We start from the raw sequence: 57,671 nt of genomic DNA, 5'->3' as shown, positions 1-57,671 counted from the left end.
GCAATAGACGCATTGGAAATCGTCGAAGGAGCTCGCGCATTCGTTGATGCTGGTGTTTGGGGGTTCATCCTTGAGCAGGTCCCGACAGAGCTTGCGGCCTATCTGACACGCACACTTGAGGTGCCGATCATTACGCTTGGAGGTGGTTGCGTTAATGACGGTGTGTACCACATCAGCGGAGATGTTGTCGGTTACAGTGCATTCCCAATTCCGAAGAACCGCGGAAGTTTCGCCGACGTTGGCACGACGATCGAAGAAGGTTTGCGTATGTATCGCGACGAAAGCCGCGAAGGTACGTATCCGTCGAAAGAAAGCGCGTTCCACATGGATGCCGACGAGTACGCACGCTTCTTAAAGTTGGTGGGAGAAAAACCCAACGACACGGCGGCCTAAGCGACTCAAAGCCCAATCGACAAAAAAATTAAAACGAGGAAATGCCATGAAGAATCTAGCAGGCCTTGGAGGTCTGGCTACGGCCTTTGTCTTGTTCGCTGCAGCACCGGCTGTCGCAAACAATCCCAATAGTGACGTGACCTACGAGCAGATCGCTTCCCAGGCGAAAAAGCTTGAAGGTAAGCCAGTTACAATCTCGACAAATTTCTTCCTCGGCTGGACCGGCGCTTGGGACACGGTGATTCTGCGATCAGGGGAGCTATGGAAGAAATGGCTTCCCGAAGGAAGTAAGGTGGAGTGGAAGAGAAATCTTCAAGGGCCGCCGGTTATTACGGATCTAATTGCTGGCAAGCAGCAAATTGGATACCTCGGCGACAACCCCGCCATTGTTTCAACTGCGAAGGCGGCCCTCGCGCCCATCAGCATTGTTGCGTTGAATCTCGTGTCGAGCGGCCGGATGTGCGGCACGATACTCGTGCGCTCGGACGCCCCTGAGTTCAAATCGTACAAAGAAGCTATCGCTTGGCTTGATGGCAAAATCGTCGGCGTGCCGAAGGGCAGCTGCGCCGACCGTTTAGGGCAGTTGATGCTGGAAAAAGAAGGAGTGAAGGTTCAGTGGCAACAAATGCAGGGCGAAGTTATCGTTACATCCCTGCAGGCAAAGCGCATCGACGCTGCCATTATGTACGAACCTCACCTCTCGAAGTCAGTGTTTGACGATCACGCGCGTTGGGCGGCATCACCGGCAGCATTCGGTGAACTGGATGCCGATGCGATCGTGATGCGCGAGGATTTTCTTAAAGAGAATCCAGATGTCGCTGTTGCATGGCTGAAGGCCAACATCGAGGCTCTCTATTTCCTCCGGGACAAGCCGATCGAAACAATTGAATTCTTGAAGAAGGAACTTCCCGATTACACACGGGAAAATCTCTGGTACGCGCTTTATGGTGCGCAACCTGACAGCATCGGCGCATCCGGCCCGGTGGTCCGCGGAAAGATGATTATTGACGCGGACGGCCGCTCACTTCTTGAACGCGGTTACCAGTTCCTCCTAGACCACAAAATCGTGCGCGATCCAAAAATGCGCGATGGTGCCGTTCGGACGGAATATGTGACGCGTGCATTTGAAGAACTCGGCCTGGCCCCCAACCAGCAGCTCTTTGAAATTCCGGCAGGGCTCACCAATCCCTTCAAGGGAGATGAGTTAGTGGAGGGAGGCAAATGAACGTCCATCTGCGGGACCAAGCTGCAGCGCCACCGGGATCACAGAGTGACGCTGCGAGCTACGATGCACAATTGCGGGCCAGTATTGACTGGCCCGTCGAGCAGCTGACTTTCGGCGAACGGATTCTCAGAGCGCTAACAAGAGATCAGCTCATTCTGGGCTTGATGGGCTTCGTGGCTTTCTTTGGATGTTGGTACTTTCTCACCGCCGTAATCGTACCGCCGCGATTCAATTTCATCCCTGATCCTTTGTCCTTGTTTCAGGAATGGACCAGCCGGGAGCCGACATACGGCGTGTCGCTATTCACGCCGGAATACTATGAACACATCTGGACCAGCACACTTAGGGTTTTTGGGGCGTTTACGGCTGCCGTAGCGTTGGGGGCACCACTAGGTATTCTGCTGGGATGGAGTAAGACTGCGGAGAACTTGATCTTTCCTGTCGTCGAGCTATTGCGTCCCATTCCGCCTCTGGCGTGGGTGCCGCTTGCCGTTCTCATGATTCCGTCAACGGAAGGTGCGGTGATTTTCATCACGCTTCTTGCGTCCTTTTTTGCGACGGTCCTCAACACGCTTCTCGGTGTAAAGTCGATCGACGAGAACTATTTTCGGGCAGCAGCATGCCTGGGATACTCTCGGTTTCAAATTCTACGCCGTGTCGTTATCCCCGGGGCATTGCCGTTCGTTTTCACCGGGCTTCAAATCGCAATGGGTGTTGCGTGGTTCTCTCTCGTTGGCGGTGAGCTTATCGCAGGACGGTCCGGCCTCGGATACCTCATCTTCGATGCCTATACGAACGTCGCGTTACCAAACATCTTCATCGGCATGATCACCCTTGGGATTTTGGGCTTCGGGTCGAGTGCAATCATCCGGGTAGTCGGCAACAAACTTAATGCCTGGCACAATCGTGGGGGAACAGCATCATGACGGCAGCAAAGCTCATGCCCTCCAGATCGCGGTGGTTCCTCAATCTGGCAAACGCGTCTTTTTGGCAAGGTGCGCTTGGAATCTCAGCGTTCTTTCTTATTTGGCAGCTGTCTAGAACGCTGGGTCTCCTTGCAGTTGTGCCGACACCTATCGAAGTCATCGAGGCTCTGCCCTCACAAATTCAGCAGGACGGATATTGGGAATCCTGGATCGCGACAACCGTTCGGGTCTTTGTCGGTTTCTTTAGCGCCGCCGCTCTGGCAATCGTTCTTGGTATTGCCATGGGCGTCAATCGACGCTTTCGGTTTCTCGGCTTTCCGATAATTGAGATTCTACGTCCTATACCGCCTTTGGCCTGGCTTCCCATTTCTATTCTTTTCTGGCCCTCGGCGGAAATGACTATCGTGTTTCTCACATTCATCGGCGCTTTCTTCCCGGTTTTTCTCAATGTCCTCGCCGGAATCGATAACATCGATGTTCGCTACATCCATGCCGCACGGTCGTTGAACTCCAGCCCGCAGGCTTTATTCTGGAGAATTCTAGTTCCCGGCGCGCTTCCATCGCTCTTCACGGGGTTGACGATTGCTATCGCCATTACATGGGAAGTCGTTATCGCTGCGGAAATGGCGTCTGGAAACTACGGTCTGGGTTACCTGACTTGGAACGCCTACATGACCAACTCTCTCCCCGGCATCATTGTCGGCATGCTTTCCATCGGTCTGGCTGGAATGATCTCGGCCTGGTTGATGGAACGGCTAGGCAAATACGCGATGCCCTGGTGGCGTAAACGGTGAGGGAGAAAGACATGCAAATTGATCAAAAGATCGCAGTGTTGAGGAAAAACCCGATCCTCGCATCGTTGCCGCACAAACTCGTATCTCAGATCGCAGAACATTGTGAACTCAAGTCGTTTGCTGCGGGAGAGGAAATTTTCAGAAATGGAGATGAGGCCAGCAAGGTTTACGTTCTTCTCAAAGGCCATGTCCGTCACCCCGAAGTAAACTCTCCGATGCATCAGTTCGGTATTGTTCAAGAGGTGATGCTGGAAGGAACGATCTTCGGATACGCAGGGCTTATCGAGGGTCGAGGGAGCAGGGTTATCTCTGCGCACGCCGTTACGGACACAGAGGCATTAGCTCTCGACGGCGCGTATTTGAGATCGCTGCTACGAACGCTTGGTCGCGAAGGACACTCTTATCTGCAGGACTTGTCCCGATCCTATGCCGCACATGAATATGCGGTGTCGGGGCACACAGGTTGGGTATCTGTTCGCAACGCAGGCAAAGTGTATGACCCGTCAGGCAAGCACGTCGTTGCGGTCGATAATTGTTCAATCGAAATCCGTCCCGGTGAATTCTGCGCGATCGTCGGCCCATCGGGTTGCGGTAAATCCACGCTTATGAATTCGATTGCAGGTTTCGATAAACTGACCAGCGGAGAAGTCTTCCTGGATGGCAAACTTATCAACGCGCCCGGCCAGAATCCTAAGCCCGGCCCGGACCGTATCGTCGTTTTTCAGAATGGTGCCCTTTTCCCTTGGGCAACAGTGCTTGAAAACCTGATACGCGGGCCGGTCGTCCAGGGTCGCATGACGGAACGCGAAGCAACAGAGAAGGCCCGCGATCTTCTGGGCAAGGTAGGCCTCGCCGACATTGAGAATTTATATCCCGGATCAATTTCGTCGGGGATGTGCCGTCGGGTCGAAATCATCAGGGGCATTCTGAACGACCCAGGCGTGTTGCTGTTAGACGAACCCTTCCGTGGCCTCGATGCGCTGACAAAAACAGTCACACAAACGGCCTTGTTGGAACTTTACGACCTCTCTCGAAAGACCGTCTTGTTCATCACGCATGACCTTGAGGAGGCTATCTATCTGGCTGACCGCGTCCTCGTGATGACCACACGTCCCGGTCACATCAAACAGACAATCGAAGTCGATCTACCGCGGCCTCGCGACGCGCGTCTACTGACCCAGCCGGAATTCGTCCGGCTGAAAGAGCTCGCGATCGAAGCCGTCCACGAGGAAGCCGTTAAAGCGTTCAACGCCGGCGAAAAAGAATTTGCGTGAGGAAAACAGGATGGTGTCAACACCCCACAATACGCGCAAGGAGAATACATCCATAACCGTGGATCGCATCGGGAAGGTGTATTCTCAGCAGCGCAAACCCCATGTCGTTCTCCGCGACTGTTCATTCGAAATCGAGAAAGGCAAGCTTACCGTTCTGCTCGGGCCCTCAGGTTGCGGGAAATCTACATTAGTCAACATTATTGCGGGCTATGACCGTCCAAGCGTGGGTGCGGTTCGCAAAGACGACGAAGTCGTTACGGGTCCGGGATCAGATCGCATGGTCGTTTTCCAGGAAACGGGATTATTCCCTTGGATGACGATCCTTGACAACGTATCCTATGGACCCGAGCAAAGCGACGTCGCGCGCACGGCCGCGAGAAAAGAAGCGACCTCTTTACTCTCCGAGGTCGGATTGGCCGGCTTCGAAAACCGTTATCCGACGGAGCTATCCGGCGGCATGCAACGACGTGCTGAAGTGGCGCGGGCTCTCATTAATCGGCCTGATGTTCTTCTTCTCGACGAGCCCTTTCGCGGTCTCGACCACATGAGCCGCGGCCTGATGCAGGAGTACTTCCTGGCTCTGTTCGAAGCGCATCGCATGACGACTTTGTTCGTGACGTCCGAAGTCGACGAAGCGGTGTTCCTGGCCGATAAAATCATAATCCTCACCTACAAACCCACTCGTGTCGCAACGGTAATCGATGTCCCTCTCCCGCGTCCGCGAGAGTTTCACATGCAGACGAGCGAGATTTACAACGAGATCAAGGGGCAGGCGCTTGCGTTGCTCTACGATGAAGCCCTCAAGGGTTTCGGCGCACATGCTGCAAGCATGGGCGACAGCGTCCGAGCTGCAGCCACCGGCAATTTTGCCGGTTAAAAGTTCTCGATACTTGGATGCCAGACTCCAAGTTAGAGAAAATGCCCTCGACTCTGGACTCAGGGGGCGCACTTTCCAAACTCAAGTCACCCGGTGGTACCGACCGGGTGACTTTTTTTGTCTAGAAGTTCTGAATTATTGAAAGCGAAACCCACCGTTCGCGCTTTGCAAGCAGCCTACCCCATCACCCGAACTCGGTCCGCTACAACAGCCATCTGAATTCTCACCTCATACCGCTCGGTCGTGAATTACGTTTAAAGCATGCAATGACCCTCTACATCACAACACGAGCGACAGACGATGGCCGCCCGCTTGCTCCTTACCCACGACGCGGCTGTCGGCAATGCCCCATTCACGACCACGTCCGAACTCGAAGTCGAGAAAACGCCAACTTCAACCCGCAAGCGAAGGCGGCGTCTGTGCATAGCCTGACATCGCCCGCGCCCATCCCCGCAAATGGCGTTCCACCTCCATAGCGTCCGAACGCCAGAACGCCATACCATCGTACAGCGTGAACATTGCGCATGCTGCTACCGTTCCCGGCCGCAAATCCTTGAAGCTGCTTCTTCGCCCCATCCAATGCCTCCTGGAAACGTCCCCAAACCCGTTTGTAGATCAAGGGTGGGGAGTAAATCCGATTCCGCCCAAAGCATGCCGAGATCCCCGCACAGCGGTCCGCAAGGAGTCACGCACTGCAATTTCAGCCGGAGGGCAAGGGGCGGCACGTCCCGCCTACGAACGACACGCTGAAGGCACCGCAGCACTTCTGGGCATAACCCTCCCAGCTACTGGAAAGCGTTGTCGCACTCAGGCATCCTTCTCCCCACGGGAGCAAGCAAGTCTTTTGGGGCCACCTTGGCCCCAAAATCGCGCACCTCGGCCTTTGGCCTCAAACGCGCTTGCTTGCCCCTCAGTGCCGGGGGGGCTCCGATAAATGGCCACACGCAATGAACCCGATTCCAGGTTGCGCACCAACCGCGTGCGAACCTACATGACCCACGACGAACTCACGGCCTTCAAAGCCCTCTGCGCCGCCCATGGCTCGACAGAGGCGCAAATGGTCCGCACGCTGGTCATGTCCGCCATCGCCGGCCAGAAACCACCGCCACCGCGCCCTGAAAAATCACGGCAGACCGACGAACTGATCGCCGGAATCAACACGCTGCACGTCCACCTGCGCAAGATCGGGACAAACCTCAACCAGATCGCGCGCCAAGCCAACACCGGGTTGGTCCCAGTGTCCCGAAATGAAGTTTTGGCCGTGTTCCATGCGGTCCAGCAAGCCGCGGCCACCGTGCACACCGCCGCCTTGAAGCTCCTGACATAGTGGCGTTCGCCCTCCAGCCAAACGCCTGAACGCCAAGGCGTTCAAACGAGCGAACTCCGGATTCAACCAGACGTCATGATCGGAAAAATTCCCAAGGCAGGTCGCGGCTTCAAGGGCATCACCAGTTACCTCCTGAACGGGCCCCGTACACCCGAGCCGGAGAACGGGCGAACGGACGAACGAGCGTTCGCCAAAAAGGATCGCGTTCTCTGGGTCGACACCCACAACCTCATCACGCGCGACCCCAAACAGGCCATGCGCATCATGCGCGCCACCGCCAACAAGTCCCGCCGCTGCAAATCGCCGGTCTATCACTTCGTCATCAGCTGGACGCCGGAGGAAAACCCCAGCGAGGATCTCAAACGGCGCATCGTTGCTGACACCTGCGCCGACCTCGGCCTCGCCGACCACCAGCGCATCGTCATCGCCCACGACGACACCCGCCATGCCCACGTCCATGTCGTCATCAACCGCGTGCATCCCGACACCACGAAAGCCTGGAACCGGCAACAGGACTGGGTGCGCCTTGAGACAAGCCTTGCCCGTCAGGCCAAGGCCCATGGTTTGCTTTTCGTGCCCGGCCGCCACAACAGCAAGGAGCTATCGCAACAACCACGCGACGCCCGCGATCCCGAATATCAGCTGACCCGCAGAAAACGCCAACCCTCCCCGCCCAAGAAATGGAGCCTCAAGACGATCGCCGCCGAACGTCGTCGCATCATCGCCCTGTTCACCGTCGCCCGCTCCTGGGATGAACTCGGTTCAGCCCTTGCCGCCAACGGCCTGCGACTGGAAGGGAAGGGGCAAGGTCACGTCATCCGTGACGCCAACGGTGAAGTGAAACTTTCACAGTTTTCAAAAGACATCCGCGTCGCCAAACTGGAGCAGAAATTCAACGCACCATGGCGCGGCTCCATCGGCGCAATCAAGGAGCCCGCCCCAACTCTCGCAAAAAACACCCGTAGATCGGTTGACCGAAAAACCAACCAAATCGGTCAACCCGCCAACGCAATTGAACGCCCCACCACTCATCCACAGAAATATCCGGTGCCAGACAATGCGCATACGGATTCAAACATTGATTATATCACTCATATAAGTGAGAGTTCCAATCGCCGGAGCTTGCAAACCATTAAAAAACGCAAGCGTCGAAAGCAGGACATGCGCTAATTCCGAGGCAAATACAATGCTTTCACTCCTTATTCATTCCAAAGTTTCAGTGATTTCCAAATTCCATTACGCCGGACTTTCCCCCCACCCTGAATAACCGCCTGCTTTTAACCTCGTCAAACACCCATGATGAATTGCTGCTTCCGCTCGCGCGTGGAAGCAACACGGGAGCTTGCGCGAAATGGAGACAGTTTACTGGGGTTGCCGCGTGCAACCTCACGGCGATGACATTTGGACCCAATATGAAATCGACAAACCGCTCGCCAATGCATCCGGCGGAGAAGGCGGCATCTTCACCCTCAAGCCTCACGCAGGCGAAACCCGCGTCGCCAAGATCTATAACCACAAATCCAAATCGCTTCTAAAATCCGATGCCTTTAGAAGCCTCGCAATTCTCACGTCCAGATATCAGGAACTTTCACAGCCCAATGCGTTGCCATTTGTCGCCTGGCCGATTGAAGTCCTTTTCACCATCAAGCATCCCTCCACCGTCCAGCACCTCTCAACGCTGGCCGGAATCACGATGCGCCACGTCACCGGCCATAACGTACTGAGAAAGCTGACCAGCGATGCCGGGGGTCGCATCGGCAATGGAAACGGCACTCAAAACGGCCTAGCAAACGCAAAAGCCGTACGCATCGCCGCAATCATTGCGCACTACCTCAACCGCATGCACCAGCGCGGCATCGTCTTTTGCGACCTCAATCCAAACAACATCCTCGTCTCAAACGATTACCGGCAAATAACCTTCGTCGACGCCGACGCCTTCCAACACCCCTTCGTCACGGCCTTTACCAAACCACACTTCACCGACGGTTATGCGTCCCCCAACCAAGCCAACAAAATCGCCGGTCCCCGCACGCCGGATGACGACAATTTCGTCCTCGCCATCCACATATTCCAGCTGCTCCTTGATGGCGGCCATCCCTTTGACACCGGCCCTGCCTTCAATCCCACCGGCGACTTCTTCGCCAACATCACCCCTAACGACAACATAAAGGCTAGACGCTGGCCCTATAGCGACGTGGCCAAATTCCGTCCGCCCGGCGAGACCCCCGCACATTACGCACGCCTCCACCCCGACCTGCGCTCCATGTTCGCGCGCGCTTTTCAGGACTTCGTGCCACCAACCGCCAAAGAATGGGAAGAGACCCTCCCGAGCTTCGCCAATACCGTCGAAGCCAACTCGCCTCCGAAGCCGAAGGCCTCACCACCACCCCGCCCGCAAGCTCCACCGGCACCCGCCCAACAATATGTTCTCCACCCACGCCCGGCATCCCCCGTAAATCTGCAAGCGACACCGTCTCACGTACCTCGGAAGCCGATCCACATCATCGTGCTGGCCTTCATCGCCAAATGCCTCCGTAGCCTCCTCATCATGACGGGCATGCTTCTCGGCAGGCTCGCGCTCGGCCTAGCAAAATGGCTCGCACAGGGTTTCGCCGACATTGCCACCGCGGCATGGACTCCATTCAAGAAATACGGTGGCGTTGAAATAACCGCGGGCCTCGTCCTGCTCGGAAGCATCTTCTGGCTCCTCGACGCCTACGAACGGCATTTGATCGAAAAGCGACGCCCCCACGCTTCCAGTCCAGCCCTTTTCTCATTGGCCCCGGCCATGCCCGCCGTCCCAACGCCACCGTTACCCGAGCCCAAAACCTATCCACCACTGCACACCTTCATCCCGAGCGCAAAACCCTTTCCATCAGATCCAAGGATGGAACCCACTCCGCCCTTATTCCCAGCCGACTGAAAGGAGCCAATCCATGTCCAGTCTCCTCGACCTCCTGCAAACGCCGGAACCACCACCCATCGACATCCCCGCCGCCGCAACCCGCAAGACGCGCTATCCGTTCGTCCTCCTCGTCGACATTTCCGGCTCAACCGGCGTCGACCCGATCAACGGGCCCGGCGGCCCCAACGCCGACATCCACCGCATCAACAACACCATCCAGAAAATCCTCTCGATGCTGCGCACCCCACCACCCGGCACACCGCTTGCCGACAACCGCGACAGCATCGACCTCGCCATCCTCACCTATTCCAACAATGTCGACGTCAATCTTCCTTGGACGTCCGTTGTCAGCGCTCCTCCCATGATCCCTGCATTTTCACCGCAGATGGGAACAGAAACCGGCAAGGCCCTGCTGTTCTCCATCGAGTACGCGCTCAAGCATTACATCCGCCTCAAGCGTCAGAACATCAAGTGCGGCCTTCCCAACATCTTCCACTTCACCGACGGCGCCCCAACCGACATGCTGCCGGGCTCACCTCTCTGGCAGGAAGTCCAATCTCGGCTCGCCCGCATGTCCCCCAATCCCGAAAAGAAATACATCGCCCTCAAAAGCTTCGTCACCGCCAACGGATGTGACGCCAACGCCTGCGGCACCGACCTCGACGACGGCCGACGCCTCTCCGGCCTTCAGCTCATGGGCGAACTCTCCAATGGCGCCCAGACCTTCGAACTCGCCAATTCCGAGGATGCCTTCCATGACATGGTCGAACTCATCACCGTCCTCATCACCCACGCAACCCAGCTTGTTAACGGCCAAGTCCCCGCCGACTCCAGCCCGCCCAGCTTCAACAGCGACAACATCATCCCACACTGACGTGCTGGCGGGCCTTTCGGCCCGCTATGCAATTTCACTTTCGGAAAACGACTTCTGGACGTTCCTCACCGTGACCGCGGTCGGCACCAACCACACAAGCGCCGGCACATCCTCTGAAGACGGCATCCATCTCACCGTCCACAATGGCGCCGTCATCGCCGTCCTCTCCGACGGTGTCAGCGATCAAAAAGCAAGCAGATCCGGGGAGGGGGCCAGGCTCGCCGTACAGCACACAGCCCGCGCCATTGCACGCGGATTGGACGTCGGCCTCGATCCCGAGCAGGCCATCGTCGAAGCCTTCTCGTTCACCCATAACACGCTGATCCAGCGCACCACCGAGGAGAACGCCTTCTGGGGCACCTATGCCTGTACACTGGCTGCCGCCGTCATACAGGGCCAAGCCATCACCGTCGGCCACATCGGCGACAGCAACGCCTACTCCTACGACGGCAAACGTCTGACCCGGGTCGCCACCGCCCTATCCAACGACCAACCCAATCTCATCGTGCTGCCCAACTGGCGCACCCAGTTCGCAGCCCAAACCATCAACAAACCCTACATCAAGGCCTTCGTGCTCGCGACGGACGGCACCGACAGCTTCTTCCTCGGCAAATCCGAAGATGACGGCCGCCTCACCAATCCCGAGGTCACCCACGCCCTGCACACCATCGCCACCACTGCCGCCGATCACTTCAAAGTGCTTCACGTGGTCAACGCCCTCATGAAACATAACGGTTACGACCACCACGACGACCGCACCATGTTCTGGGCCTTCCGCAAGGAGGCCTCACCATGATGCTCGGGATCAAGGGCGAGAACCTTGCCGATGTGGAACGCTTCCTCACCGCCACCCTGGCCGACCCCGCTGCGCGCCTCTCCATGCCCGCACAATGGTTCTTCAACTTCATTCCGCAAAAAGTTTTCCATGACCTCACACTCAAGCAACTCGGCCACAGGGGTCCGACCGTGCAACTCGGTCAAGTCATCCTCGCCCCCCAATTCATCGCCAACCCAACCCTATGGTCGTTCCTGGCCCTATGGGGTTCCAACATCAAGCGCAGCGTCGACCACCGCCACATCACCAACATCTATGTCCATTCCGACCTCGTCCGTGACTGCCTGACGATCTCCGAAAAGGAAAAGTCCGTGTTCATGGCCCAATTCGCCATGTACCGCGACACCCCCGGCCAGGCTTCCGTCGACAAATGGGCCCGCTTTCTGCTGCTCTTCATGCTGCATGACGGGAAGGGGCGCCTCGTCCCGCGCGGCAAGTACCAATCCTCACCCCATCTCCCACTCGCGATGGGACTCATGAAAGCTTTCGTCGGCACATATCTGCCCACCTACGATCACTTCATCGTCGATGCCGCCCAAGAAGCGCTCACCTACGCCAACCGTGCTCCCTCCGCCTACAATCCGGTGTCCGCCGCCGCCGTGATCGGCTCAGGCGCCCGTTGGCTGGCCGCCGCCGACCTCGCCACCAGCGCCGTCTTCACCACCAAGCCATCGCGCAAGGCACTCATCCTCGGCCGCCACAAGGATACCGCCCAGACGGTCTACTACCCACACAACGAAAGCCTGGTCACCATCGGCGGCTCCGGCACCGGCAAGTCGCAGGCCCACGTCATCACCAACCTGCTGAACTACCCAGGCTCCGCCTTCATCCTCGACGTCAAAGGCGAACTCTGGGAACAGACCGCCGGTTACCGGCAGAAGCACTTCGGCCCGTGTTACCGCTTTTCGCCCACCGACAAAGGCGGCCTGAGCCACAGCTACAATCCCTTCGACTTCGTCAGCCGCAATCCGACGATCGCCGCCAACCAATGCACCGTGCTTGCACATCAGCTTGCCGGCGAGGGCCAAGGCGACCAGCACTACTGGGTCAACCGCGCACGCGATTTCATCGCCGCCTTCTCCATCATGGTGGCCATCAAACACCCTCCCCAAGCACGCAACCTCGCCTACGTCGCCCGCTACTTGGCGCTGCCCACATCGTTCGAGGACCTGACCAAGCCCGCATACAAAAACAGCGAAACGGCGAAAGTGATTGCCGCCATGAAACAACTGGCCGCAACCGCGAACATCCCATTCCTCGCATCCCAGGCTACCGCCTTGGAGAATGCCCTGTCCGACAACACGCGCCTTGAATCCATCATGGATACCGCACGCCAGTTCTTCACCGCCTTCGACACATCGCCCACCGTGCGCGCAACCCTCGCCACCAGCAACTGGAAGCCCAAGGACCTGCGCTACCGCACCGGCACTTCCATCTACATTTCCCTCAAGCCGGGAGACATCCAGCCCTTCGCCCCACTCATCCGCATCCTCTTCCAGCAACACGCCAACGAACTGATCGACGGATCTTCCGCTAAGCCCGACCAGCTGCCCATCACCTTCTTCCTCGACGAGTTACCTCAGCTCGGTACCATGTCGTCCCTGAACGACCTCCTCGATCTCGGCCGCAGCGCAGGCCTTCGCCTCTGGCTGTTCGGTCAATATTTCGGCCAGTTCCAGAAATCATACCGGGATCTCGCCAAAGGCATCGTAGGCGGCTGCCGCGTCAGCTCGTGGATGCGCCCCGATGACGACGCGGCCGATTACATCAACCCAGCACTTGGCCAGACCTACAGCTACTACTCCGAAGAACGCCAGCCCCTCGCACCGGAAAACCAGCTACGCGGCCGAGAATTCCGCGACGACATCATCGTCCTCTCGCCGGGCGAAACCCCAATGCGCCTCTCCAAATTCTTTGCCTACCGCGAGATGGCCGACCGCATGAGGTTGCCTCCTCCGCCCGTACCAAGCGTTCTCCAAACGCCACAGGCTTCTTCACACCCCTAGGTTTCCTCTCCATCGCCTTCAACCGACAGGAACATTCTATGTCCGAAGATACTGAAGACACCGGTCGCATCGTAGCCTTGAACATCCCCACGAACAGGGAGGCAATGAGTGTCTGCATTGCAAGAAATGTCAGCCACGGCGCAACGCTGTACTGATCCAATCACGCACGATGTACGTTGCTTCGCTCGAGCATGGCCGGAGGTGAAAGCACTTGGCTTTGACGAGCGATTCCGCAGGCTATGGAACTACTACCTCGTCTACTGCGAGGCTGGTTTCGAGGCGGGATGGCTCGATGTCGGCCTCTACCAGCTTAGACATTCTGGGCGAACGAACTAGTCAACTCCCAGCCATCCGATCAAGAGGTCATGCACTTCGCCCAAAGATTTCGACGTCCAAACGCAGCCCCCCCAAGTTTGGTGCTGAAACCGCGCGCATAGCCTCCACGTTGACCGAAGCGCAGAAAAGGATCTTCAAAGCCAAGCCATCATCATCGCCGCTTATGCCAAGTTGGGATTTGTCGATACCAACGAATTGACGCAGCAATTGATGCGAGGATTTCACGAGCGAAATAGCCACGCTGACCGCGGTGCCGCCGATATTGGGTGTCGCGGAGTCCAGAGCAATGTTAATGAGTCATGAGAGTGCCCATCGAGCGCAAAAGCGGCGTGCCGGATCACCTCAATGAATTCGGTAATTTGGCGCTATGCCATTTTCGACATAGCGGACACAGTTGAATTGGGTTTGAGCGCGCTAGTGCTTTCCTGACTACGCGTGCTAAAGCGTGCTGACTATTCCGTCCGGACTTGTGTGGGATCTCCAAATGGCTAGGTTTGGTGCCATGGTCGGATCGAATCCTTGGGAACTCCCCGATAAAATGACGTCGGCGATCCGACTGTGGCAGCAATCCACCGCACAAAGTAAGCAATCTGTCTCTCAGATGGTTGTCACGAAGTCCCTTTCTCAAGCGTAGGCCGTTGACTAAACGATATTTTGCGAGCATGCGGCGCGGCCACCGCTGCTACGCAGCGGCGATCTACCGGTTGCATGCGAATGATTGTCCGTCCTGCCTTGTCTGCTGTACGGGCGTTGCGCAGTGCGGCTAAGTGGGAGAGGTCTGATAATGAGCCCGAAGCAGAATGTTCGTCGGCTTGTCTGGCCGGCCATATTGACATTGGCCAGCCTCGGGCTGGTTCTGGCACCGTCGCCACTTGTCGCGCTCTTCGGCGATAGTGAAACCTTGCGGCTTGCCCTCACCGCGTTGGCCTATTTTGCAACAGCCTGGCTTATCAGCAGGATCACAGCGCTAGCGCTCGATCGGGCAGCGACGAAGCGACGGCCTTATCCGCGCCTGCTCAAGGATTTGGTCGCGGCAATGTTGTTCCTGGTCGCTTTCGCCGCAGTGGTTTCGCTCTTTATGGGGAAGGGCGCGTTAGGGGCGCTTGCGGGATCAGGCTTGGTGCTCGCTATGCTGGGTTTCGCCATTCGCAACGTCGTCGCCGACACATTGTCCGGGGTCGCTCTCGGCATCGAAGGGCCATTCCGCATCGGCGACTGGGTCGATATCGACGGGCTGGCACGCGGCGCTGTGATCGAGATCGGCTGGCGCACCACACGTCTTCTAACCCGTGACCGTACCTATGTGATCCTCCCCAACAGTCAGATTGCGCGCCAGCGCATTACCAACTATTCCGCGCCCAAACCAGAATATCGTACCCAGGTCAGTATCACCCTTGATCATAGTATGCCTATTGGGCGCGCGCGCGAGGTGATGGTAGAGGCTCTGAAAGCCGCGAAACTCATCCAGCAAGAACCTCCACCTGATGTGCGTGTCTTGGCCTACGAAGAGGGCGGGATCACCTATGCGTTGCGCTATTGGCTGTCCCGGTTTGACCGCGATATTGATTGCCGCGACGAGGTCTTTACGCTTGTAGACGAAGCGTTGCGTCAAGCCGGAAACATAGCCCCATATCGCCGGATAGAAATGATCCCGACAGCCGTTCAAACAACAGAATCGAGTCCTTAGGCGCAACATTGGCTGGGAGGATGGTGAGGGGCTCGCCATCCTCTTATACAACCGGCAGCCTCGACCTCAAAGGTCATGCCATCGCCGAGGCGTCTGGAGCAACTGTCAGCTTAGAATATCAAGGTACGACACTCGCTGGATCGGTGCTCAGTTTCACGGCTGACAAGTCGCCGGCTGAACTCAAGCGGCTTGTCGGCGACAGGCTTAGGGAGCACGCGCGCTACGCCGCTATGCTCTAGGAAAAGACGCACTGCTGGCGGGTCAACTATGTCAGGGAGTTCAGCGTCACTCTTACGTTGTCTGGACTTCGTCCAAGCCCGAAGCAGCCAATACGGCCATCGCCGCCATTAATGCAAACAGCGCCAGCACCGTGCCAACGCCGAACCACTGAGCAATGATGCCAAATACACCGCCGGCAAGAAGAATAAGGCCCACCACCGAATTACTAAGTGCAGTATAGGTGGCACGGCTGTCGAGATCAGCCATATCGACGATGTGCACCGAGCGCCCAAGCCGAACCCCTTGATGCGCGATCATGAGCACAAACAACATTGCGGGCAGCAGCAGTGCGGTCTCCAATTGGTCCGGCATCGCTAGCGCCGTGAGCGCGCACACGGCATTAGCCAGTGACGCCAACGCAGCCGAATACATCAACACCTGCCGGCTCGATCGGTCTGCGAGTCGCCCCCAGATATAGGAACTCGACAGACTTGCAGCAGCAGCCGCTATCATAAACAGACCTAGCGTGCCCAGCCCGCTTGGTTCGCGGTCACCGCTAAGCGCGATGTAAAAGGGTGGTGCGAGCGCCGTCGACAATAGCAAGGCGCGTGTCGCAATGAAGTGCTGCAAACGCGCGTCACGACGCAAGAGCGCCAATTGTGCAACGACAGCGGCAAAGCCGTCGATTCCGCCTTCAGTCGCGCCGCGATCTTCACGGATCGATCCAAATAAAAATGCAGCAAGCAGCCACGCCATACCGCCGAGAATTACGGCACCAGCGACGACCGGAATACTGAGCGGTATCCAGCCGGTCGCATAACCAGCAGCCAACAGCAGCGTTGCAGCCGCCGCGATGCTTCCTGCGATACCACTGACAGAGCCACGGCGCCCCCTGTCCACGGTCTTTGCCAGCACGTCCTTGTGCGCGATCGAGCATAGGCTGCGCCCGAGGGCAAACGCCGCGATAAGGCCGATCGCCAGGATGCCGGCTATGCTGCCCGTAAGCATCAGAACGACCAATCCGAATCCAAGAATCGCGAGACCTTGCACAACACAGCCCACAACATAGGCGGTCTTGCGAATGTTCATGCGTCGAACACGCGCCGAAATCAGGAGTTGCGGTAGCATGGCAAGCGATTCACGCACGGGCACCAATAGTCCAATCGCCCAGGTTGGCGCACCAATCGCGTCGAGTAACCAGGCAAGCACCAGTTTGGTATCAGCAAGTCCCTCGCCGATCCTCGTGAGGCTCAGAGACACGACATGCAAGCGGTAATTGCGCGGTTGCTCCCGACAGGCGGATTCCGGAAGATCGCGACAAACTTGCGCCAGCTCGTCGTCGCCAACGAGCAATCCATGAAGATCGCCGTTCATCAGAAGCGATAATCATCAGAAGAGATAGATTGCGGCTGTGCCGGTTCGCGTTTGCATTTTTTCGGCAAGCCCATGCCCTCAGTCAACGTCACCCCCCACAAGGCCAAACGAAAGAACGAAATCACGGCCGAACAGGCATCCCCGCACGGCCAAAGAAGAGGCGCGCCCTCAAGTGTAGGATCTGTCCTGTATCCGACAACCAGGGAACACACATCCAGGTGACATGCAAAAAGCAGGAGACACATGCCCCTTTGCGGGAAGACAGCTATTTCCCCGCAGCAAGCCAAAAGTGCACGCGCGTGTCAATGTCGACAGTAGCCCTACCCTCTGAACATCCGAAGGCCGCGCTTCTTTTTCGATGCGGCCTTTTGGTTTTCTGGCTTTTCGAGCACCGGCGCTTCCAGCACAGGCTCTGAAAGCTCCTGCACCTCTTTCAGTTCCCGCACGATATTCTCCTGGTTGTGATCCGTCAGAGCCGTCAGGAAATCCCGCAGGACTTCATCACGCTCGACGCTTCCCAGCGCCTTCATCTGCAGCACGGCATCCGGTTCCAACCTGTCGAGGGCGGCCGCCAGGTCCTGTTCCGCTTTCCGGCGGTCGATGCCGGTCTCCTCCGTCATCTCCTGTGTCCGGGCAAAAGCCAGCAGCGCCTTGTTCAAACCGCCCAGCGCCGCCTTGCGCTCACGCGCCAGCTTCCCAAGCTTTTGCCTGTCCCACATCGCCAAGCCCTTCAATGCCGCAACAGAGGTTCACCGTATATCGCTTTCGCCCAACCCCGCATCCCGGGACAGCATTCCATTTTTCGCAATCCACCGCACCCGCACAAGCCATTTCGATATGCACTCACCGCTTTTCCCACACCGTCTGCTCTCGCCGTAGCAATGTGCGCTCCGTGTACGCAAGTGACCATTCCGTGCGCACATGCGTTGACCAGCCTTGGCCATGCCGTCAGCCTTCCCGCACCCCACGCAACAACAACAAGAAGAGTTCGGTGGATGTTGATCAACAAGGAAGCGTATATCCATGGACCAAACCATCCCGACCTTTTCCGCAAACCTCTATCCTAAGAAGCGCACCAACCGTAACGGCAAGGCACTGCCCAACCTCAAAGGTTACGTCGCCGCCCATGACAATCCCGACCGCCAGTTCAACGTCGCCGGCTGGAGCACATCCTTCACCAATGCCAAAGGCGTTATCCTCACCGCCTACAACGGCCAGGTCGAACCCTTCGCCCGCAGCGACAGCGCCCGCGACAAGATGCGGGCCGGTGCCGAAGACAACATCGGCCCCGCCGTCGAGGTGAACGGCATGAAGCTCGAGTCCGGCCGCTTCGTGCTGTTCGAATCCGAATTGCCCAACGGCGAGTTGACCGAGGAAGGCTTCCGCCGCGCCGACATTTACGGCTGGTGGAACGACAAGGGCGTCATCCGCGACATCAGCGGCTGGACCAACCAGCATGAAGGCGGCCGCCTCTCCGTGGTCGGCAGCGTCCAGAAGCATTGGGAAAGGGAGCAGGATTCTCCCGACGCCGCCCCGGAAAACGCCAAGGTATCGGCCAAGAAGCTCAAGAAGATGCAGGAAGCCGCCGCGCACGCCGAGGAACCCGTCTTCGGGCACGACGCACCGACCGAGGAACGCACCTTCTAAGTCAGGGTACGTGGCACAGCAGGGGCTCCATCAGGGGCCTTTGTTTTATGATGTATATGCTAAATATGATGCAGGGGGCTCAACCCTGTGAGCCGGCTAGGCTTTATCCCGCGCAATGGCAAGCCACGCTTAAAATCGACTAGTGACGCACTGCGCGAGGTCCTTGTAAGATGTCTCCTTACCGTGTCCGATCCTGAGGCGCAGTGCTCAACGTCGCAAAGGACATTGCGACCGGCCCCAGGGCAATAAACGTGCGTTGTATCCTTATATTCTGCAGTGTGCGTATCAGCGCACACTCCGGGACAACCCGATCCAGCAACTCTATCGCCTGACGTGTCTGACGCTGTCCATGCTCGACGCTGTGCATGCCGACGAGGTAGTCCCCGCCCTTAAACACGTCGCCCCAGAAGGCCGCAGAGACTTTCAGGAATCACCTCAGCGGCCCCGGAGCCAGCCGGGTTTCCTTCGCCGCCATAACAATGGAGCGCCTGTTCGAAGCCATCGCCTTCGCTGAACCGCCGGACCACTTCGACGCGCTCTACAGCCGCTACGGAGACTGGCATCAGCTTGTCGACAAGGTCAAACTCTACGCCGACGAAATCCATGCCCAGCAGGATGTGACGCCGCTGCCGAATCCGGAGCAGAACGGTGCCTAGATTTCTCCCAAACGCGACAATCGAGAGGGTCGGGAACCATTTTGGATGAAAGAGTTTGCTCTGCCCCGTTGACACTGAAAATTTGTAGCTTGTCCAGATGATAGGCGAGAGCTCCGCTGACCCACTGCACTGGCTATCGAGCGGCGCAAATCTTCAAAGAAAAGGTCTCCAGTGCGCGGCCTGACCGCGCCGCACTCATGAGGGTGGTTAGCACGCTATTGCCGCAGCTTTGCGTACGCTTCCTTGAAACCGCTCAGCGTAATCGGCACACGCACCTCCTCCTTCTGCAGATTGCGGAAGGCGACCGTCATCGTCTTCCCGGACTGCAGCATCTTCAGGTTCGCGTCGTCGATCGGCAGCCCGGCATAGCAGCCCTTCTGATCGCACGTCTGAACGTCATGCTTTTTGCTCACCTTGCCGTCGATGTCGAGCGTCACGCCGTCGGGCAGGAACAGCCCGTGCGGTAGATGCAGCATCATCGCTCCCGTCTTGGACTCCGGCGGAATGCGCACGGTCACGGCAATTAGAAGCTGTCCGGTCTTCTGGACCACGAGGCGCTGGCTCGCTTCGCACGGGACCTCCCCGCCAGTGGAGGCGCAGTTGACGAGCCATGGAACGGACAGCGCCTGGGGCGAAGCTTGTGCGGCGCCCGCTTTGTCAGCAGACGCTGCCGGCGGTGTCTTTCCCTTCCCCTTCTCTTGAGCGCCGGCCACGCCGGTAAGCATGATGATACCCGCGATGAACGCCGCAACTGAAACCACTCTCGACATCTCTACCCCCTACGACACGAATCAGACCGTCCGTGTCGCTATATTGAACCATCATGTCAACGTCTTGGTCCGTATGCAGTGTTTCCGAAATACCACTCCAGGGAGTCAACCGATGCACGCAAAAGTGATTTTCGTACTCATATTCCGTGCATACCATTCACTTACGCGGATCAAGCAATTACAAACTGTGCAGGGGTAGGCGGGATAGTGCTGTTTTCAGCGCTGAGAGGTGTCGTGTTGCCTCGCTTCGGACAGCGCGATGCTACCGGAGCAACACAGTCGGTGTCAGCGTACGGTAGCTTACATTATGTCGCGTCGCGTTCTCGGAATTGCCCCGAAGCTCTTGAGTTTTGTCTCCACTCGGCGTCTGGAACGCGTCAAGGCTATTGCGGCGAGCGCCGTCATAGCGCTTCTCGCCTTCGCAGCGCCCACATCTCAGGCACTCGCGCAGGGCGCCAACTCGACCTGCAGCACCAGCGGCTCAGCGGCGACCTGCTCCGGCGTGCCGACCGGTGGCATCAGTTACAATGACGCTGGTTTCAGCTACGTCACGGTGAACGCTCCCGCCGGTCCACCGGTCAACGTCTCGACGACGGGCGTCCTGGTCCGGGAGCGCGGCAATTTCGGTGGCGACGGCACCGATATCGAATTTACCGTCGAATACATCGACAACGTCAATAACGAGGACGGCAGCGAAGGCCCCGACGGCATCCCGGACGATGCCAACAATGATGGCCTTCCCGACGTCGACATCAACGGCGACGGCATCGTAGACGTCGACCTCGACGGTGACGGGCTTCCGGATGTCGACCTCGACGGTGACGGCATTCCCGATGAGGATGCGACTGACGGCAGCAACGCCAGCGCGGCCGGCGCCGTCAACCTAATCAACAATGCTAGCTTCACGGCCAACGGTCATGGCCTGCATGCAGAAGCCGAAGGCGGCAAGGGCGGCAAAGGCGGCACCAAAACAGTTCTCGGACTCTACACGAAGGGCAAAAAAGGCGGCAACGGTAACGACGGCGGATCGGTCGTCGTCACCCATTCAGGTGAGATCGTAATTGTCGGTGCCAGCCGCTATGGCGTCTTCGCAACCAGTGAGGGCGGCAAGGGCGGGAATGGTGGCGGGGCCGGCGGCCTCGTCGCCGAACCGGGCGCAGGCGGCCGGGGTGGCGATGGCGGCGAGGTCTTCGTCGATCTCAAGGCCTCCTCGAGCATCATAACCACCGGCAACGATAGCCACGGCGTGCTGGCGCAAAGCCGCGGCGGCGACGGCGGTGAGGGCGGCGACTCCGACGGCGCCGTCGCGCTCGGCAGTAAGGGCGGCAACGGCGGCAAGGGCGGTAAAGTCACCGTCAACAACGCCGGAGACATCACCACGAGTGGCGACGCCGCATACGGCATCTTCGCGCGCAGCTACGGTGCCGGCGCTGGCTCGGGCTCGGATTCTGGCGGCATTTACGCCATCGGCGGCAACGGCGGCAGCTACGCCGATGGCAGCGCGGTCACCGTCACAAATACTGGAACCATCACCACAAGTGGTGCCGGATCATTCGGCGTTATCGCCCAATCGGTGGGCGGCGGCGGCGGAGACGGCGGTAGCTCGGGCGGCGTCTTCGCCACAGGCGGACGTGCCGGTTCTGGCGGCCAAGGCGCCGCCGTCACGGTCACGCAAGGCAACAACGGCGTCATCGCCACGACTGGGGACCGCGCTGCGTCGCTCGTTGCGCAGTCCATCGGTGGCGGCGGCGGCAACGGCGGCAATGCGACGTCGGTCTCGCCCTCCTCGGCAGTCTCGGTTGGCGGCTCCGGCGGTCCCGGCGGCGATGGCGGCACTGTCACAGTCACCGCTGGCGGCGTTCTGACGACGGCCGGAAACCAAGCCAGCGCCATCCTCGCCCAATCGGTCGGCGGTGGTGGCGGCAACGGCGGTCGCTCTATCTCGGCCGGCGCGAGCATTGGCCCCGGCGTCAACAGCTCAATGGCCGTTGGCGGCTCGGGCGGTGACGGCGGCGACGGCGGCGTCGTCGATCTCACGTCCAACGCCTATATCGCCACCACGGGCGACCGCTCCAGCGGCATCGTCGCGCAATCGATCGGCGGCGGCGGCGGCAACGGCGGCATGGGGATCGCAGGCTCGATCAGCGCCGGTGCCAGCGCCAGCGTTGGCGTCGGCGGTGCTGGCGGCAAAGGTGGCTCGGCCTCCAACGTCACCGTCGACGTTGAGAGCGGCGTCATTCTGACAGAAGGCGTCGGCTCCTACGGCATATTTGCCCAGAGTGTCGGCGGCGGCGGCGGCTCAGGGGGGCTTTCCGTTGCGGCAAGCGCCAGCATCGGAGGCAATCTCAACGTCGCCCTTGGAGGCGCGGGCGGAGATGGCGGTACCGGCGCAGCCGTCGATGTGTCGAACGCCGCATCGATCGAGACGCTGGGCGACGGCGCCTACGGCATCCTTGCTCAGAGCATCGGCGGGGGTGGCGGCGAAGGCGGCATGTCGGTGGCGGCAGGCCTCAGCAACACCGCGGCTGTCGGAATTTCCGTCGGCGGCAGCGGGGGTAGTGGCAATAACGGCGGCACCGTCAACGTCGACAACACCGGCCGCATCATAACCCGCGGCGCCCAGGCCTACGGCATCCTGGCCCAGTCGGTCGGCGGCGGCGGTGGTGCTGGCGGCAGCTCCATCGCGGCCAGCGGCGCGGGTGGCGTGGCAGCGGGAAGCGTGGCGCTCGGGTTCGGCGGCTCCGGCGGCGGTGGCGGCGCGGGCGGCACCGTCACCCTCGGCAACACCGGCGATGTCACGACGGGGGGGGCGGGCTCCAGCGCCCTTGTCGCCCAATCGGTCGGCGGTTCGGGTGGAACTGGCGGCCTTGCTGTCGCTGGCGCGCTCACTGCCTCCACAAGCGCGGGCGGCGCTGTCAGTGTCGGGCTCGGCGGCAATGGTGGCGACGGCGGCACGGCGGGCACCGTTACTCTGATCAACAGTGGCGCGCTTTCGGCCAGCGGCGATGGTGCCTCCGGCATTGTCGCTCAATCGCTCGGCGGCGCCGGTGGTATCGCCGGCATATCCGTCGCCGGTGCGCTCAACATCAGCGGCGGCAGCGGTGCTTCCGCCGGCGTGTCGCTGGGCGGCTCGGGCGGTACTGGCGGCACGGCCGGCACGGTCAGCGTCAGCAACGATGGCGCCATCTACACTTCAGGTGCCGACGCCTACGGCGTTCTCGCCCAATCGATTGGCGGCTCGGGCGGCGTCGGTGGCCTTTCCGTCGCCGGTGCCCTCAACGGCACGTCGGGCAGCGGCGGCTCAGCCGCGGTCAGCCTCGGCGGCCCCGGCGGCGAGGGCGGCAGAGGCGGCAGCGTCAACATCACCAACAATGCCATAATCGTAACGAACGGCGCTCGCGCCATCGGCGTTGCAGCCCAATCGATCGGTGGCGACGGCGGCGCCGGCGGCCTCTCTGTCGGTCTGGCCTCGAGCGGATCGGCGTCGGCGCGCACGGGCTCGGCCTCCGTCTCCCTCGGTGGCTCGGGCGGTGACGGCGGCAGGGGCGGCGCAGTCAACCTGACCAACAACGCCGACATCTTCTCCGTTGGACTCGCAGAAGATCCGGAGTCCGGCGAGCGCATCAACACTGACGCCTACGGCCTGCTTGCCCAGTCCATTGGCGGTTCGGGTGGCATTGGCGGCCTCGGTGGCTCGGCGGCAATCGCCCTCGGTAGCTCCGGCGCGGCGGCGGCCAGCGTCGCCATCGGCGGCGCCGGCGGTGATGGAGGACGCGGCGGCACGGTCGACCTAGCCAACCTCGGCAATATCTTCACCACTTCCGACCGCTCGCACGGCATCGTTGCCCAGTCGATCGGCGGTAACGGTGGCGCAGGGGGTGCTTCGGTCAACCTGTCCTTCGCCTTCACCACCTCCGGTACCGGCGGCGCAGCCGGCGCCTCGGTCGGCGGCAGCGGCGGCAACGGCGGCGTCTCGGACCGCGTCGCTGTCGACAGCACCGGCAACGTTCTGACGACCGGCGACATGGCCTATGGCATTCTCGCGCAATCGGTCGGCGGCAATGGCGGCGCGGGCGGCTTCTCGATCAACGCGTCTGGGAGCGTCACGCGCGCGACCAGCGGCTCCATCGGCATCTCCTTGGGCGGCGAGGGCGGCAACGGCGGCACGGCTGGCGACGTCATCGTGGGGTCGGCCCAGGGCATCGACGGCATCATCGCCACGACGGGCGGGCACTCGGCGGCGATCGTCGCCCAGTCGATCGGCGGCAGCGGCGGCGCGGGAGGCTTTAGCGGCAACCTAAACGGCTCGGTCAACACCTCCACCGGCAGCCGCAGCCTAGCGCCCAGCGTCACCATTGGTGGGTTCGGCGGCGACGGCGGCCGCGCCGGCACCGTCAACGTCACGACGGCAAGCACCGCAATCATCAGCACCACCGGCGATTTCGCATATGGCATCCTGGCCCAATCGGTCGGCGGCAATGGCGGCAACGGCGGCGGAGCCCTCGGGCTCGCCCTCGGCGGCGGGGACTCGGCTAACGTCTCGCTGGCGCTCGGCGGCGCCGGCGGCAGCGGCGCCATCGGCAACGCCGTCTCCGTCGGCAACGACGGCCTCATCATCACCGGCGACCCCGAGCACGCGGATGCCGGTCAGAACGCCCATGGCATCCTGGCCCAATCGATCGGCGGCAGCGGCGGCGCCGGCGGCTTTTCGGGCTCCTTCACCTTCGGCGTGACCAATTCCAACATGCTGTCGGTATCGGTCGGAGGCTTCGGCGGCACCGGCAATGACGCCGGCCTTGTTGACGTCACCAATAACGGCGACATCATTGTGTCCGGTGAACACGCCGTCGGCATCCTGGCGCAATCGATCGGCGGCGGCGGCGGCGCCGGTGGCGACAGTGGCAGCTTCTCTGGCGGGGTCGGTCCCAAGACCCAGAGCCTGGCGCTGAGCGTCGGCGGCTTCGGCGGCGCCGGCGGCGACGGCGACAAGGTTGACGTCACCAACGTCGGCTCGATCACCACCCTCGGCACCCACGGCCACGCCATCCTGGCGCAATCCATCGGCGGCGGCGGCGGCAAGGGCGGCATCTCGACCGCTGCCACCGCGGCCCTCAACGCCGCGATTTCGGGCACCTACTCGCTGACACTCGGCGGTTTCGGAGGCGCGGGCGGCGATGCCGACACGGTTACCGTCACCAACTCCGGCGAGATCATCACCGCCTATCATGGAGCCTATGGCGTCTATGCCCAGAGCGTTGGCGGCGGCGGTGGCGACGGCGGCGGCAGCCGCGGCTTCTCGGTCCTGCATCACGATTTGAGCAGCCAGGTGAAGCCAGGCAAGCAGCTCGCCATTGCGGTCGGCGGCTTCGCCGGCGCCGGCGGTGACGGCGGCGATGTCGACGTGGAAAACTCCGCCTTGATCCTGACGCAGGGCAACGGGTCTGTCGGCATCTTCGGCCAGTCGATCGGCGGCGGCGGTGGCGCAGGGGGCAGTTCCTCCGTCGGCGCCAAGGAACTCAAGACGAAGTTCGAAGCTCAAGGCACGGTCAAGAAGAACTTCCGCAGCCAGAAGTACAAGCTTTCGGTGGGCGGCTTCGGTGCACGAGGCGGCGCCGCGGGCACCGTCGAAATCTCCAACTCTGGCAACATCGGAACGATGGGTGACGGCGCGACCGGAATCTACGCCCAGAGCGTCGGTGGCGGTGGCGGCGCCGGCGGCCTGTCCGGTTCGGCCCTGTCCGGCGATATCTCGATCGGCGGCTACGGCGGTGCCGCGAGCGACGGCCGCAAGGTCGTCGTGTCGAACACCGGGCAGATCGTCACCGAGGGCCATCTCGCCAACGGCATTTTCGCACAGTCGGTCGGCGGTGGCGGCGGCGACGGCGGCTCGGCCGACCTCGGCAGCGCCAGCTCAGAATTTCGCAACGAGTTCATTAAGGCCATCCGTAAAGTGGGCTTCAACGCTGCCGTCCAGGAGACGCAGGAAAGCAGCATCAAGCCGCATTATGGCATCTCCGTCGGCGGCGTCGGCGGCGCTGCCGGTGACGGCGACACCGTGACCGTCTGCAACGGCGCCGCCTACGACGCGACGGCCGGCACTTGCTCGGGCGCCGTCACGGAGGTGGCCATCGTCACCTCGGGTACCGCCTCACACGGCATCTTTGCTCAGAGCGTTGGCGGCGGCGGCGGCGTTGGCGGCAACGCCCATCTCGCCAATGGTGGCAAGACCGCCATCGGCGGTCTCGGCGGCGCGGCCGGCGACGGCGGCGACGTGACTGTGGTCCAACGCGGTGACATCGTCACCTTGGGTCAGGGCTCCTACGGCATCTTCGCGCAGTCGGTCGGCGGTGGCGGCGGCGTTGCTGGCGACATCACCTATGGCGTCGAGAAGACCGGCGTCGACGAAACGCGCGCCGTGCGCGACACCTCGGCCAACAAGTTCGACGGCGAAGGCATCGACCTTGACGGCGACGGCACCCTGACGGACGAGGAAAAGGCCGAGACCGAGAGCCTCTTCGCCGACGTGCTCGACGACAACGGTCTGCCGATCTCGGAAGAGGCGGTGGCGAACTTCACCAGCGCCTTCGAAAATCTCCCGGAAGCGATCAAGAATGAGATCCTGAGCGGCCTGCCCGCCGAGATCCGCCCGCTCATCACCAACGGCGACGATTACCTCGAGTACGTTAAGGCTTACCTCCAGGCATCCTCGACGGATTCCGTCGTCTTCAAGGGGGGCGAGTATGGGTTCCGCGACGGCATCTCCGGCGACGGCGGCAACGTGACCGTCTCAAGCGAGGGCACCATCATCGCGATGGGTGGCATGAGCGATGATCCCGAGCAGCGCGCCGGATCGATCGGCATCTTCGCGCAGTCAGTCGGCGGCGGCGGCGGCATCGTAAGCAACACGCAGGCGATCAACGAAGCCGAGTTCGACAACAACGGCGACGGCGATTTCGATGATGTTGAGGACGGCCTCGATCTCAACGGCGACGGCGACAAGACCGATATCGTCGAAGTGGCAGACGGCACGGCGTTCGCGGGCTCGACCGGCGGCGAAGGCAAGGGCGGCGAGGTCTCGGTCAGCCACATGGGCAGCATTTATGCCCCGTCGTGGAACGGCTACGGCATCTTCGCGCAGTCGGTCGGCGGCGACGGCGGCAGCAATATCATCGTCAATGTCTACGAAGGTACCATCCAGGGCGGCGAGAACATGGGCGCGGCCATTAGGCTCGACGGCGGCGCCGACAACATCATCACCATCGGCGCCGACAGCACCATCCATGCGGTCAGCGACCGCGCCATCATGGCGACCGACGGTAACGACGCGGTGGAAAGCGCGGGCTACGTCATCGGCAACATCGATCTGGGACTTGGGGCCAACCGCTACTGGAACAAGACGGGCGGCGTCCTCGAAACCCGCGACACCGTCAATCTCAACGGCGGCACTCTGACCAACGACGGCGATCTCGTGATTGCCGGCTCGGACAACGTCGGCTCAACTGAGTTCACCGGCGATTTTGTGCAGTCGGCGGGCGCGAGCTTCCACGTCGATCTCGGCTTCGGCGTTGGTCCCGGGGCCTCCGACATCCTCTTGGCAGCGGGCGCCGCCGACGTCTCCGGCGTCATCGTGCCGACGCTCAAGTCGTTCGCAGCCGTCCGCCCGGCCGAGACGGTCATCAGCGCCGCCAACGGCCTCACCGCCAACGGCGTCACCGTGGTCGACAGCGCTGCGGTCGACTACGAGGTGTTCGCCGACGGCAACGACCTCAAGGTCGGCATCCGCAATGTCGACTTCACATCCTTCGACGGGCTGACGGCGAGCCAGGCCTCCGCCGGCGCCTACATCGAGCGCATCCTCAACGGCGACGGCTCGCCGGCGCTCGCCAGCCTGTTCGCGTTCCTCGCCAACCAGCAGGACCCGGCGGTCATCGCCTCGGTCATGGAGCGCATGAGCCACGAGCCCTATACGGCGAAGGAGACGTCGACTGTCAACGCCGCGCTCAACTTCACCAACCAGCTGATGAGCTGCCCGGTGAATGCCCCCGGGGCCCAGGGAACGATCAAGGAGGGGCAGTGCTACTGGGCCAAGGCGTCCGCCGGCTACACCAGTATCGACGGTTCCAACGGCAGCTCGGGCGTCAACGAGACGACCTACACCTTCACGTCGGGCATGCAGGTCGCCCTCGACGCCAACTGGCGCGCGGGCCTCGCCATCGGCTACGAGAAGTCGCAGATCAATGTCGGCAATCTGTCACGCAGCGAAGGCGACAGCGGCAGCATCGGCGGCGTGCTCAAGTTCCAGACGGGCTCGTGGATCCTCGCGGGCGGCATCACGGCCGGCCACGGCTGGTACGACACAGACCGTTACCTCAACCTCGGCGGCATCCTGCCCGGCGCCGATCAGGCCAACGCCAACCACGAACTGAGCCACGCCAACCTCCGGCTCAGAGCCGCCAACGTCGTCGATCTCGGCGCCCGGCTGTACCTCAAGCCCATGGTCGACCTCAATGCCACCTATCTCTACCAACACGGCTTCAGGGAGACCGGCGCCGGTGCCCTCAATCTCTCCGTCGAAGGCGACGGGCGCTGGCTGTTCTCGGCGACGCCCGCCATCGAGCTCGGCGCGCAGCTCGACGGCTACGACGGCTATCAGATCCGCCCGTTCCTCCGCGCCGGCGTCACGCTGTTCGGCGACGACCTCTTCGCATCCAACGCTTCGCTCGAGGGCGCGCCCGCTTCTGCTGGCCAGTTCTCGGCCGAGAGCGAGACCGATCAGATCGTCGGCGAGTTCAGCGCCGGCATCGACATTCTGAGCAAGGACGACACGTTTGATCTGAAGCTCGGCTACGACGGCCGGTTCGGCGACACGCTGGAAACCCACATCGGTCGGGTGAACTTCAGCACGCGGTTCTAGAGGCAGTTGGGCAATATACGCTGCTCTTGCCCTTGGTACGAATAATTTCCGGCTAGAGGCATTGACGTCTCGCTACAGTCCTCTGCTACATTTCAGAGGTTAGCGGCGCACAAGGCCACTGACACGAGTCCGCCTTTGTCCGCTCCTTTGAACTCGTAAGGACGTTCGATCTGTCGTGCGCGAGCCGTCGGCTCAGGCGTGATCGGTCAGGGTCCTTATACGAAGGAGTGTCGACCATGGATCAACGCCAAGAGCTTCGGGCTCTTCTGCAACGCCTGACCGTTCAGGCAAAGGAAATCAAAGAGAAGCGTCGCTCTGTCGAGGTCGTGCTCGACATGCTGGACCAAGTTGACAATGGGGGGCCAGTGAAGCGCACTAGGTATTCAGGGCCGGACAAGACGACCAATGTCGGCCGGGCGGTCGACATCATCCGCTGTGCACCGAACGGGTTGACGCTGTCGCAGATCATTGAGAAGTCCGCCGAAGGCGGAGCAAAACCCCTTGTGGCCACATCGATCGGTTCGCAACTGCGGACCCAGATACGGCTTAAGGTCATCGAGAAACGGGGGGATCACCGGCGCAGGATGCGCCTGTACTGCGACAGTACCTACCTGATTTCCGTGTCTTTCTGAAATCTGAAGGCTACACACCCAATACAATCAGGGTTTACCTAATCTGCCTTCGAGTCGTGGACCGTGAGGCGGCAGCAATTGGGCTGGACTTACACCAGCTTGCCGACCGCCATTTGAACGACAAGCCGCTGGTTCCGGACAAACGGCTGCTCCCAAATGGCTTCGCTGCGTTTCTGGGTTATCTGGCCAAGAAGAAGCTGCTTGTGCCCCGCGGTACTGAAGCGCAGGTGAAGGAGTTACTGGCCCGGTTCAGTCACTATCTCATCCGAGAAGCGGGGTTGACGGCCGGGACATCCGTCATGCACGTGCGCATTGCCAAGCGGTTTTTGAAGTACCGTTTCACCGACCACGAGCTGCGCACCACGGATATCACGGCCCGTGATGTGCAGGAATTCCTTGCTCAGCCCAACCATCATTACATCTACATCTCGCTTGGCATGAAAGCGTTGCTGCGTTTCATGTATCTCAAGAAGCTCATTACCGCGCCCCTTGCCGAGGGGCTTCCGAATGTGAAGGCCAAAAACAAGCAGCGATTGCCTCGAAGCATGAAAGCAGACATTTTTCTTCTGTAAGGCACCAGCATGGGCGGCTCCCTCCCTACGGGAGGGCCGCGCTCTCTCGCGCCGGCCAAGGACTGGCGGCGCGACCGAGCCCCGCACGCCAAGGCGCGGGTCTCGGCCCTGCGGGTTTCGATCGCTTCCGCAAGTGAAGTGAAAAAGGTGGCCCGCCCTCGCAACACATGCCCATGACAAAGCTGCCCGCCAACATAGAGCAATACTCTCGCCGTGCCCCGTGGCGACTCGCTGTGTCAAACAACAAGGCGCCGTCTTCGCGGCCAACAAGAGTGCGAGAGGAGGGATCGGTTTGGTAAACCGGGAAGGGAGGTGCAAGAGGCGCGTCCCGCGGTAATCGTCAAAGACAAGATACCGACATGCCCCCCTCCATACGCCAAATCTCCGAACGGCTTGCCCGCAACGCCGAAGCCGTCTGCGCCCATTATCTCTCCAACGGCAAGCGCAACGGCCGCTACTGGATGGTAGGCGATGCCTTCAACACCAAAGGCCGCTCCATGTACGTGCGGCTGGCCGGTCCAGACTATGGTCCCGGCGCCGCAGGCAAATGGACCGATGCCGCTACCGGCGAGCATGGCGACCTGCTCGACATCATCCAGCTAACCCTCAATATCTCCAGGCGGGAAGCCCGCGAGGAGGCCCTTCAATTCCTCTCCGAACCCACCCTCGCGGCGAGGCCTGCGGAGCGCGCGCCCGCACCCGGCAACAGTGCAGAGGCAGCCCGACGCCTCTTTGCAGCCTCAAAACCAATTCTCGGCACCCCCGGGGAAATCTACCTGCGCGGCCGCGCCATCTCCTGCGGCCTTCACCTTTCCGCGCTACGCTTTCATCCGCGCTGCTATCACGTCACCGACGAGGGCCACCGGATCGCGCTTCCTGCCATCATTGCCGCCGTCACCGACAACCCCGGCATCATCACCGGCGTGCAACGCCTCTACCTTGCTCCCGACGGGACCGGCAAAGCCCGCATCGACCAACCCAAACGCTCCTTGGGCGACCTCATCGGCCATGCCATCCGCATCGGCAACGCCGAGGACGTGATGGCAATCGGCGAGGGCCTGGAAACCATGCTCTCCGTGCGTTCCCTCATGCCCGCGATGCCCGTTGCCGCCGCCACCAGCGCCAACCATCTCACCCTCTTCATCCCGCCACCCGGGTTGCAGCGCCTTTACATCGCCCATGACCATGGCGCCCCGGGTGTTGCAGCCGCCCAGCAGCTGCAACAGGTCGCCACCGGCAACGGCCTCGACGTTCGCCTGCTCACCCCGCCGGGCAATGACGATTGGAACACCGCGCTTGTCCATGAACCGGCCGAAGACCTCATGACGGCGCTTTCCCGCCAGCTTGCCCCGGATGACAAGCGCCGCTTCCTCACGCGGATGTCCGGAACGTACTAGGCGCCCTTCCCAAAACAAGGCCCGGCCGCAATCCCCTCGGCGGAGCGGCTCTTCCCGCCTTTACGAGCTGGCGAAGGAGGCCAGAGCCGGGTCCGGGCGCAACGGCTCTGCCGTCCTCCACTGACGTTCCGGCCGCGCGCCCAAAGAGGCGCGCGGTGCTGCCCGCAACGCGCCTCTGGCAAGGGTTTCGCCAGAAAGGTCGGGGAAGGGCCCCGGCCTCCCAACAACGGGAAGGACACAATCCATGTCCAGTTTCAGAAACTGCTCGGGCTTCGCGTCCGTCTCCGCCACCGGCCGCGTCACCAGCAATCTTGCACTCTACGGCAATGTCCATGGTTACGCGGACGGCCAGGAACAGCGCCCGTTCCCCGCCGATGAAACCCTCGACAATGTCGTCACCAACCTTTTCGCCACCCTGTCCGACGCCTTTGCCGACACCGCGCTTGAACCTGACGTCCAGAGCCTCCTCTGGTCGCTCTGCTACCTCTTCCACCGCAAGCTTGACGGCATCCAGCGCCTCCTCGACGAAAACGAATCCAAGCAGCGCAGCGCACAGGAGGAACAGGACGGTTCCGAAATCCGCTCGGTCCAGCTCGAGCACCTGATCGACAAGGGACAAAACCTTCTCGAAAAGCACGCCGCTTTCGAACGCCTGCGCGATCACGCGGCCGCCGAGTACGAGGACCGCACCGGTTCGGCCTGGCGCCCCAGCTCGGGCTCCATGGTCAGCCGCCGGACCATGACCGCGGCCGTGGTCGACAGCCGTGACTACATCTCCGCCAAGCGCCGCGCCGAAACCGAAATATTCCTGCCCAAGGGCCCCAAGGTCGCATTCGTCGGAGGTCTCAACTTCAACGACCACATCCGCATCTGGGCCGTCCTCGACGAGGTCCGCAAAGAATACCCCGACATGGTGCTCATCCATGGCGGCAACAAAACCGGCGCCGAGGCCATCGCGCATGCCTGGGCCGCCAACCGCAAAGTCTCAAGCTACCCGTTCCCGCCCAACTTCACCCGCGACGGCAAGGCCGCACCGTTCAAGCGCAACGACTTCATGCTTGAGCAGCTTCCCTCCGCCGCCGTCATCTTCCCCGGCTCCGGCATTCAGGACAACTTCGCGGACAAAGCCCTCAAGCTCGGAATCCGCCGCTGGGACTGTCGGGACAAAAGCCCCAAGGGCGGCCGATGAGCCGCCCTTATAATTTGAGTTTTCGCTGCCTCTTCCTATGCTGCGTAGCTTCCTCAAGATCGAGCGCGTGCCGTTTTGCCCTGTCTATTTTACACTGCGGCTCAACCTCCCTTATCCGCGCCTCAACGACTTCCCATTTGCTCTGTTCAGTCTTGACGTCCCGCGCCGAAAAGCCCGGCGCTGCCGCCCCGATTTGGTCCCTCGCCATGCGCGTTCCCTTTCCTTCTGCTCACGCCGCGCCGCAATGCCAGCCGTCTCGTAGACCCCGCATGAGCAATTGAAGATAAACTCCCGCTCCCACTTGCCCAACGGTTTGTCCAGATCACGCACAGCGGCCAACATACACGCCCGAGCCCGCACCAAGTTTGCTATTTGCGGCGGCGGCACCTTGGCATCCTCCAGACGCCGCCCGAGCACCATCCGGTGCTCTTCGTCGCTTAATCCATCTTCCTTTTCATCATTCTCATAATGCCCCAGGCGGGTCCGCACCTGCTCCACCACCGCGTTGAAAACAATGACCGCACGTTCCAGCGCCGATTCCCCGCCGCTGCCCGCCTCAAACGCTTCCGCCGACGCGATGACCTGCTCGCGGGCCGCCGCAACCTCCGGCTCATTCCAAAAACTGTAATCCAACACGACTCCACCCTCCCTCGGACGCAAACAATAGCCCTCACCATCACCCTTGCCACACTGGCTGACTCATTTTTCAGCAGCGCAGGCACGCAAGGGCAGAGGACGAGGAGGGAAGGGGGTTGGGTGACGGAGAAGCGAAGGCGGGGGAGAGGCCCCCGCCGGCACCGTCCCACCAACAAAGGACAACCATGATGACCATCCAGGCAGCCACCCAAACGACCGTCACCGCTACAGCCCTACCGGCACCGCGACCGTTCCGCCGTGACATCCGTGACGTTCCCCTGGCAAGCCTCGTGCTGACCAAGCTGAACGTCCGGAAGCACAAGGACAAGGACATCGAGTCCCTTGCGGCCACCATCGCCTCGACCGGCCTGCTGCAGCCCATCGGGGTTCGTGCGCAACCCGACGGTACACACGAAGTCTGTTTCGGTGAACGGCGCACGCTGGCAATCCGCAAGCTCCACAAGGACGGCCACCCCGGCACCGAAATGGTGCCCGCCGTTATCCTTGAACCCGGCGACGATGCGCTCGCCGTCGAGGCCTCGTTCATCGAGAACGTCGAACGACTTCCCATGAACGAGATGGACCAGTACGAAGCCTTCGCCAAGGCCTTCGACCTCCGCAAGAACACCGCCGAGGTCGCCGCCGTCTTCGGATGCACCGAGCAGCTCGTGAAGCGCCGCCTCGCGATCGGAAACCTCATTCCGGAAATCCGCGCCCTCTACCGCAACGAGGACATCTCACTTGAGGAATTGCAGATCCTGACCATGGCAACCAAGGCCCGGCAGAAGGCCTATCTCAAGGCCCACAAGGACGGCGACGCGCCATACCCGCACATGCTGCGCGAATGGCTGTTTGGCGGTCAGGCCATCAAGACCAAGGTCGCCATCTTCGACCTTGCCGATTACAAGGCCCCCATTGCCAACGACCTGTTCGGCGACAATGCCTACTTCACCAATGCCGATCAGTTCTGGAAACTCCAGAACGCCGCCATCGCCAAACTGAAGGACGCCCACGAGGCATCCGGCTGGTCCGAGGTTCACCTGCTCGAACCCGGGCAACCCTTCTACTGCTACAACCACGTCTCGCTCTCTAAAAGCAAGGGCGGCCATGTCTTCATCAGCGTCAGATCCAACGGTGAGGTTGAAGTCCACAAGGGCCTCATCTCACACGCGGAGATGAAAAAGCTGGAACGCAAGGCGGACAAGGAAACCGCCACCGGCGATGTTGACGCAGAGCATCAGGCCGACACCGCCTCCCGCCCAGAATTGTCCGAACCTCTCGGCAACTACATCGACCTTGTGCGCCATTCGGCGGTCAGGGCCGAACTCGCCAAAACCCCAAGCCTCGCGCTACGGCTGGCCGTTGCCCAGCTCATCGCCGGCTCGCAACACTGGTCAATCAGCGCCGAAGATCGCAGGCCAGCCAACGACGCCATCGCCAAAGCGGTAAAGGATCTTCCGGCTGACAAGGCCTTCAAGGAGATCCGTGCCAAGGCAAAGGCGCTATTACCCAACCTGAAACACGATGCCTCCTACATGGCGGACAAGGACGCCATCCGCAGCCCTTCCCACGGCGCCCGGGTGACGACCATCCTCACGCACCTGCAAACCCTGTCCGACAACGACGTTCTCGCCATCCTGGCCGCGCTCACCGCCGAAACCCTCGCCCTCAGCACTACCGTCGTCGACGTCCTCGGCCAAACCATGGGCGTCGACATCGCCAAAACGTGGCAGCCCGATGATGCCTTCTTCGACCTTAACCGTGACAGGGAAGTCATCAACGCCATGTTGAGCGAAGTCATCGGCAAGGAAGCCGCCGCCAGCTACCTCACCGGCACCGGCAAGTCGAAAAAAGAGATCATCCGCAAGGCCCTCACGGGCGACGGCCGCAAGAAGGTTGACGAGTGGCTTCCGCGCTGGATGGCATTCCCCGGCAAGGCCTACACCAAGCGCCCCCTCACCAAGCGACCAAAACCGACAGCCTAACGCTACGATCACACACGCCACTGGCTGCCCTTCACACGAGGGGCGGCCAGTTTTGCTGCGTCCACCTCACGTGTTCCCGACCTAGCAGGTCCAATCCCGTTCCTGATCACGCTTGGTCAAACGCGCTTGCAGGGCATCGAGCGCTTCGTGGAAATCCACGCAGCTTTCGTTCTCGTGAACAACCACATGCCCTACAGGAATCTCGCGTGCCTTGCGCACAAGGGCTTCGAGTTCCGGCAGGTCTTCCATCTCAACCAGCACATCCGGCCGCGTCACCAACCCGCCGATCTTCGAAAGACCACCAAAGGGTCCCACGGAAAAACGGTCGATGCCGCCATGCCCGCGCACCGCCGCGGCAAACCCCACCGCGATGCCCAGCATCGTTCCCGGAAGCACATTGCTTCGACTTTCTCCCGCCTTGTCAGGTAGCCACGCTGCCGCGCCTTCCTCCAGAGCATCCGCCATTTTCTCTAGGCCATACACGATCTCCGCATCTTCCATGCGGCGCGGCGAAAATCCGCCAATTCGGCACAGCGCGCGTTCCGCCACCCCAAGCCGCTGCTCAATGCGCTGCTGGTGCCGACGCAGCACCTTGCCTTCGGCATGGCCCCGCAATCCCTGCTGCCGCGCAAACACACCCATCAGCACTTGGGACAATCCATTCGCCAACGATTCATAATGCGCCGGATTGCCCCAATCCAAACCCGTCGTCGCATAACGCTCCGGGTGCTCGCGAAGTAAGGACGCGCGCTGTTTATCATCCACATCAGTACCCTTCATTGTACGGATGATTGTATACGCACCCACGCATTGCAGGCAATACCTTCGACAATCCTTCCGACAGCGCACCGGCGCGGCTCGACCCATGCGCCTAAGCCTGGTTCGCCACCCCGCAAGGGCAAGCCTCGCGGCTCTGCCGCGCCCCAAGGGGTGCGGGGACCCCGGCGCCCCCGGCTTTTCTCCGGCGCACGAGCCGCGCATCGGGCGCGGTTCGGGAAACCGGAGGAATTGGCCATGGCCAGAAAAGACCCACTCGACATCCACCAATACGTCACCGACCGCGTCATCGCGGCCATCGAGGCCAACCCGGGTGAATTCCGGATGCCATGGCAGCGCGTCGGCATCGCCAACACACTTCCCCGTAACGCCATCACCAAGCAGGCCTATCAGGGGGTCAATTGCATCACCCTCTGGATTGCCTCCGAGCTTGGCCAACTGGCCCCCGTCTACGCCACATACCGCCAGTGGCACAGCATCGGCGCGCAGGTCCGCAAAGGCGAAAAAGGCAACCTCGTCGTCTTCTACAAGGAATACTCCGTTCAGCCCAATGCCGAGGACACCGACGATGACGGCCGCAGGCGCGTCGCACGTGCCTCGTGGGTCTTCTCCGGCTCCCAAGTAGACGGCTACACTCCACCCACGCCGGAACCCGTCAAGGAAATGGAACCCTTGCAACGGCATGAAGCCGTCGAACGCTTCATGGCCGCAACAGGCGCGGACATCCGCATCGGTGGCGACAAGGCATTCTATCTGCCAAGCCTCGATTACATCGCGTTGCCGGACCCCCATTACTTCCAGCAGGATGATGCCGCCGAACGCACATTCCACTTCGAAAGCACGTTGCTCCATGAAGCAATCCACTGGAGCGGCGCCAAGCATCGATTGGCCAGGGATCTCACCGGCCGCTTCAAAAGCGACGCTTACGCCATGGAAGAATTGTGTGCCGAAATCGGAGCGGCCTTCCTCTGTGCGGAACTGGGCCTCACCGCCGAACCCCGCATGGATCATGCGCAATACCTCGCCCACTGGCTGAAGGTCCTGAAGGCCGACAAGAAAGCCATCTTCACCGCAGCTGCCAAAGCATCCGAGGCCGCCCGTTACCTCGCTTCCTTTTCAAGAAAGGAGCAGGACGATGCAGCCTAAGCCAGCAAGGGAACTTGTGACGTTCACATGGAGATCCGTGACCGCCCGCATCAGCGTAATCCGCAACCACCGCATCGATGGTTGGACGTTGATCCGCATCCGGGTCACCAATCCGCCCCATGCTCCTCTTCCCTTTGCGGTCAACGGATACCGCACCCACGGCATCGACGATGACGAGCTGGATGCGGCCGGTGACGTGGTGCCCTTCCTCACAGCGTGGGCCAACCGTGACGCCGAAAATCCTGCCTATGCCCTTGCCGTTGCCAAGTGGAGGCAGAGAGACCTCTTCGGCGACCGCTGAAACAGCTTTTGCCTCTCAGTCAACGTCTCCATATCCACGGCAAAGAAAACGGCCTCGTTTGCCCGGTGAATTCCATTGCGGGCATTCCCCGATACCCCAAAGCCCACCCACTCACATGCTCACCTTTGGTTGACCATACCGCCCACCAGCACCCTGCAAGTGAAGGGTCGCGCCAGTTGTCGGCCCCGCCAAGGGCCGCGCGCAATGCGCGCGCCTCCGGTTCCGCCACAAGCGGCTCCAGCCCGGCAGGCCCTCCAGCCCGGCGCACCGGGGGTTGCATGGGCCGCGATGGGCGGCTCGCGCAACAAAGGAGAAAGCCGTCATGCTGGCACACCTCATCGATCCCGAATCCCGAACCATCACCAGTGTCGAAGTTCCCGACACCGGCGACAAGCTGCCCGCCATCTACAAACACCTGCGCTGCGATACCTTCGACGTGGCTACCCTCCCAAATGGAGACGGTCTCTACGTCGATGACGAGGGATTGCTTAAACCCGCTTACCATTTCATTGCCGTGCGCGGCATGCCCCAACCCTTCGCGGGAAGGGGACTGCTTTTGGGCATGGATGCCAATGGCCGCAGCGTCGCTCCCACCACCTCGCTTGAGCAGCTCACACGGGACGTCAAGTTCATCGAGCTTCTTTACGCCAACGTTGTCGTGGTCCGCGATGCCATCAATCCCTCCCATGAACGCATCCTCCCTCTGGGGAATGTCCTCAAGACCCTCGCAGAGGAAGCGGCCGAATGATCTCGGCCGCATGCTACAGCCCAATAGGCTGTGGACAGATCAAATCGCGGCGACTTATGTCCTTGCACCGCGTGCGGGCATACTCAAACATCAGGGCATGGTTCCACAAGCTCGTCGGAGCGGATATCCATGCCTGAACCGATCGGCGGACGAGACGGCCCGTTCGCACGCCTCTCCAATTACGAGAAGAAGCTTCTCCTATCGATGGTCCCCAGCTGGTCGGAACGGTACCGGATACGGAAACCGCACCTCAATAAGCAGGAACGCGAAACCCTTCTGCTCACCATCCTGCTGGAACGACGACGCCTCTACGAGCGCTGCTTCAAAAGCATTTGCGCCAACAGTAATGTGGAGGCGCCAACGGTGCGCGATGTCTTGAGCGAAGACCGCCTCCGCCGCTACCAGCCCTTCATGAACGCTGCCATCGCCGCAACGGTCGACCAGCGGATACACGACGACAAGGCGGACCTGTCGCTGAGGCAGGCGGCAGAGAACTACCGCCGCGAGAAGCTCGGCCTTCCCCAACCAACGCCGGAACAGGAAGAGGTCGTCAGTCAAAAGCGCCGCGAACGCCGCCACCGTATGAGGATGTAGCAAATGGCAGATACGCAAGTCACCCGTGCCTACCAGAAGCTCGTCGTCCGTTCCCGGCAACCCCTCCCAAACCCGATGTACGGTTTATCGGCATTCGAACGGCAACGCTTGCTGTTCATGCGCCCCACATGGTCGGAACGCCACCGCATGTGCGTCCCCGGACAATCCCGCGAGGAACGACTGGACACACTTCTCGAGATCCTCTTTGAACGCAGGCACGCCTACGACAGGGAATTCCATGCCCGGTGCAAAACGGCGGAACTCGAGCGTGCCAACAACCGCTACCTCTATAACGAGCAGCATCTCACGGAGTTGATGCCCGCCATTTCAACGGCGGTGTCCGCACTACAGGGCCAGCGCCAGGAACAGGACGGCCGCGAACAGCACATTCGCATCGAGTACCAGCAAAAGCGTGACCAAAGGCAGGCGTCGCGTCCCACCACCAAACAGCGCAAACGCTCGATTGGCATGTCACGATGACTAACAAATCCCCCTTCGCCTCCTGGAGCGAGGACTACAAAGCCTCCCAAGCTAGGTCCACTGCCCAGCTACTCAAAGGCCTCGGGGCAAAGGAACATGAAGCCAAACGTCACCTAAAGGAAGCCATCGCCTACTATGAAAGCCGGCAATGGGTGAGCGATGGCATTGAGGCCGAACAGCTTGATGACCTCCTCAACGACCTGAGGCAGAAGGCCGACACCGCGTACACGCTCACCTGCCAGACCTCGGACTACCTGAATGCCATCCTGAACAGCCAGAGATCCCACCTGGCAATCGGCACGGCCGCCGCGCGCCGCGACGAACTCATGCGCGCAACCGGACCATTACCCCACAAGGACACCATCGAACCAACGCCCCTCGAGTCCTTCCTGCAAACCTCGCGTACCCCAAAGCCCAAGACCCGCAAACGAAAAATGTCGATGTAGCGCCGTTGATTCAGCAGCGGACCAGGCTTGCCGTCAATTCGTTATCTACATGACAAAATACAACCACACCAATCCGGCAATTCCCATAATGGCGAGCAGAGTCTGAACCGCCTCTACAAAGCGGGATTTCACCTTGCCAGACGGCTCGCTCACGCTTGCCTCTGCCGGCCGTGCGCCTACCGCAAACGCCTCCCTCCACCAATCGTCAATCATTTGCACCGTTACCGGCAGCCCCAATTGCTGCTGCGTATTCACCCGCGCTGTAACGTATGCTCTCCGTTTCAAAATAAGATGCGCCATACTCACGTTGCCTGCTTGAGCATGCGCGTCCTGAAGCGTGTAACCGCGTGGCGCCCTCGCATCAACTTCTGGAAAATCGCTCATCCCTCGACTTGCTCCCCATTTCCCAAAATTCATTTCTTCAAAATCAAATCATAATTTTCAACCCGGCTGTTCGAGCAAATCCACTTTTTTCTCAGAATACTGAACAATCTCCATCTGCTCGGCTGGATAAGATCGGACCAACGCCCGCGCTTCATCCACCGTACCGTTCAGCCAAGTATCAAACTCCTCCTCCGTGGTGAGGATCACCGGCATCCGGTTCGGGTGCACAGTGGCAACGAGGGAGTTGGGCTTTGTTGTCATGAACGAGTGAACCGCCAGATCCACCGTAGGTCCGTCTTTCTTCACCGCGCCACGGAACACCCGCCAAATTCCGGCAAACGCAAAAAGGGGCCGATCACGGCCCAATGCAAACCAGTGCCATATGGCGGGACTTCGCCCCTTCGGTTCCGCAAAGGATGTCGTCGGCACGAGGCAGCGGCGATTTTCGAACGATGAGCGCCAGAACGGCGACCCCAGATTGTCATCGCGGAAATTGGTCACCCGCTTCGGAGCCTTGTCCTTCTGCGGCAGAACAAACCCCCAGCTCGAAAGGATCACCTCCCGTTCACCATCTTCCGCCATCCGCACCACCGGCGCATCGTTGGCCGGATAAATGCCTGCCATGGGTTCAACCACGGGCATCCGGTTGTCTGACACACCAAAAAGCTTGCCCACCGTTTCCCGGGTCTTGGTCATCGAGCGCATATTGCACATGCGGCTACACGTCCTTCATGTGGGGTACCCCTTTGACCCCGCGAGGGTACGGAGTCGTTCGTGTCTGTAAATCGTGAGATCCGCACTTGCTGCACACGCACCACTCACGCAACTGGAACACAGGTGTGTCCAACGTCGCTCCCGCATCAAGAAAACGGGTCAGCAGGACGCTCGCCGAGTGCCTGCACTTCACGTTATTACAGCTAACCGACACCTTCGTCAGGGTGTCATCGTCAAGCACGTCGCGGACGCGTGGTGGTCTGTTTCGCTCCACTGCATTGCCTCAAGCCAAGCGATCATGTTCACTTTTCGTTCTGTATCATCCGCTACTCCGTGTGGCAATATCCGGTTCACATCGGCACTTAGCGAACCACCAGCATCAGCATCCCGGAACGAGACACGCGCCCGGCACCACACGATCGTGGAAGAGGAACCCCGCAAAACGTCATGACGCCGCAAAAACGCATCTACACCAAGGATGACCTACTGGCCGACATGGCCGCGGTAGAACCGTTCGATGAAAAAGAGCGCGCAGATATCCGGGCCACCATTGAATTCCTGCGCCGCGACAGCAACCCGTTTGACCGCACAAACTTCGCCGGACACATTACCGGTTCGGGCTTCCTGCTTTCCCCCGACCGCCAAAGCGTGCTTCTCACCCACCACGCGGCCCTCGACAAATGGCTCCAGTTCGGCGGCCATGCCGATGGAGAAGCTGACATCCGAAACGTCGCCTTACGCGAGACTGAAGAGGAGTCCGGAAAAACCGATATCAAGCTCTTCACGCCCGGCATCTTCGACGTGGACGTACATGAGATTCCTGAGAACCCGAACAAAGGCGAACCGCGCCACCTGCATTACGACATTCGTTACTTGCTTCTGGCGCGAAGCCTGGACTTTAAAGTCAGCCACGAATCCAAGGCCCTGCAATGGGTGCCTCTGCGTGAGCTGTCTGCCATTTCGTTTTCCGGGTCATTGAACCGTATGGCAATCAAAACAACACCCTAAGCAAAAACTAAGCTTGGTCATCATCAATTGACTCACCCCAGTTCAGCCTCTCCAACGCGTAACGTTGCTCTGAACGGTTCTGTTCTGAGGCAATCATCCTATCAAGCGAGGCAATTTCCTGTCTGGCAAAGCTCACCACCGGCTCACGATGGTCCGCCAGCCATCCTTCAAAAACTTCCTTTTTGGCAATGTAGGCATCGACAAAGCCAAATTCACCGCTGACCGTGCCAGTCGCGTTAAGAACAAACCCCACCTTCTTCAGAAACTCTCTGTCGCTTGCTTCATGGGCGCCCACCATCTCGCGGCAAATCTCGAACACCTTCTCGGCGCCATCGTAACTCGAAAGTATTTCAAGAACGCTCCACGCATCCTGCTTCTCTTCGGCCGCCTTTTCCACCATGGCAACCGCCAGCTCATCGGGCAATTTTGGGAATACCGCATAGACAAAGGACCCGGCTTCATGGTCCATGAATTCAGCACTACGGAGCCAGCCTAAGACAGTTTCAAGAACGTTCAGTGGCGCCGCGCGCAACGGCTTCAATTGAGTCAAAGAACGAGGAATTGCATCGTAGTTCTTTTTTCGTGGTGACGATGCTGCGTACTTCAGCCTTTCCCCGAAGAAACCGAGAACACTAGGTAAGTCGACCTCTGCGAACGGCGTCAGCAGATAGTCAATATGGTGATCCGCCTTGGTGCGCGGAACCAAGGACCCAAGCACGGCTACACGTTCGTCTTGCGTCAAATCCTTGGCGAGGCTTGAGAGCCCCTTTTCCATGTGCCACGTCTCATCAACCCAGTCTGTCCTCCCCTGGCTTTCAAGCCAAGCGACGACTTCCAAGAGCAGAGCCTTGCCAGAGTTGTCTGGTTCTCCATAAGTGTCTACCAATGTCGTAACGAGTTCGATAGCTACGGAACAGTCTTCTTTTTCGACGGCCCTCATAAACACGTCCGACAATACAGTGACATCCGCTTTCTTACTGGCCCGATAATGGCGCGTAAGCGAACAAAGATACTTTCCTTCCTTAGCCCATCGCTCCAAAATTGGTCTCAATTCAGCTTCCCTACTCGACCTCGCCAAGCGCGAGAGGATCAACGGAAGGAAACGCGCCACATTCTCAGGAAGGCTATCAAGTCGTGGAAATACAAGATCGGGCTTTTCCTCACACAGTCGGCCAAGAAGTTCCTGCAGTCCGCCATAGGCTGCGAGATCCATTGATTCAAAAGCAGCGGACCTCTCCATCCTCCCCCACCATTGATCGGCCGAGGCTGAAGTAAACTCAGCAAGGTATAATTCAATGCGTTGAGATCGCCACGCTTCATCCCTACGGAAGTCGAAACTGGGAGAGTCCCAAGCAGGGGGATAGACAGATTCCAGGCTGGCGAGGGTCTTGAAAATCTCAAACTCAGTGTCGTCCGCCAATGCATCACGCATCTGCAGCGTAGCGTAACGCAGCCTTTCCTGAAGATCATGAAGCGTACGATCATCATCTCCGTCAAATGTGGCAATGCACAAGATCCGGTACATGTTCCACGCATCGTACTCGATGGCTTTTTTGATTTCGAAGGATACCTCTGACAGCACGTCACACATGAACGCAGCTACCTTGAGGCTATCCCGGAGGATCACCTCCACAAGCTCATTGGTTTTTCCCCCCTGCATCGGCATCCGGGATGCCTCAGACAAATGCTGAAGGATCACGAGGCGCTCAATATCCGAACTCGACTCCTTGTAGAGAACGTGGAGCATGTCGATCACCTTGCTCCGGGCGACTTCAATCTCCTTTGTCGCCGGCATAGTTCCCCGTTCAAACGTCACCGTTCTGTAGGATCCGGATGAGCCGCTTACGTCGGGCTTTAGCACTTCTTCGCAAATCTTGAGAACCAGGTCCCGTACGTTTGACCTTTTATCCGCTCCGAGTTGTTCTAGCTTCCTGGCGAGGCGCAGCTGAACTTCCCCACCCACCATCCGGACCACCCTGATGGGAACGGTAGCAAGTCGTTCGGCCGACTGCAGAATGCGTTCCCTTTCTTCCTTACCGGTTGCTTGCTCCATTAGCCGAACCAGCAGGTCAAACGTCGCCTCAGGATCGACGAAAAGAAACTCCCCCAGAAGATCGAGCGCGCAGCTAGTCACGTCCTGGCCCGTCCAGCCATCCGCCTCGATCGCGCCCATTTGAATTTTAGCCGCCGGTGTGCCGCGGCTCCGATTGATGGCCTCTTCCACTGTCATCAGCAATTCTGGAACGAGCGGCCGTGGATCATCGTGATTCGGCAGGTAATGCTCCTGAATAACAGTCAGTACGCCCCACCGTTCGTTGTTATCGCCAGCATCCTTAAGCGCCCGAAGTGGCCCCTTTTCAAAGATCGGCTTGCCCTTCAACAAACTCTCAAAATCTTGCTTGGCTTTATCAATCTCGTATCCCGCCGGCACGAGGTACTTCAGCATGATGTCCCGGAAACGCTTTTCTATCTGCCCAAGAGCCTTCCTAGCGAGCTCCTTTCCAATGGGTTGCTTGTAGACAATGTCATGCGACGTCTCTGCCCAAGCATGATTGAGGATGGTTTGCAGCTGAACCTCGCACCGAAGGCCCGCGAACCTGCCATACTCCGGGAGCGACGTGCGATTCTCCTTCAGTTTAACAACCAAATTGTACCCACGGAATTGCGGGTCGCTTCCATCCTTTGCTACGGGATGATGGATTCTGCTGCTGTCGAAATCGATATCGAAGTTTTCTCGCAATATGTCGCTCTGTAGGAACTCGTTCAGGTCACCATTCGTGTAGAAGATCAACCGACACCCAGCGAGATCCTTTCGAACTTCTTCAATGTTGGGCGCCGAAGCCTGATCTTTCTCCTGCAAACGCGCACGCAGCCTATCGGCGTTCTTGGCCCGATATTGACTTTGCGGTCTACTGGCCTGCAACCCAGCGGCACCCACAGCTTGCTCCAAAATTTCGGTTACGGTCTTTGCAAGATCTTCGTACAGCGCTTGGCCACTCGCAGCATATTCGTTGATGTCCATGATCCACCCCAATTCATTTCACGGAATATCCCACAGCCTGAACCATGCCGGCAACGAGATGGTGACGAGAGCCAGGTACCAACTCCAGTCTGCATTCCCATTTCCATCTTGAAAGCTAACTTCGTAGGAAATCGGTTCGCTAAGGCAACTCACTCCTATGCACAATGCGCACTGGTACGATCTTTTTAATCAGGCGGACGAAAAGAATTTCAGAAGTGACGGAAGGGCAACAGAACCCAACATTGGTGTTGAGGAGAAGCCCGGAAACTAATTAAATGGCAGGAGTGAACTTAATTACTGATTTCGACAACAACGAAACAGCAGGCTCGGTTATTCTTTCAACGATTTAACATAACTAACATTATGGGAAAACATCAATTAGTTCATTGCGTTATAATCTTTGTGTCGTCTTTCTTTAACTCGTAGAACTCCATCCTATATTTCCGGAATGTAACCCATCACGTTTCGGCCGAGGTAGCCAATCCGAAGAACACTGACACGTTCATCCGTGAGGCGAAAGACCACCGTGGCGGTGTCAAGACCCGGAACGCTACAGATCCGCAAGCCCGATCGACGTTCGTCGTGCACACGGCCAATGTATGGAAACTCCGGCAAGCTGCGAATAAAGGCTAGAATGCGCGCGGTGACTTTGTCGGCCCGATCCTCGCCATCGTTGCGGTAGACAGCAGCCACGCATCCACGAGATCCTGCTTTCCGACCGGATGCAGCGCAAGTTCACGCCGCATCACCGCACCCTGCCTCCCTTCTTCTTCAAGCGCTCGATATCGGCGCGTACCTCGCTGAAGAAGGTGTCGAAGTCGAGCATCCTCTCAGGATGCTGTTCGGCTTCATCGCAGCGCCGCAGTGTTTCCTCCCACCAGGCTTCACTCTCCGCAACACGCGCAAGCAGTACGTCAGCGGCGGCATCGAATGCTGAACTGATACTGGGGGAAGCCCCGCTTTCGACCAAGCTACGGATACGCCCCGCACGCTGCTTATCAACGCTGATGCTAATTCGTTCGGTATTTGCCATGCCGTTACACTTCAATTATGCACATCTTAATACATATGAATAATGTCGGTAAAGAAATTCACGCCCGCCTGACAGCCTGAAGAAACGAACCTGAATAACTGTCAGTTATTGCGCGACTATTGTAAAAACTAACTAACTCTCGCCAAAATCATCCCCTCCCCACGTTTTACGCTTTCGCACTTAGCCCCTAGCAATTAAAGATACATTTTCGTTGCCATAGCCATATTTATCCAATATCAAACGTTCCGTGAAACTGACCAATTTGAAAATTGCCGCCGCTCCGAACCCCGATTGGGTCCGCGCGAGCGTAGATATTTCATTCGATTCTATTTCTGAAAAAAGGAACTATTGGTTCGAAGTCGAAAAGCCTTTTGCCTCCTACCTTGAAGCAAACTGGGATGCATGGCTTTGCTTTGCCGCGCCATACGCACTTCTGCTTGGCGAAGACATTGAAATAGACGGCCCCGTCGACCGGCTGCTTTTCAACAACGTCTCAGCGCTTATCCGCCAGTGGAAGCAATTCCATCCCCAATACCATTCACCCAAGCTCAACACCGCAGGTTTCTCCTCCCCGTCGTCCCCCAAGCACCAAGAAGTTGGCGCCTTCTTCTCCGGCGGAGTCGATAGCCTTTTCACCTTGCTGCGCAACAGCGACGTCCCCAATTCCGGTCTCGACGGGCACTATACGATCGACAAGCTGCTTCTGGTCTGGGGCTTCGATATCCCCCTCGATAATGCCGCCCTCTTCGACACCACCCGGACGTACCTTCAGGATGCGGCCGAGAAGCTTGGCAAAACACTGATCGTCATCCGCACCAATCTCCTCGAGTGGCACGACACCTATGAAAACAGCTGGGAGAAAGTCGTCCATGGCTCCGCTCTCGCCGCCGTGGCCCACCTCCTCGGAAAGAAGCTTCACACCGTGCTCATCGCCTCCACCTTCACCTATGGCCAGCTCATCCCCTTCGGCTCGCACCCCCTCACCGATCCCCTGCACACATCCGCACGCACACGAATCGTCCACGATGGCGCACAGTTCAACCGCATCCAGAAAACCCTTCACATCGCCACAAGCCCGATGGCCCTCCAGCTCTTGCGGGTCTGCACGAAAACCCTTCACGCCGACCAGCTGAACTGCTCAAGGTGCCAGAAGTGCCTGCGCACGATGCTGACCCTCGACCTCGCCGGCCAAACCCGGAACGCCCACACCTTTAGGTGGGATGGCTACTCCCCCAACCTGTTCCGCAACATCTTCCTGAAGACCTACTCCTCGAAGCTTTTCGCCGAAGAAATCCGCGCCTACGCAACGGCACTCAACCGCCAAGACGTCGTCGCGGCCGTAAGTACCGCCCTTTTGCGTGCCAAGCTGCAGAGCCCGCTTGGGATTCTGGAAACCTTTATCCGAAACCGTTTTCCGAAACTGCTGCGATACAAATCGCACCTGTTGCCGATTAAGAAGCGGATTTATGCCCTTTGCGGATTTTCCGGCTGATTGTCCCGCATTCCGCTCATCCAAACCCCGTCAGGAGTTTTCCTAACCCGCCTAAGATCCGGTCCCATATGCTTTCAAAAGAAAGCAACCCGGACTGCCCTACAAATGGCCGCTCCTCCGTGAAGACCAAGATGCCGCTTCGCTAGAGGCCCGCTTGGCCTTTCACCTCCACCGGCTGCGCCTGACAGGCAAACCCCTCCATCATGCCCTCAACGGGAAAGTTCACACCTCCACGGCACTTGCGCAGGCCAGACAACCGCTTTCCGAACCGGCCGTGATCGCTCTGGCCGAGCTTCTCGCCATCGATGCACAGGAGCTTCTGCGCGCACTCACAGAACCCGAAACCCGGGAATGGGCCTTTTACCGGATCAGCGCACAGAACCGGCAGCACGTTTGGAACGCCGCAAAATCACACTGGGAGAAATCCGGCCTTTCCGCGAAACAAGCCGCCCGCGCCATCGGCATACCCCGTCCTCGGCTTGTCAATTCCTTGTACGGTACACGGCCACTAATCTTCGACTGGCACCACGCCACCCTCTTGCTCCACGCGCTGCACCGTGACGCTCCGCCTGAGATTCTTCTTCCCCAAGATCCTAATTCTCGTGACCAACATTAGGGGTGTACCCCTATCTAACGCGCCTGAACTTTGACTCAATTCAGCCGCCATTCCGCCCCGACGGAAAGGAGGATTATCCGCGCACGCAGGGATAACCATTTGCGACGGATAGCCTCCACATGAAAATCGAAACTCTTATGACACGCTTCAACGGACGCTGCCTTTACTGCGGAGTCGACGTCGACCCCCACGGCGAACCCAACGCCCCCAACACCGCCACACGCGACCACTTCATACCGTTATCAAAAGGCGGGGCACGAGGCGCAACAAATACAGTCCTCGCCTGCAATGAATGCAATCGCGCAAAAGGCGACATGGACCCACGGAAGATCCTCTTCGTGTGGCTTCGCCTCGACGCACGCGGTCTCTTGGAAATCATGGAACAGTGCACCGCGCAGGCATCACCAAGGCGCAGGATGCTCAACTAATCCGCTCCAGCTCTTCTCCACATCACACCGGCTGAAAAAATGTCAATTCGTGCGGTAATGCCTTCAAACCTGCCAACCTACCTTGCGCTCCGTACCCGTGCACAAATAGATGCGCGCACAAACGGTTTGACGTCTTCAGATCAGGCACCGTCATCGCCAATGGCACAAAAGCGCACCTATCGCCTGCCCGCGCAGGATGATACCCCATACCCGGCAATGACTCCGCCGCAACCGCTCGGCATTCCTTTCCTTGACCGCGTTTACGACCTCACCCAACGCTGGATTCAGGAGGAGTGGCTTGTCATCACGTCGCTCAAACGCGATGCGGCCCGCAACGGCAAGAAGCCGATCTATCTCGCGGCCATCGAGGAAAGCCGTCTTACCCCAGACAATCTCGCCAAGCGCCTCGACAACATCAGCCAAGCCACGCTTCGCCGGGAACTCAAAAAACTCAATGCGCCCTCGCCAGGCCAGATCATCCGCAAAACGCGCATAGCCTACGCCAAGCACCTCCTGACGCACACGCGGATGATGGTCCGGGACATCGCCCAACGCGCCGGTTACGAGAACGAGCGCCACTTCGGTGAAGTCTTCGCCGCCGAGGAAAACTGCTCCCCCACCGAGTACCGTCGCAAACACGTCGCGGGCGTCAATCACCAACCCCCGTCAGACCCGTGACCGTTACCGCAACCCTGCGGAAAAAGCACCAAATAGGGCGGTTATTCCGTCAACCAGTTTCAGCACCGACGTTTCCTGACCAATATCCAAAAATCAATATTTGAGGGGATCAACATGGCCGGTATCGGAAAGATTTTGTCGGGCACCTTTGTGTTCATGATTGCCGTCGTCCTGAGCTTCACGATCATCGGCATCATATTCGCCTTGCCGATGTTCACGGCAGCTTTCGCCCTTTGGACTGCAGGTTTTGCCGAGCTTGGATTCAAGAGCGCAAAAGTCGTGGCCCGTGCCGTCGACAAAGGTCCGGGGCAAAACACACGTTGAATTCCCTTCTCCCACAATCAGGTCATTTCGCGTTCTGCAACCGGATCGAGGCCCGCACCATGTTCCGCATCGCCGCCGCACCGCTCCTGCTGTGCGCTCTCTTCGCCCCGGCCAACGCATCAACCTACACCTGCGGCTACCTTGAGCATTGGCTCAATGCCGCAACCAGTGGCCGATACCTGCCCGACGCCGTCGAATCCGGACCAGGAGGGACCGCCTTCACAATTGATTTCGAAACCGCAACCCTCACGGACCGAAGCGGTCGTCCGGAAAAGGGCGTTGCACTCCCCTTCTCCATCCAAGCCAACAACCTGTCCATCTACGTCGCGGCCGATGGCGAATTCGCGCTGTATTCCGTGTTTCCCAACGATCCCGATCCATTGGGCAACGTCTTCGGCACCGTGTTGCGGATCGTCGATCGGGCACACCTGCCGAAAGGCGGCCTCATGAGCCGCATCACGTGCAAACCATCACCGGTATGAATCAGGAAACCTCTCATGTTCAAACAGCTCGACACCCCCATCCTCCTCGTCATTCTCGGAGGCGCGCTAGGGGCTTGGACCGTAATCAATATCCAATATCTAACCTTCCTCGGTCAGCCCTGCTTCTATTCCAGCCATCTGAACGGTTGTCTCAATCCGGGCATCTACTATGGCCTCCTGGGCCTATCCGGAATCCTCGTCGCGATTGGGGTAGCCCTCATCGCACGTTCCCCCAAGGACTCCTGAACCTTCCGGCTGGAAATCCATCAGCACATCCCCAAACGCGATTCCCCGAGGTCGTTCATGCTTGCACGCCTTACCAAGCCGCTGATCCCAGCCGCAATCATCACCACTTTTCTAGTCAGCCGAGGTTTTCTGAAAGCTCTAGCCACCTGAAATTATTTCGTACATCTCCGGGTGCATTAATGAACGTCGGAAATACTCCAACAACATCGCTTTTAAATGGCTTACTCCTCGGCCGCACGGCTGCCTCTGCGAAAACCGGCCCCGGAGAAGCCATTTGGGACACCGGACATGAGGGGCACCTGATCACGGTCGCCCCCACCGGGTCCGGAAAAGGCGTCAGCTGCATCATACCGGCATTGTTGACTTGGCAGGGACCCGCCGTGGTCATAGACCCCCGGGGCGAAAACGTAGCGGTGACCGCAAGACATCGTCGCGCAATGGGCCATCAGGTTCTTGTGCTAGATCCCTACGGCGTCACCGACGAACCGCAAAGCGCCTCGCTCAACCCGATGGATCTCCTCGATCCCAACAGCGACGACTTCGAAGACGATTGCGCGCTCATCGCCCATCTGCTCGTGCAGGACAAGCTAAGCACCATCGACCCCTTCTGGGACGAACGCGCTGCCGCCCTTATCATCACCATCATAAAGGCCCTCTATACTCTTTATCCGTACAAGACATTCGCCCTGCAGGATATCAAGAGCCTGCTCGTCAACCCCCACGCCATTCCCTCCTACCGCGACCCCACTGACGACGCGAAAACTTTTGATCACAAATTCCAAATGTTTGCCGCGCTCTTCTCGGAAACCGAATTCTCATCCGGCAGGACCCGCTCAAGCATCTTCTCGTCAGCGTCCTCCCATCTCGGCTTCCTCCGTTCCACAGCGGTTGCCAAGGCTACATCCAACAGCACCATAATGCTCGACGACGTCAGGGCGGGCGCAATGCAGACCATTTATATCGTCCTGCCCCCCGACAAGTTGGTTCCAATGGCAAAACTACTTCGTCTCTGGATCGGTACTATTTTAGCCGCCATCTCCAGACGCCGCCGCCTTCCACCACAGCCGACCCTCTTCATCATCGACGAAGCAGCACAACTCGGCGAATTGGATTCCCTGCGCGCCGGGCTTACCCTCATGAGAGGTTACGGCATGCGCCTATGGACCTTCTGGCAAGACCTGTCCCAGCTTAAAAACCTTTACCCTCGCGATTGGGAAAGCATCCTGAACAACTGCTCCACGCAACAGTTCTTCGGTGCAAAAACGCCGTACGCGCAGCGCGCCTTGAAGAACTACCTGTGCGGAACCGTATCCACCGACGACCTCGATACCGACGCGATGGTTTTATGCCGGGAGGGGAAAGTGAGCATGGTCGCCCGCGCCGATTACAGGACCGACCCGATGCTGACTCCGCTGGCCGCGCCAAACCCCTTCTACGGACCCGTAGACCTGCCGACCTTTGCGAAGGTCTCGACCTGACGGCTACGTCACTTCAAGACTCGGCTCATCCTTCAGCAACTTCTGCACATTGCCATCGGACATCGCGAACAGGCGCCCCAGCCCCCTGTCGTAACCTTGGCGCGCCAGCAAAATGCGCTGCCTGAGGCGGGCTTCGCCGTAACACAGCCCTGCCGGCGCCGCCAAAAGGATCTCCGCTATCGGTCTTCGGTCTCCCAACGCCCTCGCAGCTTCCTCGATAAGCCTCAGGCGGGCCTCCAGGCTTTCCGGCTTCCGGGTTATCAACAGCGGCGCTTTCACCACCAGACTGCACATGACCTCCTTGCCGACACCTAACTGGCGCGCGCTGTCCGCCACTTTTTTCGCAAGGCTCCCTGGCGGGATCGACAACAGTTGCGGACATTTCAGCGCCACCGCAGCAAAGACATAATACGGCACGCCGAGGGTCTTCGAACTCTCGACCACCCTCCCAACCAGCACGTCCGCAGGCACCGTAAAAAGAAATGGCCTTGATACAAATGCCTTGATGATCAACTTGCGGGGGATCTTCAGGCGTTCCTCGAGCGCTTCGACGTTGGTTCTCATCGCTTCCGCATCCAGAAGCATGAACTCGGTGCAACTCCTGCAAAGCTGCGCATATCGTTCCACCGACACGTCAAGGCAAAGCGCCCCGGCTGCAACGTTCTCCTCCAACCACGCGGGCGTCGTCTTGAGCAGCACCGGCCTTCGTTTCGCAAGATCGACCGCTTTCCGCTCCGTCAGCCCACATATCCTTGCACAGCCCCGCAAATTCCTGCGCATGTCTTCGAACGACAAACGGGAAAGCTCCGGAAGGCGGTCAACCGCCGCCGCCAGTTGCTTGTCGCTCATCAGGTTCGATTCTTCTGGGATCACGTGCGGGAGTTTCTTTGGCCCACAGGATCGCATCTCTCCCCGGGGTCTTCCACTCCGCTGCCCGCTCCCTGCGCAGCCTAATGCTCACCGAGATACAGCTTCCCCGTCAGACCGCGCCCACGCATATCCAGCTGGACTTTCCTCAGTTCCTCGACGGCAAGGAGAGCATCACGGATCTCGGCTTCCGTCCGAATCCGCTGTTTCGGTTCCTCGGCCAGAATGCCTAGGCCCACGCTCACCCTCCGGATGAGGCCACCGATAACAGAGAGGCTTTCAGACTTCATACCTCATGCTCCCCAACATTCAGCCTACTGTCATTTTCAGTGAGCCCATTGTGAATTATTCGGGCCATTGCCGTGATGTGTGACGCACTGTCAGCACTTGAACGTCGTCACCCTTGATGCGGTAGACCACCATGTAGGGATAATCCACAACCGCCACTTCGCGCGTATCCTTCACGCGGCCCGCCCGGCCTGCTTGCGGGAACTGGGGGAGATGGTCAATGGACGCGATGATGCGCAGCTCCACTGCATTGGCCGCAGCCGGGTTTTCCCGTGCGATTTCGTTGGAAATGGTCTCCAGGTCGCTGACCGCGCGTTGCAGCCAGACCAGCCTCATCTGCCCCGCGCTTCCTTACGAGCCTTAGACGCGGCCACCACGTCAGCATGCGCCATGAAGGGTCCACCCGCCTCGGCCTCCGCCACAGCTTTTTCCACGGTACGGCAGAAGTGTTCCTGGTAAGACAGGAACTGATCCAGCGCTTCCATCGCCACCCAAGAACGCGAACGTTCCAATGACTTTGCAGTCCTATCCAAGCGAGCCATTGTCTCGTCATCTATGCGCAAAGAAATATTCATATTCATTTCCTCCTCTATTTATTATAGTGCACATATCGACATTACACAATATTACAATTGCCATTTATCCTTCCACGAGAAACAATTGATTTTCGAGTCCATATTCATTCAACAAATGCACTCATTTCAAACGGGAACATTTAAATTCGGTTTTCGCGCCAAAACATGAAAACACGCAAATCGTTCCCCCAAAACCTAAATGCCTAAATTTGTCAACGCGAGCCGCGCGACGCGTAATCGCGGAACGTGGTCGTTCCGCCATCAAACAGAAGCTTGATAGTGCCAATCGGCCCTTTGCGGTTTTTGCTCACCAGCAATTCGGTGACACCACGCACGGCATCCAGCCGATCCTGCGCTTCCGCCAATTTCCTGCAATCCATCTCGCTTCCGGTATCATCACCGGCACCCACCACCCGGCTCAAATAATAATCCTCGCGGAACAAGAAACATACGACATCCGCATCCTGTTCTATGCTCCCGCTCTCGCGCAGGTCCGAAAGCTGCGGGCGCTTGTTGTCCCGGCTGTCCACCTGCCGTGACAATTGGCTCGCCGCGATGACCGGCACGTCGAGCTCCCGCGCCACATGCTTCAAACCTTGGCTTATGAGGCTTATCTCCTGCACGCGATTGTAGTCACCCCGAATAGGCGCCGTGAGCAGTTGCAGGTAGTCGACGATAATCAGCCCAATCCCATGCTTACGCTTGAGCTGACGCGCCCTCGCACGAAGCGAGGTAATCGACAAGCCCGGCGTATCATCAATATAAAGCGGCAAGGATTGCAGCTTGTCGGCCGATCCCACCATGTCGTCGAAATCAGCATCGCTGAACTGCCCGCTCGAGATCCGCTGCGACGCCACTCCCGCCTCGGCCGCCAGCATCCTCTGCGTCAGCTGTTCGGCCGACATCTCCAAGCTGAACACCGCCACCGGCGCCCCATGCGCTTCGTTCCGTAATTGCTTGCCCGCCACCCAATGCGCGATGTTGAGCAGCAAGCTGGTCTTCCCCATGCTCGGCCGCGCCCCAAGAATTATCAGGTCGCTCCGCTGGAACCCGCTCAGCAGCCGGTCAAGGTCGGCAAACCCGCTCGCAATCCCGGTGATGCCCGCACCACTCGCCTTCGCCGCTTCCGCCTGCTTGATGACCTCGATCAGGTTCTCACGCATCCCGCGCGCGCCGGTCTTGTACCCACCTGCCTCGGAAAGCCTGAACAGTTCGCTGCCCGCGCTTTCCACGACGCCATCCACGTCCTCCGGCCGCGCCGCATCGCGCGCCTTGGCGTGCAGGTTCTCCGCAAGGCCCATCAGTTGCCGTTGCTTGAAGGCCGTCAGGATGACGTCGGCCAGACTTCGTGCATCACCCGCAAACGCCGCATTCTCAAACATGCTGGTGAGATGCGGAAACAGCTTCTCATCCGCATCGAAGCTTGTTCCCCGAAGCCGCTCCCGAATGGTGATCGGGTTCGCCTCCCCTCCCCGGCCGTTGATGATGGCCTCGACCGCACCGAACACCGCGCCATGCAGCGGAACGTAGAAATGGTCCGCCTCCAACCGCCCGTACAGATCATCGTAAAGTCGGTTGTTGACCATGATTGCGCCAAGCAACGCTTGCTCGGCCTGGACACTGTGCGGAATACCGGCAGCCTTGAACGGGGCATTACCCCTCAGCGGCACAAAACGCGCGACCCCCTCTCCCATTTCCGCATCATGGCTTCAACAGGACGCATGCGCCACCACCAGCAATCAAACGATATTCAAACAGCCCCGCACGCATGCATTCCGGTGGCTAGAAAAGCGTCAAAGCTCCCTGCTAGAGTCGGAGCATGGTGAGCACCAGCCTAGGTTCGCACGCGAACTGTCTCGCTGCAGTCGCCTATGACCCTTGCAAAATGCGAAAGCAACAGATAGCTGAGCGCGAAGAACTCGTGGAAATCCTCCACGAGCGGCGGCATCAAGATGACGCCACCGGACCGCGGTCGCTTGAGCAGCCCTCGCTCCTCCGCGTCCTTCAACAGCTTGATAACATGCGCGCGCGAGGCGCTGATACTGCGGGCGAGCCCTGAGATCGAAGTCTGGATCGGCGCCTGTCGGCGCAATTCTTCCTCCTCAGCGATTGCCAGTAGAGAGAACACGACGAACATCCCGCCGTTGCGCTCGCTGAACAGTCCAGTGGAAGGTATGTGGTCGGTAATTCGGAAGCCGGCGCAATGGTGTGCGCTGATAAGGCGGACGAGCCTCGGCATGAAGTCCGGCCGATCGAGCATTTCAAGCGCGTGAGTAGCCTCCAAAAGAAGTGGCGCCGCGGCCGAGAAATGGCAATGCCAGCGCGCTCGCTGGTGCGCGATCAGCTTCGCAGTGGGCACCAGTTCCCGCCGGCGCCGATCGGCCGGCGCCGCACCCGGCGCGGTTCTGACATATCCTCGGAGCTTCATGAGTGCGAGCAGTGCACCGGCTCGCGTCGCGCTGCAGACACCTTGCTTTACGCACCTTTCCTTTAGACGTCCGGGTGTAAGCCCGATGCCATCGTCAGGCCGTCGAAAATGAAGATCGAGCACAAACAGCGTGACGAAGAAGCGTCCACGATCGTTGATGATGGCGTTGAGCACACGATTGCCATGGTGAATCGCGACGAGCGCTGCGGAGGTTTTGCGAACCGCGGCTGCAAACCCGGGAGCCGCTTTCAATGCCGCGCGCCGCGCGGGCGATGCTGGACCGCCATCACAAACAAGCGCATCCACATCCGCCGATGTGAGCGGCAGCGCCCAAGGCGACGAAGCGCGACAGTCTCCGATATGCAGTTGCTTTTCTACAGTTGATCTCACGCTTTGCCCTCTGTTAACCAGCAGTCCAAGAGGATTTTGGGAGTGACGATGGCCGCCTTGGCGCACGCGCCCGGTGCATGCCGCGTGTCATTGTCGACCACGTGGGGGGAAATGCAATGACCGATCATCAGGATGTCAATAGACGTACAGCATTGAAGCTCGGCTTGGCGGGGGCGGCCGCCGGAATCGCGGGCCGCGATGCACATGCGGGCAGCGAAGCGTCCGCAAAGACAGAAACGGCGGAAATTACACGCCGGCCCAACATTTTGTTCCTGCTTGTCGATGAGCAGCGTTATCCGACTGTCTACGAGAGCGACGCGCTCAAGACATTCCGGGACACGCACCTGCCGGTGCAGCAGAGCCTTGCGAAGCGCGGGCTCACCTTTGAACGGCACTACATCGCCTCTGTCGCCTGCGTGCCGAGCCGGACGTCGCTTTACACGGGGCATTATCCCTCGCTGCATGGCGTCGCCAATACGGACGGTGCGGCAAAGGCTGCCACCGATCCCGAGATGCACTGGCTGCAGCCGGGCACGGTGCCGACGCTTGGCAATTATCTGCGGGCAGCCGGGTATCGCACATACTGGAAGGGCAAGTGGCACATCTCGGAGTCGGACCTCAGGGTGCCGGGCACCGAGCAGGTGGTCACCAGCTACGACGAGAAGGGGTTCCGTGATCCGGCGAAGGAGGACATCTACCTCCAAGCGGATGTGCTGGAGCCTTACGGGTTTTCCGGCTGGGTGGGGCCGGAGCCGCATGGGTCCGATCCGTTGCGGTCGGGGTCGTGCGCGGCGCAGGGTCAGCAGGGGCGCGATCCGGCGATCTCCGAGCAGGTGGTGCGGCTCCTGGGCGAGCTGTCGAAGTCGGATGACGACACGCCGTGGTTCGTCATGGCCTCCTTCACCAACCCGCATGACATCGCGCTGTGGGGCTTTTTCACGAACCTCGCGACGCGCGCGCAGGGGGCATACGATTTCAGCGTTCCGGACACCGTGCCCGAGGATGTCTTCGACAAGGACCTATTCGAGAAGACGCGACGTGAGCACCTCAAGTCCAAACCGTCCTGCCAGCAGTCATACAAGGAAGCTTATTCCCAGTTCATGCAGCCGGCGTTCGCCAGCCAGGAGTACTACCGGCTCTATTACCGGCTGCATGCGGACGTCGATAAGCATCTCGGCGAGGTCATGGCCGCGCTGGAGACGTCACGGTTCTTCGAGGACACGATTGTCATTTTCACCTCGGACCATGGCGACCTGCTAGGATCGCATGGCGGCAT

The 57,671-nt window shown here is 59.6% G+C and carries 54 protein-coding genes and 2 pseudogenes (2 of these 56 only partly in view); 39 read left to right on the top strand and 17 right to left on the bottom strand.

Going from position 1 to position 57,671, the window contains the following annotated elements:
• The 6 genes in view from YBN1229_RS03370 to YBN1229_RS03340 are tightly spaced (at most 46 nt apart) and all read left to right on the top strand, a layout consistent with a single transcriptional unit that may run on beyond the window.
• On the top strand, window positions 1-393 hold the end of the coding sequence (locus YBN1229_RS03370) for a 3-methyl-2-oxobutanoate hydroxymethyltransferase (RefSeq protein WP_046476667.1). It extends 489 nt beyond the left edge of the window; the window shows 393 of its 882 coding nt (coding positions 490-882); its start codon lies off the left edge, out of view; it ends in the stop codon at window positions 391-393.
• Between the two features lie 46 nt (window positions 394-439).
• The gene (locus tag YBN1229_RS03365) at window positions 440-1,618 is read left to right on the top strand and encodes an ABC transporter substrate-binding protein (protein WP_052743661.1); all 1,179 of its coding nucleotides are present in this window, start codon (window positions 440-442) and stop codon (window positions 1,616-1,618) included.
• The gene (locus YBN1229_RS03360) at window positions 1,615-2,544 is read left to right on the top strand and encodes an ABC transporter permease (protein WP_244464997.1); all 930 of its coding nucleotides are present in this window, start codon (window positions 1,615-1,617) and stop codon (window positions 2,542-2,544) included. The genes YBN1229_RS03365 and YBN1229_RS03360 overlap by 4 nt, the downstream gene beginning before the upstream one ends.
• Complete coding sequence (locus YBN1229_RS03355) at window positions 2,541-3,338, top strand: ABC transporter permease (protein WP_052743660.1); 798 nt, start codon at window positions 2,541-2,543, stop codon at window positions 3,336-3,338. The genes YBN1229_RS03360 and YBN1229_RS03355 overlap by 4 nt, the downstream gene beginning before the upstream one ends.
• An 11-nt stretch (window positions 3,339-3,349) precedes the next feature.
• Complete coding sequence (locus YBN1229_RS03345; protein WP_082101001.1) at window positions 3,350-4,612, top strand: ATP-binding cassette domain-containing protein; 1,263 nt, start codon at window positions 3,350-3,352, stop codon at window positions 4,610-4,612.
• A 10-nt stretch (window positions 4,613-4,622) separates the two neighbouring features.
• Window positions 4,623-5,489 carry an ABC transporter ATP-binding protein gene (locus YBN1229_RS03340; RefSeq protein ID WP_076605275.1) on the top strand — a complete coding sequence of 289 codons (867 nt, stop codon included), beginning with the start codon at window positions 4,623-4,625 and terminating at the stop codon, window positions 5,487-5,489.
• 393 nt (window positions 5,490-5,882) lie between these two features.
• Here YBN1229_RS03340 and YBN1229_RS03335 read toward each other — a convergent pair whose 3' ends face one another.
• A complete protein-coding gene (locus YBN1229_RS03335; protein ID WP_046476665.1) occupies window positions 5,883-6,065 on the bottom strand; it encodes a hypothetical protein in 183 nt (60 codons plus the stop codon).
• A gap of 358 nt (window positions 6,066-6,423) precedes the next feature.
• On the opposite strand from YBN1229_RS03335, the gene mobC reads away from it, so the two are divergent.
• From mobC to YBN1229_RS03285, 9 genes and pseudogenes are all read left to right on the top strand, one after another.
• Window positions 6,424-6,816 carry a plasmid mobilization relaxosome protein MobC gene (mobC, locus tag YBN1229_RS03330; RefSeq protein ID WP_046476664.1) on the top strand — a complete coding sequence of 131 codons (393 nt, stop codon included), beginning with the start codon at window positions 6,424-6,426 and terminating at the stop codon, window positions 6,814-6,816.
• A gap of 75 nt (window positions 6,817-6,891) precedes the next feature.
• Entirely contained in the window at window positions 6,892-7,986 is a 1,095-nt protein-coding gene (locus YBN1229_RS03325; protein WP_046476661.1) for a relaxase/mobilization nuclease domain-containing protein, read from the top strand.
• A gap of 181 nt (window positions 7,987-8,167) precedes the next feature.
• Window positions 8,168-9,739 (top strand): hypothetical protein, encoded by a 1,572-nt coding sequence (locus YBN1229_RS03320; RefSeq protein ID WP_046476659.1) that lies wholly within the window; start codon window positions 8,168-8,170, stop codon window positions 9,737-9,739.
• A 13-nt stretch (window positions 9,740-9,752) separates the two neighbouring features.
• Window positions 9,753-10,595, top strand: coding sequence for a vWA domain-containing protein (locus YBN1229_RS18855; protein WP_046476656.1), 843 nt, complete (start codon window positions 9,753-9,755; stop codon window positions 10,593-10,595).
• 1 nt (window position 10,596) lies between these two features.
• Entirely contained in the window at window positions 10,597-11,391 is a 795-nt protein-coding gene (locus tag YBN1229_RS03310; protein ID WP_046476654.1) for a protein phosphatase 2C domain-containing protein, read from the top strand.
• On the top strand, window positions 11,388-13,436 hold the full coding sequence (locus tag YBN1229_RS03305) for a type IV secretory system conjugative DNA transfer family protein (RefSeq protein WP_046476652.1): 2,049 nt from the start codon (window positions 11,388-11,390) through the stop codon (window positions 13,434-13,436). Before YBN1229_RS03310 ends, YBN1229_RS03305 begins: the two co-directional genes overlap by 4 nt.
• A 207-nt stretch (window positions 13,437-13,643) precedes the next feature.
• A pseudogene (locus YBN1229_RS03300) lies at window positions 13,644-13,772 on the top strand (SAM-dependent methyltransferase); the annotation flags it as partial.
• A gap of 784 nt (window positions 13,773-14,556) precedes the next feature.
• Complete coding sequence (locus tag YBN1229_RS03290; protein ID WP_046476648.1) at window positions 14,557-15,459, top strand: mechanosensitive ion channel family protein; 903 nt, start codon at window positions 14,557-14,559, stop codon at window positions 15,457-15,459.
• A gap of 20 nt (window positions 15,460-15,479) precedes the next feature.
• Entirely contained in the window at window positions 15,480-15,698 is a 219-nt protein-coding gene (locus YBN1229_RS03285; protein ID WP_046476646.1) for a hypothetical protein, read from the top strand.
• 52 nt (window positions 15,699-15,750) lie between these two features.
• Here YBN1229_RS03285 and YBN1229_RS03280 read toward each other — a convergent pair whose 3' ends face one another.
• Together YBN1229_RS03280 and YBN1229_RS03275 are read right to left on the bottom strand one after the other, a co-directional pair.
• Window positions 15,751-17,052: a hypothetical protein gene (locus YBN1229_RS03280; RefSeq protein WP_046476644.1), complete on the bottom strand. Its 1,302-nt coding sequence runs from the start codon at window positions 17,050-17,052 to the stop codon at window positions 15,751-15,753.
• Between the two features lie 320 nt (window positions 17,053-17,372).
• Window positions 17,373-17,771, bottom strand: coding sequence for a hypothetical protein (locus YBN1229_RS03275; RefSeq protein ID WP_046476642.1), 399 nt, complete (start codon window positions 17,769-17,771; stop codon window positions 17,373-17,375).
• 304 nt (window positions 17,772-18,075) lie between these two features.
• Here YBN1229_RS03275 and YBN1229_RS03270 point away from each other — a divergent pair, with 304 nt between their 5' ends.
• Both YBN1229_RS03270 and YBN1229_RS18850 read left to right on the top strand, forming a co-directional pair.
• Window positions 18,076-18,699 carry a hypothetical protein gene (locus tag YBN1229_RS03270; RefSeq protein WP_046476640.1) on the top strand — a complete coding sequence of 208 codons (624 nt, stop codon included), beginning with the start codon at window positions 18,076-18,078 and terminating at the stop codon, window positions 18,697-18,699.
• Between the two features lie 395 nt (window positions 18,700-19,094).
• A pseudogene (locus tag YBN1229_RS18850) lies at window positions 19,095-19,355 on the top strand (hypothetical protein); the annotation flags it as partial.
• Between the two features lie 215 nt (window positions 19,356-19,570).
• On the opposite strand, the gene YBN1229_RS03260 reads toward YBN1229_RS18850, so the two are convergent.
• Window positions 19,571-20,125, bottom strand: a complete 555-nt coding sequence (locus YBN1229_RS03260; protein ID WP_082100999.1) for an invasion associated locus B family protein — start codon at window positions 20,123-20,125, stop codon at window positions 19,571-19,573.
• Window positions 20,126-20,432: 307 nt separating this feature from the next.
• Here YBN1229_RS03260 and YBN1229_RS03255 point away from each other — a divergent pair, with 307 nt between their 5' ends.
• The 5 genes from YBN1229_RS03255 (at window position 20,433) to YBN1229_RS03235 (ending at window position 32,829) form a co-directional block, all read left to right on the top strand.
• Complete coding sequence (locus YBN1229_RS03255) at window positions 20,433-29,039, top strand: autotransporter outer membrane beta-barrel domain-containing protein (RefSeq protein WP_046476635.1); 8,607 nt, start codon at window positions 20,433-20,435, stop codon at window positions 29,037-29,039.
• Window positions 29,040-29,275: 236 nt separating this feature from the next.
• Window positions 29,276-29,671: a hypothetical protein gene (locus YBN1229_RS03250; RefSeq protein ID WP_046476633.1), complete on the top strand. Its 396-nt coding sequence runs from the start codon at window positions 29,276-29,278 to the stop codon at window positions 29,669-29,671.
• A gap of 113 nt (window positions 29,672-29,784) precedes the next feature.
• Entirely contained in the window at window positions 29,785-30,243 is a 459-nt protein-coding gene (locus YBN1229_RS03245) for a site-specific integrase (protein ID WP_160298678.1), read from the top strand.
• Between the two features lie 359 nt (window positions 30,244-30,602).
• Window positions 30,603-31,640 carry a DUF7146 domain-containing protein gene (locus YBN1229_RS03240; RefSeq protein ID WP_046476629.1) on the top strand — a complete coding sequence of 346 codons (1,038 nt, stop codon included), beginning with the start codon at window positions 30,603-30,605 and terminating at the stop codon, window positions 31,638-31,640.
• A gap of 244 nt (window positions 31,641-31,884) precedes the next feature.
• Window positions 31,885-32,829, top strand: a complete 945-nt coding sequence (locus YBN1229_RS03235; RefSeq protein ID WP_046476627.1) for a DUF2493 domain-containing protein — start codon at window positions 31,885-31,887, stop codon at window positions 32,827-32,829.
• Window positions 32,830-32,940: 111 nt separating this feature from the next.
• Here the strand turns inward: YBN1229_RS03235 and YBN1229_RS03230 are convergent, their stop codons facing one another.
• Complete coding sequence (locus YBN1229_RS03230; RefSeq protein WP_152024950.1) at window positions 32,941-33,462, bottom strand: hypothetical protein; 522 nt, start codon at window positions 33,460-33,462, stop codon at window positions 32,941-32,943.
• A 188-nt stretch (window positions 33,463-33,650) separates the two neighbouring features.
• Here YBN1229_RS03230 and YBN1229_RS03225 point away from each other — a divergent pair, with 188 nt between their 5' ends.
• Window positions 33,651-35,450, top strand: a complete 1,800-nt coding sequence (locus YBN1229_RS03225) for a ParB/RepB/Spo0J family partition protein (RefSeq protein WP_052744689.1) — start codon at window positions 33,651-33,653, stop codon at window positions 35,448-35,450.
• Window positions 35,451-35,531: 81 nt separating this feature from the next.
• Here YBN1229_RS03225 and YBN1229_RS03220 read toward each other — a convergent pair whose 3' ends face one another.
• Window positions 35,532-36,215: an HPF/RaiA family ribosome-associated protein gene (locus YBN1229_RS03220; protein WP_152024949.1), complete on the bottom strand. Its 684-nt coding sequence runs from the start codon at window positions 36,213-36,215 to the stop codon at window positions 35,532-35,534.
• Between the two features lie 249 nt (window positions 36,216-36,464).
• On the opposite strand from YBN1229_RS03220, the gene YBN1229_RS03215 reads away from it, so the two are divergent.
• The 6 genes from YBN1229_RS03215 (at window position 36,465) to YBN1229_RS03190 (ending at window position 39,942) form a co-directional block, all read left to right on the top strand.
• Window positions 36,465-37,373, top strand: coding sequence for an ArdC family protein (locus YBN1229_RS03215; RefSeq protein WP_046476619.1), 909 nt, complete (start codon window positions 36,465-36,467; stop codon window positions 37,371-37,373).
• Window positions 37,363-37,674, top strand: a complete 312-nt coding sequence (locus YBN1229_RS03210; protein ID WP_046476615.1) for a hypothetical protein — start codon at window positions 37,363-37,365, stop codon at window positions 37,672-37,674. Before YBN1229_RS03215 ends, YBN1229_RS03210 begins: the two co-directional genes overlap by 11 nt.
• Before the next feature lie 322 nt (window positions 37,675-37,996).
• Window positions 37,997-38,422 carry a DUF3846 domain-containing protein gene (locus YBN1229_RS03205; RefSeq protein ID WP_052743657.1) on the top strand — a complete coding sequence of 142 codons (426 nt, stop codon included), beginning with the start codon at window positions 37,997-37,999 and terminating at the stop codon, window positions 38,420-38,422.
• A 129-nt stretch (window positions 38,423-38,551) separates the two neighbouring features.
• Window positions 38,552-39,016, top strand: coding sequence for a hypothetical protein (locus YBN1229_RS03200; RefSeq protein WP_046476611.1), 465 nt, complete (start codon window positions 38,552-38,554; stop codon window positions 39,014-39,016).
• A 3-nt stretch (window positions 39,017-39,019) separates the two neighbouring features.
• Entirely contained in the window at window positions 39,020-39,496 is a 477-nt protein-coding gene (locus tag YBN1229_RS03195) for a hypothetical protein (RefSeq protein ID WP_046476608.1), read from the top strand.
• Window positions 39,493-39,942: a hypothetical protein gene (locus YBN1229_RS03190; RefSeq protein WP_046476605.1), complete on the top strand. Its 450-nt coding sequence runs from the start codon at window positions 39,493-39,495 to the stop codon at window positions 39,940-39,942. Before YBN1229_RS03195 ends, YBN1229_RS03190 begins: the two co-directional genes overlap by 4 nt.
• 45 nt (window positions 39,943-39,987) lie before the next feature.
• Here YBN1229_RS03190 and YBN1229_RS03185 read toward each other — a convergent pair whose 3' ends face one another.
• Window positions 39,988-40,326: a hypothetical protein gene (locus YBN1229_RS03185; protein WP_152024948.1), complete on the bottom strand. Its 339-nt coding sequence runs from the start codon at window positions 40,324-40,326 to the stop codon at window positions 39,988-39,990.
• A 57-nt stretch (window positions 40,327-40,383) separates the two neighbouring features.
• Window positions 40,384-41,031 carry an SOS response-associated peptidase gene (locus tag YBN1229_RS03180; protein ID WP_280136731.1) on the bottom strand — a complete coding sequence of 216 codons (648 nt, stop codon included), beginning with the start codon at window positions 41,029-41,031 and terminating at the stop codon, window positions 40,384-40,386.
• A gap of 456 nt (window positions 41,032-41,487) precedes the next feature.
• Between YBN1229_RS03180 and YBN1229_RS03175 the strand changes: the two genes are divergently transcribed.
• Window positions 41,488-42,048: an NUDIX hydrolase gene (locus YBN1229_RS03175; RefSeq protein WP_052743656.1), complete on the top strand. Its 561-nt coding sequence runs from the start codon at window positions 41,488-41,490 to the stop codon at window positions 42,046-42,048.
• A 7-nt stretch (window positions 42,049-42,055) separates the two neighbouring features.
• Here the strand turns inward: YBN1229_RS03175 and YBN1229_RS03170 are convergent, their stop codons facing one another.
• The 3 genes from YBN1229_RS03170 to YBN1229_RS03160 all read right to left on the bottom strand — a co-directional run bounded on the left by YBN1229_RS03170 (window position 42,056) and on the right by YBN1229_RS03160 (window position 46,103).
• On the bottom strand, window positions 42,056-45,070 hold the full coding sequence (locus tag YBN1229_RS03170; protein ID WP_046476597.1) for a RelA/SpoT domain-containing protein: 3,015 nt from the start codon (window positions 45,068-45,070) through the stop codon (window positions 42,056-42,058).
• A 435-nt stretch (window positions 45,071-45,505) separates the two neighbouring features.
• Complete coding sequence (locus YBN1229_RS03165) at window positions 45,506-45,763, bottom strand: type II toxin-antitoxin system RelE/ParE family toxin (protein ID WP_046476595.1); 258 nt, start codon at window positions 45,761-45,763, stop codon at window positions 45,506-45,508.
• Window positions 45,764-45,815: 52 nt separating this feature from the next.
• Entirely contained in the window at window positions 45,816-46,103 is a 288-nt protein-coding gene (locus tag YBN1229_RS03160) for a hypothetical protein (RefSeq protein WP_046476593.1), read from the bottom strand.
• Between the two features lie 247 nt (window positions 46,104-46,350).
• Between YBN1229_RS03160 and YBN1229_RS03155 the strand changes: the two genes are divergently transcribed.
• The 8 genes from YBN1229_RS03155 (at window position 46,351) to YBN1229_RS03120 (ending at window position 51,847) form a co-directional block, all read left to right on the top strand.
• A complete protein-coding gene (locus YBN1229_RS03155; RefSeq protein ID WP_052743655.1) occupies window positions 46,351-47,595 on the top strand; it encodes a hypothetical protein in 1,245 nt (414 codons plus the stop codon).
• A 154-nt stretch (window positions 47,596-47,749) separates the two neighbouring features.
• On the top strand, window positions 47,750-48,211 hold the full coding sequence (locus YBN1229_RS18845; RefSeq protein WP_046476591.1) for a hypothetical protein: 462 nt from the start codon (window positions 47,750-47,752) through the stop codon (window positions 48,209-48,211).
• Window positions 48,212-48,330: 119 nt separating this feature from the next.
• Window positions 48,331-48,639, top strand: a complete 309-nt coding sequence (locus YBN1229_RS19325; protein WP_052743654.1) for an HNH endonuclease — start codon at window positions 48,331-48,333, stop codon at window positions 48,637-48,639.
• A gap of 159 nt (window positions 48,640-48,798) precedes the next feature.
• Window positions 48,799-49,317 carry a helix-turn-helix transcriptional regulator gene (locus YBN1229_RS03140; RefSeq protein ID WP_244466791.1) on the top strand — a complete coding sequence of 173 codons (519 nt, stop codon included), beginning with the start codon at window positions 48,799-48,801 and terminating at the stop codon, window positions 49,315-49,317.
• 114 nt (window positions 49,318-49,431) lie between these two features.
• On the top strand, window positions 49,432-49,641 hold the full coding sequence (locus tag YBN1229_RS03135; protein WP_046476589.1) for a hypothetical protein: 210 nt from the start codon (window positions 49,432-49,434) through the stop codon (window positions 49,639-49,641).
• Window positions 49,642-49,700: 59 nt separating this feature from the next.
• On the top strand, window positions 49,701-50,123 hold the full coding sequence (locus YBN1229_RS03130; protein ID WP_046476586.1) for a hypothetical protein: 423 nt from the start codon (window positions 49,701-49,703) through the stop codon (window positions 50,121-50,123).
• Window positions 50,124-50,138: 15 nt separating this feature from the next.
• Window positions 50,139-50,369, top strand: coding sequence for a hypothetical protein (locus YBN1229_RS18840; RefSeq protein WP_046476584.1), 231 nt, complete (start codon window positions 50,139-50,141; stop codon window positions 50,367-50,369).
• Between the two features lie 179 nt (window positions 50,370-50,548).
• Window positions 50,549-51,847, top strand: a complete 1,299-nt coding sequence (locus YBN1229_RS03120; protein ID WP_046476582.1) for a type IV secretory system conjugative DNA transfer family protein — start codon at window positions 50,549-50,551, stop codon at window positions 51,845-51,847.
• Between the two features lie 3 nt (window positions 51,848-51,850).
• Here the strand turns inward: YBN1229_RS03120 and YBN1229_RS03115 are convergent, their stop codons facing one another.
• The 6 genes from YBN1229_RS03115 to YBN1229_RS03090 all read right to left on the bottom strand — a co-directional run bounded on the left by YBN1229_RS03115 (window position 51,851) and on the right by YBN1229_RS03090 (window position 56,395).
• Entirely contained in the window at window positions 51,851-52,696 is an 846-nt protein-coding gene (locus YBN1229_RS03115; protein WP_152024946.1) for a hypothetical protein, read from the bottom strand.
• Window positions 52,697-52,797: 101 nt separating this feature from the next.
• On the bottom strand, window positions 52,798-53,004 hold the full coding sequence (locus YBN1229_RS03110; protein ID WP_046476578.1) for a hypothetical protein: 207 nt from the start codon (window positions 53,002-53,004) through the stop codon (window positions 52,798-52,800).
• Window positions 53,005-53,059: 55 nt separating this feature from the next.
• Window positions 53,060-53,338: a type II toxin-antitoxin system RelE/ParE family toxin gene (locus YBN1229_RS03105; RefSeq protein ID WP_046476575.1), complete on the bottom strand. Its 279-nt coding sequence runs from the start codon at window positions 53,336-53,338 to the stop codon at window positions 53,060-53,062.
• Window positions 53,335-53,577, bottom strand: coding sequence for a CopG family ribbon-helix-helix protein (locus YBN1229_RS03100; RefSeq protein ID WP_046476573.1), 243 nt, complete (start codon window positions 53,575-53,577; stop codon window positions 53,335-53,337). Before YBN1229_RS03100 ends, YBN1229_RS03105 begins: the two co-directional genes overlap by 4 nt.
• A 212-nt stretch (window positions 53,578-53,789) precedes the next feature.
• Window positions 53,790-55,271 (bottom strand): replicative DNA helicase, encoded by a 1,482-nt coding sequence (gene dnaB / locus YBN1229_RS03095; RefSeq protein WP_046476571.1) that lies wholly within the window; start codon window positions 55,269-55,271, stop codon window positions 53,790-53,792.
• Between the two features lie 140 nt (window positions 55,272-55,411).
• A complete protein-coding gene (locus YBN1229_RS03090) occupies window positions 55,412-56,395 on the bottom strand; it encodes a hypothetical protein (protein ID WP_152024945.1) in 984 nt (327 codons plus the stop codon).
• Between the two features lie 116 nt (window positions 56,396-56,511).
• Between YBN1229_RS03090 and YBN1229_RS03085 the strand changes: the two genes are divergently transcribed.
• Window positions 56,512-57,671: the 5' portion of a sulfatase-like hydrolase/transferase gene (locus tag YBN1229_RS03085; RefSeq protein WP_244464996.1), read on the top strand. The gene runs 733 nt beyond the window's last position; 1,160 of the gene's 1,893 nt are visible here — the first part of the coding sequence; its start codon is at window positions 56,512-56,514; the stop codon falls past the right edge of the window.

The organism is Candidatus Filomicrobium marinum, from assembly GCF_000981545.1.
GTDB classification, from domain to species: Bacteria; Pseudomonadota; Alphaproteobacteria; order Rhizobiales; family Hyphomicrobiaceae; genus Filomicrobium; species Filomicrobium insigne.
The sequence above is the reverse complement of the archived record's forward strand: the minus strand, read 5'-3'. Positions and strand labels throughout refer to the sequence as shown.

Coding starts and splice junctions, on each gene's coding strand:
- YBN1229_RS03305 (WP_046476652.1), top strand. CDS start 11,388: ATGATGCTCGGGATCAAGGGCGAGAACCTTGCCGATGTGGAACGCTTC.
- YBN1229_RS18840 (WP_046476584.1), top strand. CDS start 50,139: ATGTTCAAACAGCTCGACACCCCCATCCTCCTCGTCATTCTCGGAGGC.
- YBN1229_RS03200 (WP_046476611.1), top strand. CDS start 38,552: ATGCCTGAACCGATCGGCGGACGAGACGGCCCGTTCGCACGCCTCTCC.
- YBN1229_RS03225 (WP_052744689.1), top strand. CDS start 33,651: ATGATGACCATCCAGGCAGCCACCCAAACGACCGTCACCGCTACAGCC.
- YBN1229_RS03105 (WP_046476575.1), bottom strand. CDS start 53,338: ATGAGGCTGGTCTGGCTGCAACGCGCGGTCAGCGACCTGGAGACCATT.
- dnaB (WP_046476571.1), bottom strand. CDS start 55,271: ATGGGAGAGGGGGTCGCGCGTTTTGTGCCGCTGAGGGGTAATGCCCCG.
- YBN1229_RS03140 (WP_244466791.1), top strand. CDS start 48,799: ATGGCACAAAAGCGCACCTATCGCCTGCCCGCGCAGGATGATACCCCA.
- YBN1229_RS03175 (WP_052743656.1), top strand. CDS start 41,488: ATGACGCCGCAAAAACGCATCTACACCAAGGATGACCTACTGGCCGAC.
- YBN1229_RS03130 (WP_046476586.1), top strand. CDS start 49,701: ATGTTCCGCATCGCCGCCGCACCGCTCCTGCTGTGCGCTCTCTTCGCC.
- YBN1229_RS03320 (WP_046476659.1), top strand. CDS start 8,168: ATGGAGACAGTTTACTGGGGTTGCCGCGTGCAACCTCACGGCGATGAC.
- YBN1229_RS03365 (WP_052743661.1), top strand. CDS start 440: ATGAAGAATCTAGCAGGCCTTGGAGGTCTGGCTACGGCCTTTGTCTTG.
- YBN1229_RS03115 (WP_152024946.1), bottom strand. CDS start 52,696: ATGAGCGACAAGCAACTGGCGGCGGCGGTTGACCGCCTTCCGGAGCTT.
- YBN1229_RS19325 (WP_052743654.1), top strand. CDS start 48,331: ATGAAAATCGAAACTCTTATGACACGCTTCAACGGACGCTGCCTTTAC.
- YBN1229_RS03235 (WP_046476627.1), top strand. CDS start 31,885: ATGTCCAGTTTCAGAAACTGCTCGGGCTTCGCGTCCGTCTCCGCCACC.
- YBN1229_RS03160 (WP_046476593.1), bottom strand. CDS start 46,103: ATGGCAAATACCGAACGAATTAGCATCAGCGTTGATAAGCAGCGTGCG.
- YBN1229_RS03195 (WP_046476608.1), top strand. CDS start 39,020: ATGGCAGATACGCAAGTCACCCGTGCCTACCAGAAGCTCGTCGTCCGT.
- YBN1229_RS03335 (WP_046476665.1), bottom strand. CDS start 6,065: ATGGGGCGAAGAAGCAGCTTCAAGGATTTGCGGCCGGGAACGGTAGCA.
- YBN1229_RS03205 (WP_052743657.1), top strand. CDS start 37,997: ATGCTGGCACACCTCATCGATCCCGAATCCCGAACCATCACCAGTGTC.
- YBN1229_RS03255 (WP_046476635.1), top strand. CDS start 20,433: ATGTCGCGTCGCGTTCTCGGAATTGCCCCGAAGCTCTTGAGTTTTGTC.
- mobC (WP_046476664.1), top strand. CDS start 6,424: ATGGCCACACGCAATGAACCCGATTCCAGGTTGCGCACCAACCGCGTG.
- YBN1229_RS03210 (WP_046476615.1), top strand. CDS start 37,363: ATGCAGCCTAAGCCAGCAAGGGAACTTGTGACGTTCACATGGAGATCC.
- YBN1229_RS03325 (WP_046476661.1), top strand. CDS start 6,892: ATGATCGGAAAAATTCCCAAGGCAGGTCGCGGCTTCAAGGGCATCACC.
- YBN1229_RS03240 (WP_046476629.1), top strand. CDS start 30,603: ATGCCCCCCTCCATACGCCAAATCTCCGAACGGCTTGCCCGCAACGCC.
- YBN1229_RS03135 (WP_046476589.1), top strand. CDS start 49,432: ATGGCCGGTATCGGAAAGATTTTGTCGGGCACCTTTGTGTTCATGATT.
- YBN1229_RS03355 (WP_052743660.1), top strand. CDS start 2,541: ATGACGGCAGCAAAGCTCATGCCCTCCAGATCGCGGTGGTTCCTCAAT.
- YBN1229_RS03340 (WP_076605275.1), top strand. CDS start 4,623: ATGGTGTCAACACCCCACAATACGCGCAAGGAGAATACATCCATAACC.
- YBN1229_RS03110 (WP_046476578.1), bottom strand. CDS start 53,004: ATGAAGTCTGAAAGCCTCTCTGTTATCGGTGGCCTCATCCGGAGGGTG.
- YBN1229_RS03275 (WP_046476642.1), bottom strand. CDS start 17,771: ATGTGGGACAGGCAAAAGCTTGGGAAGCTGGCGCGTGAGCGCAAGGCG.
- YBN1229_RS03250 (WP_046476633.1), top strand. CDS start 29,276: ATGGATCAACGCCAAGAGCTTCGGGCTCTTCTGCAACGCCTGACCGTT.
- YBN1229_RS03260 (WP_082100999.1), bottom strand. CDS start 20,125: ATGTCGAGAGTGGTTTCAGTTGCGGCGTTCATCGCGGGTATCATCATG.
- YBN1229_RS03170 (WP_046476597.1), bottom strand. CDS start 45,070: ATGGACATCAACGAATATGCTGCGAGTGGCCAAGCGCTGTACGAAGAT.
- YBN1229_RS03180 (WP_280136731.1), bottom strand. CDS start 41,031: ATGCGCTCGATGACCAAGACCCGGGAAACGGTGGGCAAGCTTTTTGGT.
- YBN1229_RS18855 (WP_046476656.1), top strand. CDS start 9,753: ATGTCCAGTCTCCTCGACCTCCTGCAAACGCCGGAACCACCACCCATC.
- YBN1229_RS03360 (WP_244464997.1), top strand. CDS start 1,615: ATGAACGTCCATCTGCGGGACCAAGCTGCAGCGCCACCGGGATCACAG.
- YBN1229_RS03120 (WP_046476582.1), top strand. CDS start 50,549: ATGAACGTCGGAAATACTCCAACAACATCGCTTTTAAATGGCTTACTC.
- YBN1229_RS03100 (WP_046476573.1), bottom strand. CDS start 53,577: ATGAATATTTCTTTGCGCATAGATGACGAGACAATGGCTCGCTTGGAT.
- YBN1229_RS03285 (WP_046476646.1), top strand. CDS start 15,480: ATGGTGAGGGGCTCGCCATCCTCTTATACAACCGGCAGCCTCGACCTC.
- YBN1229_RS03185 (WP_152024948.1), bottom strand. CDS start 40,326: ATGAGCGATTTTCCAGAAGTTGATGCGAGGGCGCCACGCGGTTACACG.
- YBN1229_RS03345 (WP_082101001.1), top strand. CDS start 3,350: ATGCAAATTGATCAAAAGATCGCAGTGTTGAGGAAAAACCCGATCCTC.
- YBN1229_RS03190 (WP_046476605.1), top strand. CDS start 39,493: ATGACTAACAAATCCCCCTTCGCCTCCTGGAGCGAGGACTACAAAGCC.
- YBN1229_RS03290 (WP_046476648.1), top strand. CDS start 14,557: ATGAGCCCGAAGCAGAATGTTCGTCGGCTTGTCTGGCCGGCCATATTG.
- YBN1229_RS03280 (WP_046476644.1), bottom strand. CDS start 17,052: ATGAACGGCGATCTTCATGGATTGCTCGTTGGCGACGACGAGCTGGCG.
- YBN1229_RS03215 (WP_046476619.1), top strand. CDS start 36,465: ATGGCCAGAAAAGACCCACTCGACATCCACCAATACGTCACCGACCGC.
- YBN1229_RS03270 (WP_046476640.1), top strand. CDS start 18,076: ATGGACCAAACCATCCCGACCTTTTCCGCAAACCTCTATCCTAAGAAG.